Origin of the sequence: Shewanella sp. 10N.286.51.B2 (assembly GCF_041469265.1) — a bacterium.
Taxonomy (GTDB): domain Bacteria; phylum Pseudomonadota; class Gammaproteobacteria; order Enterobacterales; family Shewanellaceae; genus Shewanella.
Map to the genome: position 1 here is coordinate 1 of NZ_JBFRKH010000072.1, position 57,671 is coordinate 57,671.

General features: G+C 42.1%; 43 protein-coding genes and 2 pseudogenes. 19 read left to right on the top strand and 26 right to left on the bottom strand.

The window, feature by feature from the left end; genetic code table 11:
* The coding region (locus tag AB4140_RS17400) for a VCBS domain-containing protein (protein ID WP_372001946.1) at positions 1-4,239 on the top strand (4,239 nt) is incomplete at its 5' end.
* A gap of 95 nt (positions 4,240-4,334) precedes the next feature.
* On the opposite strand, the gene AB4140_RS17405 is transcribed toward AB4140_RS17400, so the two are convergent.
* The 6 genes and pseudogenes from AB4140_RS17405 to AB4140_RS17430 all read right to left on the bottom strand — a co-directional run bounded on the left by AB4140_RS17405 (position 4,335) and on the right by AB4140_RS17430 (position 10,743).
* Positions 4,335-5,324 (bottom strand): lipid A deacylase LpxR family protein, encoded by a 990-nt coding sequence (locus AB4140_RS17405; protein WP_372001948.1) that lies wholly within the window; start codon positions 5,322-5,324, stop codon positions 4,335-4,337.
* Positions 5,325-5,675: 351 nt separating this feature from the next.
* Positions 5,676-7,181 carry an EAL domain-containing protein gene (locus tag AB4140_RS17410; RefSeq protein WP_372001950.1) on the bottom strand — a complete coding sequence of 502 codons (1,506 nt, stop codon included), beginning with the start codon at positions 7,179-7,181 and terminating at the stop codon, positions 5,676-5,678.
* Between the two features lie 74 nt (positions 7,182-7,255).
* Positions 7,256-7,483 (bottom strand): annotated as a pseudogene (locus tag AB4140_RS17415) (pseudouridine synthase); the annotation flags it as partial.
* A gap of 120 nt (positions 7,484-7,603) precedes the next feature.
* Positions 7,604-8,569, bottom strand: coding sequence for a pseudouridine synthase (locus AB4140_RS17420; RefSeq protein WP_303503271.1), 966 nt, complete (start codon positions 8,567-8,569; stop codon positions 7,604-7,606).
* Between the two features lie 177 nt (positions 8,570-8,746).
* The gene (locus tag AB4140_RS17425; protein ID WP_102476537.1) at positions 8,747-9,349 is read right to left on the bottom strand and encodes an LON peptidase substrate-binding domain-containing protein; all 603 of its coding nucleotides are present in this window, start codon (positions 9,347-9,349) and stop codon (positions 8,747-8,749) included.
* Positions 9,350-9,687: 338 nt separating this feature from the next.
* Positions 9,688-10,743 carry an alpha/beta hydrolase gene (locus AB4140_RS17430; RefSeq protein ID WP_372001952.1) on the bottom strand — a complete coding sequence of 352 codons (1,056 nt, stop codon included), beginning with the start codon at positions 10,741-10,743 and terminating at the stop codon, positions 9,688-9,690.
* 158 nt (positions 10,744-10,901) lie between these two features.
* Here AB4140_RS17430 and AB4140_RS17435 point away from each other — a divergent pair, with 158 nt between their 5' ends.
* The 3 genes from AB4140_RS17435 (at position 10,902) to AB4140_RS17445 (ending at position 15,186) form a co-directional block, all read left to right on the top strand.
* Entirely contained in the window at positions 10,902-11,363 is a 462-nt protein-coding gene (locus AB4140_RS17435) for a YhcH/YjgK/YiaL family protein (RefSeq protein WP_372001954.1), read from the top strand.
* Positions 11,364-11,729: 366 nt separating this feature from the next.
* Positions 11,730-14,081 carry an aminotransferase class V-fold PLP-dependent enzyme gene (locus AB4140_RS17440; RefSeq protein ID WP_372001956.1) on the top strand — a complete coding sequence of 784 codons (2,352 nt, stop codon included), beginning with the start codon at positions 11,730-11,732 and terminating at the stop codon, positions 14,079-14,081.
* A 178-nt stretch (positions 14,082-14,259) separates the two neighbouring features.
* Entirely contained in the window at positions 14,260-15,186 is a 927-nt protein-coding gene (locus AB4140_RS17445) for a manganese-dependent inorganic pyrophosphatase (RefSeq protein ID WP_372001958.1), read from the top strand.
* Positions 15,187-15,301: 115 nt separating this feature from the next.
* Here AB4140_RS17445 and AB4140_RS17450 read toward each other — a convergent pair whose 3' ends face one another.
* A complete protein-coding gene (locus AB4140_RS17450; RefSeq protein WP_102436583.1) occupies positions 15,302-15,619 on the bottom strand; it encodes a GRAM domain-containing protein in 318 nt (105 codons plus the stop codon).
* Between the two features lie 166 nt (positions 15,620-15,785).
* Between AB4140_RS17450 and AB4140_RS17455 the strand changes: the two genes are divergently transcribed.
* The 3 genes from AB4140_RS17455 (at position 15,786) to AB4140_RS17465 (ending at position 17,853) form a co-directional block, all read left to right on the top strand.
* Positions 15,786-16,148 (top strand): DUF4156 domain-containing protein, encoded by a 363-nt coding sequence (locus AB4140_RS17455; protein ID WP_303446426.1) that lies wholly within the window; start codon positions 15,786-15,788, stop codon positions 16,146-16,148.
* Between the two features lie 80 nt (positions 16,149-16,228).
* A complete protein-coding gene (locus AB4140_RS17460; protein ID WP_372001960.1) occupies positions 16,229-17,242 on the top strand; it encodes an aldo/keto reductase in 1,014 nt (337 codons plus the stop codon).
* A 23-nt stretch (positions 17,243-17,265) separates the two neighbouring features.
* A complete protein-coding gene (locus AB4140_RS17465; protein WP_241903463.1) occupies positions 17,266-17,853 on the top strand; it encodes a protein tyrosine phosphatase family protein in 588 nt (195 codons plus the stop codon).
* A gap of 47 nt (positions 17,854-17,900) precedes the next feature.
* Here the strand turns inward: AB4140_RS17465 and AB4140_RS17470 are convergent, their stop codons facing one another.
* A complete protein-coding gene (locus AB4140_RS17470; protein WP_372001962.1) occupies positions 17,901-18,926 on the bottom strand; it encodes a hypothetical protein in 1,026 nt (341 codons plus the stop codon).
* Positions 18,927-19,233: 307 nt separating this feature from the next.
* On the opposite strand from AB4140_RS17470, the gene AB4140_RS17475 reads away from it, so the two are divergent.
* A complete protein-coding gene (locus tag AB4140_RS17475; RefSeq protein WP_303413909.1) occupies positions 19,234-21,168 on the top strand; it encodes a radical SAM protein in 1,935 nt (644 codons plus the stop codon).
* Positions 21,169-21,517: 349 nt separating this feature from the next.
* Here AB4140_RS17475 and AB4140_RS17480 read toward each other — a convergent pair whose 3' ends face one another.
* From AB4140_RS17480 to AB4140_RS17505, 6 genes are all read right to left on the bottom strand, one after another.
* Complete coding sequence (locus tag AB4140_RS17480; RefSeq protein ID WP_372001964.1) at positions 21,518-24,190, bottom strand: TonB-dependent receptor domain-containing protein; 2,673 nt, start codon at positions 24,188-24,190, stop codon at positions 21,518-21,520.
* Between the two features lie 161 nt (positions 24,191-24,351).
* Positions 24,352-27,186 carry a hypothetical protein gene (locus tag AB4140_RS17485; RefSeq protein WP_372001966.1) on the bottom strand — a complete coding sequence of 945 codons (2,835 nt, stop codon included), beginning with the start codon at positions 27,184-27,186 and terminating at the stop codon, positions 24,352-24,354.
* 455 nt (positions 27,187-27,641) lie between these two features.
* Positions 27,642-27,911, bottom strand: coding sequence for a hypothetical protein (locus tag AB4140_RS17490; RefSeq protein WP_102436567.1), 270 nt, complete (start codon positions 27,909-27,911; stop codon positions 27,642-27,644).
* 138 nt (positions 27,912-28,049) lie between these two features.
* Positions 28,050-29,276, bottom strand: a complete 1,227-nt coding sequence (locus AB4140_RS17495; RefSeq protein ID WP_372001968.1) for a TonB family protein — start codon at positions 29,274-29,276, stop codon at positions 28,050-28,052.
* Positions 29,273-29,647, bottom strand: coding sequence for a BlaI/MecI/CopY family transcriptional regulator (locus tag AB4140_RS17500; protein ID WP_102436565.1), 375 nt, complete (start codon positions 29,645-29,647; stop codon positions 29,273-29,275). The genes AB4140_RS17495 and AB4140_RS17500 overlap by 4 nt, the downstream gene beginning before the upstream one ends.
* Positions 29,648-30,048: 401 nt before the next feature.
* Positions 30,049-31,605 (bottom strand): ammonia-forming cytochrome c nitrite reductase subunit c552, encoded by a 1,557-nt coding sequence (locus tag AB4140_RS17505; protein WP_372001970.1) that lies wholly within the window; start codon positions 31,603-31,605, stop codon positions 30,049-30,051.
* A gap of 864 nt (positions 31,606-32,469) precedes the next feature.
* On the opposite strand from AB4140_RS17505, the pseudogene AB4140_RS17510 reads away from it, so the two are divergent.
* Together AB4140_RS17510 and AB4140_RS17515 are read left to right on the top strand one after the other, a co-directional pair.
* Positions 32,470-32,631 (top strand): annotated as a pseudogene (locus tag AB4140_RS17510) (ISAs1 family transposase); the annotation flags it as partial.
* Positions 32,632-32,964: 333 nt separating this feature from the next.
* Positions 32,965-36,906, top strand: a complete 3,942-nt coding sequence (locus tag AB4140_RS17515; RefSeq protein WP_372001972.1) for a rhombosortase-dependent M36 family metallopeptidase — start codon at positions 32,965-32,967, stop codon at positions 36,904-36,906.
* Positions 36,907-37,018: 112 nt separating this feature from the next.
* Here the strand turns inward: AB4140_RS17515 and AB4140_RS17520 are convergent, their stop codons facing one another.
* From AB4140_RS17520 to AB4140_RS17530, 3 genes are all read right to left on the bottom strand, one after another.
* On the bottom strand, positions 37,019-37,675 hold the full coding sequence (locus AB4140_RS17520) for a hypothetical protein (protein ID WP_372001974.1): 657 nt from the start codon (positions 37,673-37,675) through the stop codon (positions 37,019-37,021).
* 372 nt (positions 37,676-38,047) lie between these two features.
* A complete protein-coding gene (locus AB4140_RS17525; RefSeq protein WP_102476524.1) occupies positions 38,048-38,233 on the bottom strand; it encodes a DUF3012 domain-containing protein in 186 nt (61 codons plus the stop codon).
* 34 nt (positions 38,234-38,267) lie between these two features.
* A complete protein-coding gene (locus tag AB4140_RS17530) occupies positions 38,268-38,621 on the bottom strand; it encodes an STAS/SEC14 domain-containing protein (RefSeq protein WP_102437635.1) in 354 nt (117 codons plus the stop codon).
* 172 nt (positions 38,622-38,793) lie between these two features.
* Between AB4140_RS17530 and arfB the strand changes: the two genes are divergently transcribed.
* The 3 genes from arfB (at position 38,794) to AB4140_RS17545 (ending at position 40,213) form a co-directional block, all read left to right on the top strand.
* Positions 38,794-39,210 (top strand): alternative ribosome rescue aminoacyl-tRNA hydrolase ArfB, encoded by a 417-nt coding sequence (arfB, locus tag AB4140_RS17535; protein ID WP_076538839.1) that lies wholly within the window; start codon positions 38,794-38,796, stop codon positions 39,208-39,210.
* Between the two features lie 129 nt (positions 39,211-39,339).
* Positions 39,340-39,783 carry a type II 3-dehydroquinate dehydratase gene (gene aroQ / locus AB4140_RS17540; protein ID WP_076538836.1) on the top strand — a complete coding sequence of 148 codons (444 nt, stop codon included), beginning with the start codon at positions 39,340-39,342 and terminating at the stop codon, positions 39,781-39,783.
* 37 nt (positions 39,784-39,820) lie between these two features.
* A complete protein-coding gene (locus tag AB4140_RS17545) occupies positions 39,821-40,213 on the top strand; it encodes a DUF3859 domain-containing protein (RefSeq protein WP_102437633.1) in 393 nt (130 codons plus the stop codon).
* A 1-nt stretch (position 40,214) separates the two neighbouring features.
* Here the strand turns inward: AB4140_RS17545 and AB4140_RS17550 are convergent, their stop codons facing one another.
* Positions 40,215-42,173 carry a diguanylate cyclase gene (locus tag AB4140_RS17550; protein ID WP_372001977.1) on the bottom strand — a complete coding sequence of 653 codons (1,959 nt, stop codon included), beginning with the start codon at positions 42,171-42,173 and terminating at the stop codon, positions 40,215-40,217.
* 430 nt (positions 42,174-42,603) lie between these two features.
* Between AB4140_RS17550 and AB4140_RS17555 the strand changes: the two genes are divergently transcribed.
* Positions 42,604-43,611 carry a class I SAM-dependent rRNA methyltransferase gene (locus AB4140_RS17555; protein ID WP_372001979.1) on the top strand — a complete coding sequence of 336 codons (1,008 nt, stop codon included), beginning with the start codon at positions 42,604-42,606 and terminating at the stop codon, positions 43,609-43,611.
* Positions 43,612-43,685: 74 nt separating this feature from the next.
* On the opposite strand, the gene AB4140_RS17560 is transcribed toward AB4140_RS17555, so the two are convergent.
* Positions 43,686-44,894 carry a tetratricopeptide repeat protein gene (locus tag AB4140_RS17560; RefSeq protein ID WP_372001981.1) on the bottom strand — a complete coding sequence of 403 codons (1,209 nt, stop codon included), beginning with the start codon at positions 44,892-44,894 and terminating at the stop codon, positions 43,686-43,688.
* A 462-nt stretch (positions 44,895-45,356) separates the two neighbouring features.
* Between AB4140_RS17560 and AB4140_RS17565 the strand changes: the two genes are divergently transcribed.
* On the top strand, positions 45,357-45,566 hold the full coding sequence (locus AB4140_RS17565) for a molybdopterin-binding protein (RefSeq protein ID WP_076538818.1): 210 nt from the start codon (positions 45,357-45,359) through the stop codon (positions 45,564-45,566).
* Positions 45,567-46,133: 567 nt separating this feature from the next.
* Positions 46,134-47,357, top strand: a complete 1,224-nt coding sequence (gltS, locus tag AB4140_RS17570; protein WP_076538815.1) for a sodium/glutamate symporter — start codon at positions 46,134-46,136, stop codon at positions 47,355-47,357.
* A 114-nt stretch (positions 47,358-47,471) separates the two neighbouring features.
* On the opposite strand, the gene AB4140_RS17575 is transcribed toward gltS, so the two are convergent.
* Positions 47,472-47,738: a YecH family protein gene (locus AB4140_RS17575; RefSeq protein ID WP_102437627.1), complete on the bottom strand. Its 267-nt coding sequence runs from the start codon at positions 47,736-47,738 to the stop codon at positions 47,472-47,474.
* Between the two features lie 186 nt (positions 47,739-47,924).
* Between AB4140_RS17575 and AB4140_RS17580 the strand changes: the two genes are divergently transcribed.
* Positions 47,925-48,251, top strand: coding sequence for a DUF2956 domain-containing protein (locus AB4140_RS17580; protein ID WP_102437626.1), 327 nt, complete (start codon positions 47,925-47,927; stop codon positions 48,249-48,251).
* Positions 48,252-48,357: 106 nt separating this feature from the next.
* On the opposite strand, the gene AB4140_RS17585 is transcribed toward AB4140_RS17580, so the two are convergent.
* From AB4140_RS17585 to AB4140_RS17610, 6 genes are all read right to left on the bottom strand, one after another.
* Entirely contained in the window at positions 48,358-49,620 is a 1,263-nt protein-coding gene (locus AB4140_RS17585; RefSeq protein WP_102437624.1) for a hybrid-cluster NAD(P)-dependent oxidoreductase, read from the bottom strand.
* Positions 49,621-49,722: 102 nt separating this feature from the next.
* Positions 49,723-51,384 carry a hydroxylamine reductase gene (hcp, locus tag AB4140_RS17590; protein WP_372001984.1) on the bottom strand — a complete coding sequence of 554 codons (1,662 nt, stop codon included), beginning with the start codon at positions 51,382-51,384 and terminating at the stop codon, positions 49,723-49,725.
* Positions 51,385-51,683: 299 nt separating this feature from the next.
* Positions 51,684-53,357, bottom strand: coding sequence for an FG-GAP repeat domain-containing protein (locus AB4140_RS17595; RefSeq protein WP_372001986.1), 1,674 nt, complete (start codon positions 53,355-53,357; stop codon positions 51,684-51,686).
* A 157-nt stretch (positions 53,358-53,514) separates the two neighbouring features.
* A complete protein-coding gene (locus tag AB4140_RS17600) occupies positions 53,515-54,294 on the bottom strand; it encodes an EcsC family protein (RefSeq protein ID WP_102437619.1) in 780 nt (259 codons plus the stop codon).
* A gap of 51 nt (positions 54,295-54,345) precedes the next feature.
* A complete protein-coding gene (locus tag AB4140_RS17605) occupies positions 54,346-54,840 on the bottom strand; it encodes a peptidylprolyl isomerase (RefSeq protein WP_102437617.1) in 495 nt (164 codons plus the stop codon).
* A gap of 101 nt (positions 54,841-54,941) precedes the next feature.
* Positions 54,942-56,294, bottom strand: coding sequence for a M20 family metallopeptidase (locus tag AB4140_RS17610; protein WP_372001988.1), 1,353 nt, complete (start codon positions 56,292-56,294; stop codon positions 54,942-54,944).
* A gap of 168 nt (positions 56,295-56,462) precedes the next feature.
* On the opposite strand from AB4140_RS17610, the gene AB4140_RS17615 reads away from it, so the two are divergent.
* On the top strand, positions 56,463-56,912 hold the full coding sequence (locus tag AB4140_RS17615) for a cold-shock protein (RefSeq protein ID WP_241900980.1): 450 nt from the start codon (positions 56,463-56,465) through the stop codon (positions 56,910-56,912).
* Between the two features lie 2 nt (positions 56,913-56,914).
* Positions 56,915-57,445 (top strand): GNAT family N-acetyltransferase, encoded by a 531-nt coding sequence (locus AB4140_RS17620; protein WP_102530689.1) that lies wholly within the window; start codon positions 56,915-56,917, stop codon positions 57,443-57,445.
* The last annotated feature ends 226 nt before the right edge of the window (positions 57,446-57,671 follow it).

Consider the following 57,671-nt stretch of genomic DNA (forward strand, 5'->3'; position numbering starts at 1 on the left):
CCAGAAAAAGACTACAACGGCGCGGTGCACTTTAGCTATGACGTCAAAGATGCTCATGGAGGGGTCACCCATACAAGTGCCAGCATGACTTTAACTGCGGTTAACGACAACCCTGATGTGACGCCTTTAACCGACAGTGTCAGTGAGGGGGCCGATAATCATCACACCCTCAATCTGCTATTAGGTGCCACAGATAAAGAGGGCGACGCTTTAACCATCAGCCACCTTGAATATGCCATCGATGGTCAACCTCAGTCGAGCCAACTTCCAACGGGCATTACCTTAGATACTGATGGGCATACATTAATTGTTGATGCCACCAATCCCGCATTTAACCATTTGGCCAATGGTCAGTCGCAACAAATCGCTATCACTTATCAAGTAGAAGATGGCCATGGTGGAAGTACGCAACAAACCGCCACGCTTACGATTGCCGGCACAGATGATAAAGCCACACTGGTTTCTAATGTCATTCAGCTCACTGAAACACAAGCGCTGGATAGTGAATTTAAATTCTATAGAGGCCAGCTTCAGCTAATTGACCCTGATAGTGGTGATAACACTCAGTTTGTTTTTAGCGGGAAGTATTTAGGCCAAGGGGTTGAGCCTGGTCACCTTGATGTTTGGCCTAATGGCACTTATCAATTCAGATTAGAAGCTGTTACCAATCGTCATGCGGACGATCTCATTGGTAGCCTACATGCTGGCGAGTCGATGGAGCTCCCCTACGAAATCGAAACCAATGATGGTCAAAAGCTCACCATTATGGTGAAGGTGACCGGTGAAGATAACCAAGCAAAAATTGAAGTAACGCCCTACTCCAGCCTCAATAATCATGTTTACGAAGATCACACTTCCTTTGGCAATACCACTAATCAGCTCAGCAGTGGCGGCACGTTACAGGTGATTGACCCCGATCACGACCAAGCCGGTTTTATTGCACAAACCATCACCACCGCCGAAGGTGGTCGGTTCAATATCAACGCAAAGGGCCATTGGTCATACGATATTGACAATGATAAAGTCCAACATTTAGGCGCAGGGGAAAGCTTCCAGCAAACCTTTACCGTTGAATCTATTGATGGCAGTGCTAAAAAAGATATCACAGTGACCGTTCATGGCACCAATGATGCCCCAGTTGCATCAGCTGAAGTACGTTTAGCGAATGGCTTAGAAGATACCCAGATAGTCCTCACCCCAGCACAGCTACTGGCTAACACAACTGATATCGATGACAACGATATTGGCAAATTATCCATTGAAAACCTACAGGCCGACCATGGTTCGATATTAATTAATGGCGATGGCACCTTTACCTTTAGCCCAGAAAAAGACTATAACGGCGATGTCCATTTTAGCTATGACGTTAAGGATGCCCACGGTGGTGTGACCCATACAGCTGCTAGCACCACGCTCGCAGCGGTGAACGATGCAGCCCTGATCAATGGCCAGTCACAAGCATCATCGAACGTCGATATCTTCGAAGATGGTGCAACGAGTCGTCTGACGGGGCAGTTAACACTGACAGATGTCGACAGTGGCGAAAATCAGTTTGCCACAATCAGCCAGTTAGCGGGGCAGTATGGTTATCTGTCAATGGATCAGCAAGGCAATTGGTCTTATACCTTAGACAATTCACTCGCTACCACTAATGGTTTGGTTGCCGGGCAAGTTGTGACCGAAAGCTTTACCCTTACCTCACCGGACGGCACTGCTAGCCACACCATCAATGTGCAAATTCATGGCCATGATGACACGCCAAGCGTGAGCGTTAATGAAGGTGGCGCGGTTAAATCTCTCGATTTACTCGGTGGACTGAGCAGTGGCACTGTAAGCCACATGCAATTTTCGACCGACGGTGTTCATTACACTAATCAGGTACCCGATGGCTTTATGCTAGCAAGCGATGGCCATACATTACAGGTCGATCCGGCGCACAATAGCTACAACCATTTGGCCAACGGCATCGCCTTAAAAGTTGACATTAAGTATGAGCTACAACAAGGAGCTGGTAGCAATGTGCAGACATCGCAGCAGCAAGCTCAAGTCGTCGTCACAGGCACCAGTGATCGTCCAATCATCCACAGTTTTAACCCACATTCTCAGCAGAATAACGGCCCCGTTACAGGCAACTTACTGCAGGGGGCTACGGATGTTGATGATGGCGCACAGTTAGTGCTTGATGATATGCAATTTCAAGACCCAGTAACGCATCACTATGTAACGGTTCAAGCTGGGCAAACTCATAACATTACTGGTGTTGGGGTTATCGCAATTTCAGCCAACGGCGACTACACCTTTACCCCAAACAGTCAATTTAGCGGGCAAGTGCCTAATCTTATCTACCGCGTCACAGACACGAATGGTGATTATGCAGACAATAGTCAGAACAACTTAACTATTCATATAGACCCTTACCAAGCCCCGATCATTATTGCGCCATTAGCAGTCTCGCTGGCCCATGATACCGGCAGCTCGGCCACAGACTTGATCACTCAAGATGGGGCGCTTAGCATCTCAGGTCAAACCGCTGGAATGCAGGTGGAGTATTCCACAGATGGTGGTGCCCATTGGAGCAGCCAATTTACTCCTGTCGAGGGACTTAATCAGCTACAGGTAAGGCAAACTGACAACGCTGGGCACACATCAAAAGCCACCAGTATTGATTTTACGCTAGACACTAATGTAGCAGCGCCACACATTAGCCTTGACCCTATCACTGCTGATGACGTGCTCAATCAGGCCGAGCTCAGTGGCAGCGTGCCAGTCACTGGTACTGTGGGGAGTGAAGTCAGCGTTGGCGACAATATCACCCTTACACTAGGCACACACACTTACACTGGCGCCGTGGATGCACAACATAGATTCTCAATCGACATCCCAGCCAATCAACTGAGCAGCCACACCAACATTAGCGCATCAGTCACCATAACGGATACAGCAGGAAACAACGCTACTGCGACGGATAATCATCACTACAGCACCGATACTAACGCGGCCATTAGGGTTAACCCAATCACTAGCGACAATATCATTGAAGCCAGCGAACACCAGCAAGCGGTTGATATAACCGGTACAGTATCTGGCGTTGAAGATGGGCAAACGGTTACTGTAACGATTGCGGGTCAGCAGCATCAAGCCGTGGTAACTCAAGGCGCTTGGCACACTTCATTAACCGCAGCGGAGGTTCAGGCGCTGCCAGGGGGAACGGTTGATGTCACCGCATCTGTTCAAGATTTAGCGGGTAATTTAGCATCAATACACAGCCCTCTGTTTATTAGCGATAGCGCTAACCCTGTACCCACTTTGAGCTTTAAGACCCCCCCCACACCAACAGGTAGTGGTAGCATTGGCTCACATATCTCAGGCGATCTGGTTGCACCTCCAATAATACAACAGCTCAGCCCTAGTTTATCTGGCGCTGGGTGGGCAATCACTGATGGCCACGGTCATACTTCAACCAGTTTGCAAGGCCAATACGGTACCTTAAGCATCGATCCCGTAACTGGCCACGTGGACTATGTTTATAGGCAAGCTCCGACTGCCGGTAATAAGGCGACAGGCGGCAGCCATTGGGCAGGGCAAACCACTTCAGAAGAACATCATGACGTATTTCAAGTTGTGTATCATGATGCACATGCGTCCAATGTTGATGTCAAAGTGAATGTAGATGTGACTTATGTTCATGGCCACAGTGGTCATAACCAAACCTCTACTCACCTTGTTGGCATGACAATCACACCCGATACACCTGCCGCTCCGCCACCTGCAGCGGACATGAACGACGTACCTGACGACATAATGACTTTTAGCGCAAGCATCACTGAAGATGAACCTTCATTTGATGAGGTGCTAGCGCATATTGGCGCTGATGATGAAAGCAGCCCCGAGCATCCCGAAGGTGCTCATTCACTTAACCAGTCCGGGGCGAGTTCTCCTATTGATCACTATCTACAGATGGTAGGCGTTAGTCATGCTGATATGAATCCAACTCCACAAGCAACAGTAGTGAATGATTTAGCTAATGTGGCGGAAACACTAGCGGCACCTGATGCCGATATGTTAGATGCCAATCAGGTCGACGCTTTTGAAAACCCGTTAGATGATGATAACCATCAGCAGCATAAAGATGAGTTATTGGCAGATTTAAATGACCAACCTGATCAAAGTGATACTAATCAGGCTAATGACGATGATTTGCTACATCAAGCATTAAATGACATGCACAATCAGGTCTAAAAAACTTTAGTCATAATAACTCTGTAATAGACTGAAAAGGCGCACCATGATGAATCATGGTGCGCCTTTTAAACATCGTTTTTTTATAGCCAGAATTACAACACTTTAGTATAGCTAATCACGCCGTAGCCATGCCAGTCATCGACATCTGATTGATATTCTTTGCTATAAAAATCAAAGCTCCAACTCACAGACCATGTGGGAAATGCCCATATCACCCCTAAACTTGCTTGCGCTTGTTCATGCTTGATTTCAAGCGATGAGTCATAGGGTAAATCACCATCAATGGTTAAATCATTAAACCGATATCCAGCCTGCACCCTTGCATAAGCCGTCCAGCTACCATCAGAGTTAGCGGAATGAGTATAATTTCCTAAGTGACCAGCCTGACTTGAAAGTTGGCCAAAGGTTTGGTCTAAGTCATCACCCCAACGCAAGGTGAGACCGACACTCGATTGAGAACGAAAATTCCCAGCCATCGAATGATTAAATGCGCTTAAATCCCACTGACTATTTTCAAATGCTTGCTGACGAGTGAGTAAAGCTTCGACTTCATAGGCAAGTTGAAATGTCAGCTGATTCTCTATTTGATAATCCCAGCCACCCGGTTTAGTTGATGAGGTAATTTTATGCACCACTGATTGCAGCATTTCAGCCCCTGACGCAGGTCCCATAACACCAACAGACAACCAATTTTTTTGTGCCAGTGATGGGCTAAACACACCGGTATAACTTTCTAACTCCAATAGACCGGCATAAGGTCTTTCTTCTGATTGTGGATAGTCATAGGCGATTTCAATTGGGGTCCACATTCGGCTATATAACTGAGCCCCACGGTGTGTTTGCTGTGTTTGTTGAGGGAATAATAGTGCCGATTGCCATTGAAAGACCGATGAGGCCGCTGAAAAATTTTGTTCTGGCTTTGCATGCCAACCAATAACAAAACCATTGGAATAATCACCATCTGCGCCGGTAACGATATCATTATCAAAGCTAAAATAAAGTTGATCTGCTGTTACGCTAATCGGCGCTAAACTCGCTGATAACAGCAATACACCTGCCGCATTTAGGCTTTTTCTGCTCAATATACCCCCCTTATCAAATACGTCAGTTCACTACGTTAGCTCGACAACGTAAAGTTATCACCAAAATCTAAACATTACTGTCATTAAAATGAGTAAGCGATTTTAGTTTACCTCTTTAGCCTCCCCACTCAATGATTACTAATTAAGCAGCCTCGGCAACGGCTTTTATAGTCAGCTCGCTCTACAAAGCATTCCAATTTAAGCCATATTTATGCAATTTACATTTCATTTAGCACCATAAAACGCCAAACATTACCAGATGTAACCATTAAATTACTGACAATAAAAAGCCGCGATTCACTCGCGGCTACATACGTTAAAATAAGCACTGGTCGCTAATATCATTCACTGTTAATGGCTGTAACCAGCACAAAAATCATCAAATGATAAAGGTTTAGAGAACACATAGCCTTGAATAGAGTAAACACCATGCTCACTTAAATAAGCCACTTGCTCATGGCTTTCTACACCTTCTGCAATGATGTTTAAATTGGATTTTTGCGCAAATGAAATAATAGCTTCAATGGTTTTCGCATTAAAGTTATCTTGATGACCGATAGTATCAACAAACATTTTGTCAATTTTGAGGGTACTAATGCCTAAATTTTGCACATAGCTAAAACCACCATAACCAGTGCCGGCATCATCTAATTTTAAATCTATGCCGATAGCATAAAACTTATCTAACATTTTACGCGCAGCAACTAAGTCACTAATAGGATGACGCTCAGTGATTTCTAATGAAATGCGATGTTGTTTCAACTCGCCTGATTCAACAACGCCTTTTAGCAATTGATACAAATCATCATTATCTAAATGTTCTGGCACAATATTAACGCTAAAAAATAATGGTTCTCGTGTAACCGCAAGTTGCTTAACATCATTAAAAACATGCGCCAACAACACCTTGGTCATATCAACAATTAAGCCATTGGCTTCTGCGTAAGGAATAAACTGATTCGGTGGCATTAAACTGCCATCTTGCCGTTGCCAACGCATGAGCACTTCTGCGCCAATGACTTTTTGACTGCGAGAATCGACAATAGGCTGATAAAAAGGAATAAACTCAGACCGCTTAATCCCTTGAATAATTTGGCTATGAACAGATTGACTATGGTTAAACCATAAACGGGCGATATACGTGACCCAAGCAGCCAAAATGCTGGCAATGATTAAAACAATCCACCAAGAAAAGTAGGTATATTGCTCATAAAACTCACGATTACCTGATAATTCAAAGGTTGCGTCAAAATAGTCGGTGGTTAAGTTAACCGCCTCACTCACGTAATAATCACCATCAAAGCTTTCAAAACCAAATGTTAAAAAAGGACTCGAATCGAACGATAATCGATATTCTAAACATTTCTCGCAGCTCATCGGAACAAAATAACTCGGCTCTAACGGGAGTATGCTCGCGGCGTAAAAAATATCCCCCATATTGCGAATAAGCACTAATTCCAGATTCTGATCACTTTCAGACTCTAGTATCCCTAAACTATAGGTTTGACTAATTTGATGATGTTTCACATTGTGAATTTCTCGAATAATCTCGTTAGATTCACAATATATATTTAGCTCTTTCGTTACGCCAATCCAACGAATAAAGCTTGCACCAAATACTGCGCGCTTTAACTGCGCCTCAGCCTGTGGGGTACACTCGAATGAATCAAAAGTGATTTCGGGTAATTCATTTAATTCTGCCGCACTGGTTTTAATTAAGTGCTCAAACTTATCCGTTAAAATTGCTGCGTCACGGGCAATGACTTGTTTAGCCAAGAAATGATCGACACTATTCAACAAAGCAATACTTAATAGCAGTGCAATTAAAAAAATTAGGCCGTATTTAACTCGTTCCATGACAGCACCTAAATCCTATAAATTAGTCACAATATAACCTGACTGAGTTAGTTCCGGTAGTGTAAACATCTATATTAGTTGAAATTTAATTCATTACAGTGCCAATCATTACTTTGCTGTGTAATAGGATCAATAAACTGTAATCGTTGTGCCAATAACTTTAGTGGATTAGCAAAGTTATCTGGTCCTTTCGGTTGTAGCACAGGGTAAAACCTGTCGTTAAGCAATGGCATACCAATGCTTTGCATATGCACTCTTAATTGATGAGTTTTACCTGTAATCGGACTAAGCTCAAACAAACCACTAATAGTGAGTCATTGGTCGACAGTCGTTCGTCACAGCTCATAAAATTCATATATTCAGCGCACTAAACAGTTATCGCTGCGCGTGACTCATGCTGATATAGCATTTAATCAAGCAGGTTAAAGATCAAATTCAGCTTCATAGCCTTCGCAGCTCAGCTGACGCTCAATATGGCTAATCGGGTCAATAAACTGCAGTGATTTAGCAATTAACCGTAACGGTTTTGAAAAATCATCGGCACTCTTTGGCGCTAAAGTAGGATAATTAGTATCGTTTTCTAACGGCATTCCCAACGACATCATGTGTACCCTAAGTTGATGCATTTTCCCGGTGATCGGGCTCAGCTCAAATAAACCTTTATCGCCTTTTATGGCAATAAGGCTAATTTCAGAATGGGTATTGGGCTCACCTTCGGTCACTTTCATTAAAAAGCTTGGGGTTGAGCGCACCATCCTATTTTTAACCGTCCAGTGTATTGGCAAGGTTAATTCACCCGCTTGGGATTGTGCCAATAGTGCCGCTGTTAACTTAGCAATCGCTTGATATTGCTTTGTAATTTTGCCATCACTAAAAAGAGCATGATACGCATGCCTAGACTCAGGGTTAACTGTCATTAGCATGACGCCTGCAGTTGGCCTATCAAGGCGGTGGGCAGGAGTTATAGTGTCAATGCCGGTGGCAATCCTGAGCCTATGGATTAAGCATTCATTAACAAAGTTTCCGCTGGGGGTTACTGGCAAAAAGTGTGGTTTAAACACCAGCATACAATGCTCATCTTGATGCAAAATTTTCTGCACAAAAGGGATCTTGGTTTCCGCTGTCACTTCTCGGTAGTAATACACCCTTGTTGCAGGTCTATAGGCAGTATCGACAGTAATTAAGCTGCCATCTGCCCAATGCACTTTGCCGTCCTCAATCCGCTTTAACCACACTTGCGGTGGGATTTGCGCAAAATGCGACACTAAAAATTCCACCACGGTTTTTGGCGCTGTTGAACTTGCAGCTGCATTTTTCGAAGGATGAGTCAGTTGTGGTAACACCACATAAGAAGGTTGTGCAGCTCTAGCTGAGGTATCAGAAGACATAGTTACAATGATTAGTGACTTACATATCCCGTCAGTATAACGGACATGAGTAATATAAATGAACCTAAGCTTTCCTGTTAACGAGCCACTTGAAGTAAAATCCAGCACAGTTAGCCCAAACTTGGCGAGTTAAATACAATCACAGCGACTTGCTCGTCATTGCTGTAAAGCGGTAACTTAGGCATCTACATGGGACTTTAATAGCTGCAGCACAAAAGCCATAGTCTTGTGGCAATTAGGTTGCTCAACAAGCTGTAATTTATCCTTGTTATACATAGGTAACACTTCTAACCAACGCTGGCTTACCCAGGTGGCATCTTCTAAATGCACCTGATTATATAATTCCAATAAATCAGGGTTTACCTCATAGAATTGCTCTAAAGCGGCACTGATAATTTCAAACTTTTCGCCTATGGGTTCATCTTGCCAATTTTGACAGGCTAATGTGCGCGCAATCCAACTTCCATCCCTTAGTTGCGCCGCAGACAGAATTTTTACCCTTTGGCGACCTTCAATCACAATACTTAATGAGTCATCGTCGAGTTGATGAAAGTCGATAATCTCACACTCTGTTGCTGTGCTATAACATGGCGGACTGCTATTACCTTTACCGCTACTTTTACCGCTACTTTTGCTCGCAGCTAAGGCTAAGCGGTAGTCTCCTTTCAGCACACTAGCAACCATTAACAGCTGATTTGGCGATACCACTCTGATCTCTTGGCGGCCGCCAGGAAGAATAACCGCCTCTTGAATAACCAAGGCCATTTCTAATGTTTTCATAGCAGCCTCCAGACCATAGAAATGCTGATAAATATTCATTTAGGGCTTACACCACAAGGCGCAGCATATTTATATCGCCGATGACAACTAGCTCGCTTCAGCCTATATAATCAACTAGTTGTCACAGATATGAGCAAATTAAGTTTAGTGCTTGATAGTTTATTTGCTAGTCACCATCCGCTTATCATTCTTTTTAATGATAGCTGTAATTAACAAATAACGCAGACTTAAGCGATTAATTATTAGACAGGGTGTTTTACGAAATAGTTTCAAAAAGCGATCAGATAGCGCTTAAGATAACCCTTAAATAGGAGGTTAAAAACAATCAATAAAGCAGCTTAAAGCCGCTCTAAATGACTCATCACCGACTGGTTTTCAATGATGCCGGCAAACTCAATCGCCAGTTGCTCACTGCGCTTAACTGACTCGCGCCAATAAGCGATACGACTGTCGCTATCAAGCTTTTTAAAGTCTTCACGATCAGGAATTTTCTGGTAAGGCAAAGAAGCAATAAACTCTGGGGTCGGCGCCAGGATCAGCGCATTATGATAATGCTTTTTAGCACGGCGCCATTTTAGTGATTTATCGAACCAGCCAGGGCTCATGTAAGGATAAAAGTGCGGATATAAACTTAAGCCTTCTGCGGCAGGTAAAGGCATATCAAAGTGATAATCAGTAATGCCGCCATCGTAATAATGACCGTCACTAACGCCATTGATTTGGGTCACTGGCGAGAGCAGTAATGGAATAGAGCCAGTGGCTAGCAGCACTTGATTGATATTACTGCGAGTTAATTGAGCATGCTCGGTGGGCAGATCGGATAATTGTGAAAAAGGCGATTTAACTTGCTGATGACTAAATACCAGTCTTTCAAAGTGCCAAGCTAAACTGCGACGGCTAGCAGCATTAGACACTGCAGTAGCAGCCAGCCCCATTGCTAATTTTCCCTTGGAACGCCCAGCATTTAAATGCTTGGCCTTACACACCACAAAATGACTTTGAATAATACGGTTATTGACTATATCCATGGCGCCATTAGCACCTAATATGCCAGCAATAATTCGCTCTACCTGCTCAGTCACCTCTTGACGAGAAGGCACAGTCTCGTAGCGCTGATCGATATAATAGTCTTCAAAGCGATGATAGGCCTCTAACGGATTCTTTTGCGCTAAACAGCTTAAACGCCAGGCTCCAGATGAAGCACCCATGGTATAAAGTGGTGCTTGCCTGTCACTAAAAAACTCACTGAACAAGTATTTATCGAGCCCTGCGACGCCAATCCATTTGGGGCCACCTGATGCTGCAAACAATTGAGTAAACATCGACTGCTGTATGCCGTTTTGTTCAATTTGTTCAAATGCCGTTTTGCCTGCTAATAATCGTAATGCTGCCACTTGATATCCTATTCATGTCAACCGCACTATCATCATAACCAACTGATCGCCGCTTTGTCTAAGCTGATTATTTTCACAGCCCTGTATAAATATATCTGTCATGGTGCAGCATGCTAAATTAAGCGATAATGACTTATCTTAACTTTTAGAGACTTATCATGATTGTCGATACCCTAGCAAATCATCAGCTTTATCATGCTATTAGCCCAAGATTAGCCACTGCACTTGCTCACCTCGCAGCCACTGATTTTAGCCAATATGAATTAGGTAATTACCCCATTGAAGGCAAAGATATATTTGCTATCGTCAATGATTACCAAACTAAGCCGAAACACACCGAGTCTTTTGAAAGTCATCAGCGTTATATTGATGTGCAATTTGTGGTTAGCGGTGAAGAAGAATTTGGCTATTTACCACTTGCAGATCAAGCGCCGTTAGCGCCTTATCACAATGAGCATGATTACAGTAAGTACGATTATGAAGCCAATAAAGCTAATGCGGCTTTTATACCCTTAAAGGCGGGTATGTTTGCGATTTTCTTCCCTGAAGATATGCATATGCCCAGCACCAGTGATACAGCCAAAGATGTCAGAAAAGTAGTCATCAAAGTGAGAGTTTGAGTTTCAGTCAGCTGTTGAGTTTACGTCTGCTTCAAAATCTGAAGCAAAACTTAAGCCTAGTCTGCTCATCACAAATAAAAAGGGAATAAGCGCTAACCGCCTTGTTCCTTTTTTTTATCGTTCTTAAAATCAATAACAAAACAACTTCAAATCTTAGTTCACTCTAGTGACCTTTGGTTCCATACAAAGTTGCCGCCACACCAATTTAAAAACTCTCTTTACTAAAATGACAATTTATAGCTGTATTTTTTAATCTAAGCAAAAATGTGATCTTGATCGTTGTTATTAAACTGTTAATATAACCACAAGAAATTAGTTATAACTAAAAGCTATATAACAACTAATCAACATGCGAGTCTTACCCCTATGAAAAGCGCCACTGAACTAAGCCAAATATATCTCGATGCTAATGCCACAACTCCTGTGCTACCCCAAGCTGCAACGGCAGCATTAACTACAATGGAAACCCTATTTGGTAACCCAAGTAGTAGCCATATCAGCGGCCTTAAAGCCAAAAACCTGATGGAGCAAACTCGGGTAAAAGCTAAACAAGTGATTGGCGCTGACACAGGTACCGTAATTTTTACCAGCGGCGCCACAGAAGGGATTCAAACCGCGATCATTTCCGCCTTAGTCGCGGCTAAAGCTGCCGCTAAAACTAGCCTCAAGCAAGATCAAACATACAGCTTGTTATATGGCGCCACTGAGCATAAAGCGGTGCCAGAATCCTTAAAGCATTGGAATGCCATTCTTGAAATAAACGCAGAAATTAAAGCGATCCCCGTTGATCATATGGGTAAACTTGATCAGGACTTTATTGCTAAAGAAGCGCCCAATGCATTAATGATTTGCACCATGGCAGTAAACAATGAAACCGGGGTTTACCAAGACTTAACTCAGCTTGATCGCATCATCCGCCAAGCTAACCCTGATATTTATTGGTTAGTTGATTGTGTCCAAGCACTGGGTAAAACGGCATTAAACTTAGCCAACACCAGTATCGATTACGCGCCTTTTAGCGGCCATAAACTGTATGCCCCTAAAGGCATTGGCTTTGTTTACATCCGCGAAGGTGCTCCATTTACGCCGATTATTGCTGGCGGCGGCCAAGAAAGCGGCCTGCGCTCGGGTACTGAAAACCTGCCCGGAATGGCAGCCATAAGTGTCATTTTCGATATGCTGTTAAATAACTCGCAATCGATGGGTAAAAACCAGTTTGCCGATGTCGACACCTTAAGGGCTTATCAACAACAATTAATTGATACCCTTAAAAGTGCTTTTCCTGCTGTAGTGTTTAACCACAGTTTTAGCAATAGCGTGCCAACAACCATCAACTTTGCTATTGCAGGCTTTAGTAGCAAAGAGATTATGGATTTATTTGATGCCGCCAATATTCGCGTCAGTTCAGGCTCTGCTTGTTCATCAAAAGTCACCCGTAGCTTTGTATTAGATGCCATGGGATTACCCAAGTGGCAAAGCGAGTCAGCCATCAGAATGTCTTTTGGCCCCGCCATGACTCAAACGCAGGTGGATGAAGCCTGCATCAGAATTCAATCTGCCGCCAATGCATTAACCCATAGCTGTATGATTTTAGACAGTGGTGAAATAAGCGAAAAACAGCCATTAAATGGTTTGGTTCAATTACGCTCAGGCCCGAGCTGTAGTTGGATTTATGCCGATCAACAAAGTAAGCAAGCAATCATCATCGATCCACTGCCAGAACTAAATGAACGCTTAGATACCCTATTGCAGTGTCAGCAACTTGAATTAGTGGCGGTGATCGACACCCATGGTCATGCCGATCATGTCTCTAGTCGCCAATACCTTGCCGACAAACATTTGCCGGATCAATTAAGCGATCATTTAGGCTGGCCGCAAAACTGCAGCAACGTCACCCAAGCGGGCGAGTTGTTTGAGTACATCACTATTGGCAATCAAGCACTGCTGAAAGTTGCCACCCCAGGCCATACCGCCGACAGTATTAGCTTGCTGTTATGTGACCCATTTTCTAATGAATTACCTAATAAATCGACTGATGAATTACCTAAGGCAGTATTAAGCTCTAAACCACTTAGCCAGCAATGCCGCTTTGCCTTTGCTGGCGACACGATTTTAATGGGCAGTCTCGGCAGAACTAACTTTGACAGCAGCTGCGCTAAAGCGATGTTTACCAGCCTTAAGCGACTGCATCAGCTTATCGGTGACAACACCCTGATTTGTGCCAGCCATGACTATAACAATGAGTTTACGACCTCATTAGCAGCTGAATCTAGCCGTAATGCACTGCTGGCCAACACCTTAAATGGCCAATTAAGCCAAAGCCAATTTGAAAGCCTAAAAGCCCAGCTTGATAGTCAGTTGTGTGATGAGTCAGGCAGTGAAATTCTTTGCGGCGCATTGCCAGCTAACGCTGCAGCTAAAGTGAATATTACCGAATACAACACAGAGAGCTTAACCAGCGCTTTATCAGCACAGCAAGTTAGCGTCATCGATATTCGTGAGCCCCATGAATACGCGCTGCAACCCACCAGTAGCACCACTGAGAATGTGCCACTAACCCGCTTAGTGCAGTTTATTCAGCAGCATCAACACCAAAAGCACAAGCCGTGGGTTTTAGTGTGCCGCAGTGGTAGCCGCTCCATGGTGGCCGCCCAAGCCATGCAGCGTTTAGGCTTTGATAATATTGCCCACCTTAAAGGTGGTTATGCTTTAAGTTAACAGCCATTGTGAATGCATTGACCACTGAGTAAATAACTAGTCAATAGCTGACAACTTAAGATGAATATTGCTTGATTTGAATCGCCTCAGGACGTTCTCTGGGGCTTTTTTATTGGTAAAGATTGGTCAGGCGGTTATTTCTTGTTAAAATCGCTGAAAATTTATAGGAGCGTACCAAATGGCAATGTATGTTGTGGGTCATAAGATCCCTGATTCAGATTCAATCTGCGGTGCAATCGCACTTGCTTACTTAAAAAATCAAATTGAAGACCCTGCTATTGCAGCCCGTCTTGGTGAACTTTCACCTGAGACAGCGTATATCTTAGATAGATTTGGTTTTGAAGCACCAGAGTACAAAACAAGCTACGCTGGCGAAGAAGTGTATATCGTTGATCACTCTGAATTAACTCAAGCACCAGATGATATTGCCGAAGCAACCATCGTAGGTATTGTTGATCACCATAAATTAGGTGACTTAACCACTTCTACTCCGCTTGAGTGTTGGATCCGCCCAGTAGGTTGTAGTAACACAGTGATTAAAATGATGTACGATTTCTACCAAGTAGAAATCCCAGCTAACATTGCTGGCATCATGATGTGCGCTATTTTAAGTGACACTGTGATTTTCAAATCTCCAACCTGTACTACTGCTGATATCCGCTGCGTTGAAGCATTAGCTGAAATTGCCGGTATTGAAGACTTCAAAGCAGTGGGCATGGAAATGTTCAAAGTTAAATCAGCTGTTGAAGGTACGCCAGCACGTGACTTAGTCATGCGTGATTTTAAAGACTTCAACATGAACGGTAACCTAGTCGGTATCGGTCAATTAGAAGTTATCGACTTATCAGTATTTGACGATATCAAAGCTGATTTAGAAGCTGATATCGCAGCGCTGAAAGCTGAAGGTAACCGTCACAGCGTATTATTATTGCTAACCGATATCATGAAAGAAGGCTCAGAAATGTTAGTGGTTTCAGATGACGCTGACTTAACTGAAAAAGCCTACGGTAAAGCAACCGTTGAAGGCCGAGTCTGGCTAGACGGTGTATTAAGCCGTAAGAAGCAAGTGGTGCCATCGCTACAAGATGTATTTGCTAACGCTTAATATGCGTTTTTAGCAATATAGCGAGTCGCCCAACTAAAAAGCTGAATCAATGATTTAGCTTTTTATTAGCCTAAATTCATCAGTAAGCGGTTCTCACATAGCTTAAGGTAATGAGTTAACGATTCAATCGCTCCAGCCATTCAGCAGAGTCAGCCACCATAAATTTATAGGACTGATGGTTTTTAAGTTCCACTTTAATCGCATCTGCGGTAAGGGGTAACACTCCACCACCGGTCCCCCAACATTTTTCAACACTAACAATATCCTCAAGGTCTATCTCATAAGGACCCATTTCAAAGATTTTATTAAAGGCTTCAAAACATAACCGTGTTTCAGTCAAATATAGTTGTCCATCACCGCTAAAGGCACCGTTTTGCGCAGTAGCAAAAGTAGACTTAATCACGGTTTCATTGGCTAAATTGATGCTACCCATGTGTATATCCCTATGTTTACTCTTTCATGAAACAGTGAACGCCAACATGCTGATTGCATAGCGAAGCTTAACCAAGTAAGTTGACTTTAACTCTACTACGCTGCTGATTAAGTATAGACTTGCTATATGAACATGGCGTAATTAACAGCAAATTTTTAAGGCCTATATGAATCCAGTCAATCGCAGTGCCAGATTAATGGGGTTATTAATGATACTCATGCCAATAGGACTCACGGCTTGTATTAACGTCCCTCATTATCAAAGCGAACATGTGCAAATTTTATGGCAAGGACAACAGCTTGATGATTGCCAACTAAAAGGGCCAATAATTGGCTCCCAAGGGCATTGGTATGATTACTTGTTTATTTCGAATAAGGATTTAACTCAAGGGGCGATTAATCAGCTGAGAAATGAAGCATTAACGCTAGGGGCAAATACGGTTTATTTGCTTAAGCCGCAGTCGTTTACCACTTCAGTGACGATATTGGGCAATGCTTATAATTGTTCTAGTGCTGTAGATTTGAAGTAAAGATTTAAAACAGATATTTAAAACACGCCTTAAATTCAAAGCTAATTCAATTTAGTAACAATTCATTTGCAGGATAATAAATGATTACCCACGAACCAAACCCTCAGTACATTGCCAGCGCCGAACGCTATCAAAAAATGGCTTATGCCCGTTGTGGTAACAGCGGTATTCGCTTGCCAAAAATTTCATTAGGCTTATGGCAAAACTTTGGCGCATCAGACCCCCAATCGAATGCGAGAAACATCCTGCAAACAGCTTTTGATGCCGGTATTACCCACTTTGATTTAGCCAATAATTATGGTCCCCATTACGGCGCGGCGGAGTCCACTTTTGGTGATATTTTCAAACAAGACTTTAAGCCATATCGAGATGAGTTAATCGTTTCTAGTAAAGCGGGTTACGACATGTGGCCAGGGCCTTATGGTATTGGCGGCTCGAGAAAATATTTGATCGCTAGCTGCGATCAAAGCCTTAAACGTACTGGGCTAGATTACTTTGATATTTTTTATCATCACTGCATGGATCCTGACACTCCCATTGAAGAAACCATGCAAGCGCTAGATTATATTGTCCGCTCAGGCCGGGCGATGTATGTGGGTATTTCAAGTTATCAGCCAGCAGAAACGCTGCAAGCGATCAGTATCTTAAAACAGCTAGGCACGCCATTATTAATCCACCAGCCACGCTACAATATGTTTGATCGCTGGATTGAAGATGGCTTAACCGAGGTATTAAAAGATCAAGGCGTTGGCTCAATTGTATTCTCGCCATTGGATCAAGGTGTGCTCACTGATAAATACCTCCATGGTATTCCCAAAGACTCGCGGGCAGCCCAAGCCCATCAAATCTATTTAGCTGATAACGATCTAACTCCAGAGAAAATCGCCAAAGTGCAGGCATTAAATACCATTGCCCAAACCCGGGATCAATCTTTAGCGCAAATGGCGATCGCATGGAACCTTAACAATGATGCGGTAACCAGTTGCTTGATTGGTGCAAGTCGCCCAGCACAAGTTCTCGATTCGGTGGCCGCACTAGATAACCTTAACTTTAGTGCAGCTGAATTAGCCGCCATTGATGACATTGTTATGTAATTGCTCAAATCCAAGGATTACAGATGAAAGGATTACAGATGAAAAACAGCATCATGGGAGCCGCGTTAATGACAATGGTAACCAGTAGCTTATTAAGCGTTAGTTTAGTCAATCCTGCAGCGGCGCAAATTGACCCAAGCCAGCTTGATAACATCAAAGCGCTCAAGCTCAATAACAGCCAAGTGATAACCGCAGGCTTGCCCACAGCAGAGCAATTTCAGACGCTTAAAAATTCAGGGGTAGAGGTGGTGATCAATTTAATCCCCAAAAACAACTCAAACTATTTGGCGGCTGAAGACAAACTGGTCACAGATGCAGGTATGGTTTACCACAACATTGAAGTCGACTGGCAGCAGCCCACCATGGAAGATGTAGCGCAGTTTATTAGCATCATGGAGCGCAATAACGATAAATCAATTTTAGTCCATTGTGCGTTAAATTATCGCGCCTCAGCTTTTTACTATTTATATCAACTGAGCCAAGGCGCTGATCACTCAGACAATGCCATGAGCCAAGCGTTATCACCTTGGGGCGATTTACCCCAAAGCTTTGCTAAATATCCGCAATGGAAGCGCTTAATCGATGAGGTGCGCGGCAAATATCAGCAATAAATACTGATATTTCAACAGTGAGTTTTTCAGTAGCTAGCTTTCAGTAGTTAGTGATCAGAACTCGCCAATACAGCAGCAATATTTACTTCATATATTGGCGCTGGGCTGCCCTCTGAGGTGATATAAAAACGGCTGGCATCGTGATTAAAACTCACCGCTTCTGCTTGAAATAGTTTCGGAAAATCAATGATTGTTGGCGTAGTTGATAACAGTGATAAAGCGCCTGTGGGCTGTTGCTGCTTATAGTAATAAGCGTGACCATAGGTTAACACTACCGCAGATAAGCCATCCTTTGAAAAGCTCATTGCTGTCGAGTTTCCGGCAAAAAGTGCTAAGCGTATACTGCCGAAATAATCTGAGAATGATTCTGGTAATGCCGGCGGTGCCCCTAAAGGTGTTGCCACTAGCGTGTCCCTTTCTTGCTTAGGTAATGGCATAGGTAATTGCGAAGGAAATTCTGAAGGCAATAACGCCGGTGATTGCGCTAACTGTAACGGTAACGGCAATTGATATAGGGTTTGTGGGGTGTGCCGCTTACTCAGTAATACAATTTGCTGGTTAACCACATCAACAGCAACAGACTCACAATCCTTTGGACCATCTGGGTAATTAAATGCCAGTGACACAAGCGGGGTGACCTTAATTGATGCGGCCAATTCAAGTTTGCTGACATCTGGCTCTGCAATGATATGAATAAAATACTGACTTCGATTGGCACGATTATCACCGACATCGGCGATTAACAGATACGCTTTACCATCGATAATAAACGAGCTCATATCTTCCCAATCGATATTTTTTACCCCTTCAATGTTCACCGTCGCCAGCACGTCACCGGATAAATTTATCGCATACACTGCGGCGCTATCGCCGCCATCATTGTGCAGCCACAGCACATCATGGTGTATATTTGAGTAAGCTAAGCCACTGGCTTCAGCAATTTTTTTATGGCTAATATTGCCCACTTGGCTAATGTTAGCTTGCTCGGTTTTGACCGAACACGCCGTAATAGCAAGGGCAAATACTAAATACAAACAGAGACGTAAAAATTGAATTTGAAATTTTGCGGCCATGTGTCAAACCTAATCCATTAGCTGAGATGCGAAATTTGATAATGACACAGTTAGCGTAATATTTAACCGCCTTGCTAATATTTAAATCTAGACTGTGCTAGAAATAGATTAAATTCGATCTAAAAACAAACAAACAGACAGTGATAAATTAATCTTCAATTGGCTAATTTACGGGTTTTTCCCTTGGCCATTTGTTAGAATCCCAGCTTATTTTTTGGCAACTGTTTTATTGCCACATTCTTTACCTAGCTCGGGCTGACAATCAGTTTAGTTCAGTGCACTCAAGTTTTACTATTAAAGGCAGGCTATGACCGTTCTTCTAATGACTCCACCTATGACCCAGTTAAATACGCCCTATCCGGCAACAGCCTATTTGACTGGTTTTTTGCGTACGAGAGGCTATGAAGCAGTGCAGCGTGATCCTGCCATTGAGCTTTTCCTAGAAATGATGACTGCGCCTGCGCTGGACATTATTCGTCAACATGTGGAAGCTAATTTCGAGCACTTTGAAGACGATGAATTACCTGATGCTATCCATAATTTTCTGGCTGAATTTGATCGTTATCATTTGACTGTTGAGAGCGCGATTCGGTTTTTACAGGGTAAAGATCCCAGTCTTGCACTGCGGATTAACTCGCGCCGATTTTTACCTGAAGGCCCAGCATTTGAAGCCATTGCGCAAATGGAAGCGGTATCAGGCGATGTACTGCAAGCCGCTTTTGGTAATCTTGGCGTTCAAGATAAAGCCAAATATCTCGCGACCTTATTTATTAACGATCTCTCCAGCGTCATCACTCAAGGGGTTGATCCTTACTTTGAAGTGAGCCGCTATGGCGAGCAGTTAGCTGCGGCTAATCCAAGCTTTGATAACCTTTACGATACCTTGATGGACGAGCCAACCTTTAGCTCAGAAATTTTAGCGCAATTGGTTGAGCACTATTTAGAAGAAACCCAACCTAGCGTTGTAGCCTTAACCGTGCCTTTTCCCGGTAATATGCTCGGCGCGTTACGTATTGCCCAAACCTGTAAAGCCATTAATCCAGAGATCCCCATCATCATCGGCGGTGGTTTTATCAATACCGAACTACGGGCACTCAAAGATCCTCGGGTATTTGAGTTTATCGACTTTATCTGTCTTGATGACGGCGAACGCCCGTTAATCACCCTGCTGGAATACTTTCAAGGCCAACGTGAAGTCGATGATTTAGTGCGAACTTACTTCCTTGCCGAAGATGACAATGGCGAGCCTTACGTTCACTTTAATGAAAACCCAGAACTCCACGATATCCCGCAGGTGGAAGTCGGCGCTCCGATATACGATGGCTTGCCATTGAGCGAATATCTGTCTTTGTGTGAAATGCTCAACCCAATGCACCGTATTTGGAGTGATGGCCGCTGGAATAAACTCACCATCGCCCATGGCTGTTACTGGCGTAAATGTAGCTTTTGTGATGTCAGTTTGGACTATATCGATCGCTACGATACTGCTGGCGCTGATATTCTGGTTGATCGCATTGAGCAACTCATTGAAGAAACCGGACAAACAGGGTTCCATTTTGTCGATGAAGCGCTGCCACCAAAAACCTTATTTGCCTTTGCAAAACGCTTAATTGAGCGCAACGTGGTGATCAGTTGGTGGGGTAATATCCGTTTTGAAAGAACCTTTAGCCAAGCCCGCTGTCAATTGCTAGCCGACTCTGGTTGTATCGCGGTCAGTGGCGGCCTTGAAGTGGCGTCTGATCGTTTATTGAAACTGATGAAAAAAGGCGTCAGTGTTGAGCGCGTTGCCCAAGTCACTAAAGCCTTTAGCGATGCCGGTATTATGGTGCACGCATATTTGATGTATGGCTTTCCGACTCAAACCGAGCAAGAAACGGTGGATTCATTGGAAATGGTGCGACAGATGATGCAGCAAGGTTGTTTCCAGTCTGCCTATTGGCACCGTTTTGTGGCCACGATCCACAGCCCTGTTGGTATGAATCCAGAAAAATTTGGTATTACTCTTAGCGATCGCCCTGAAGTTTTATTCGCTGAAAATGATGTCGATTTTAGCGATCCTACCGGTACTGATCATGAGATGTTAGGTGAAGGGCTGCGTAAAGCAATTTACAATTACATGCATGGTATTGGCTTTGATCAGCCGATGAGTTTTTGGTTTGAACAAGGTGTCGCTCGCACTAGCATGAAAAAAGATCTGATCTCAAAAGCGATTAGCAATCTGATCGACAGCAGTGAAGAATGATCTGCTATTAAGGCTCATAGCTAACGAGCTAATTTTATAACTCACAGCGCTTATAACTAATAGCGCTAGCCAATAAAAAGGCCACTTTCTTGTTCCAAAAGAAAGTGGCCTGTTACTTTTACAGCTTATTTTACATACTGCATACAGCCTTTTGCAAAGCTGCCAACTTCTTTGTTAAGTCACGTAGTCTTAAATAACGCTTACTGATAAAGAAGCGTGCGATATTGGCGTGTTCCAAACACCTAGATATCACACTGTGCACTTGGCTTTTAGCATTTAAAGGATGAGGTAAAAATGCTAAAAACCAGTACCTGTTGTCACTCTGTTAATCGCGAACTCATTATCAATATTAGTATTGATAATCAAATTGCAGAGTGAATTCTGTGCCAGGCTCTTTCGCGTATACCACCACATCTTGTTGGTCGTATTCGGTGGTTTCACCTAGGATATTTTTCACTTTAAATTTCACCCCAAAGCTTTCAGTAGGTAAAAAGCTATAGCTAAAATCTAAGCTGTGAAAGGGTTGCTCGTACACATCATCTAAACCACCACGGCCACCATAAGCAATACGCTCACCAAACACGTTATACACTAAGGTTGCACTGTGAGACTCATTAGACGAATCAAAGCTTAACTGCATGTTGGCAACCCACTCAGAATGGCCTGTCATGCGGCGCTTATTATTGGTTGGGTCAATTTCACCATTACTGGCAATTTCAATTTCTGAGTCACTTAGGGTTAAGTTACCCGCTACGAAAAAGTCTTCCCAAACACTACCATTGCTGCCAATAAAGCCTAAGTCATGTAAAAACTCAGTTTCGATACCGTAGATATAACCTGACTCAGCGTTGTAAAACTTAAGCTGACGACCCGCTTCTGAGATACGTTGAATCGCTTCTATGGGTGCTGCAACGTCTTTATAAAAGCCACCAACACTTAAGTTTGCGCCATCTTCTGAGTAGTATTCCCAGCGTACATCTAGGTTATAGATATCTGAGCTTTCAAGTTCTGGGTTACCGAAGAAATCAAAACCGGTAATTGGGTCTTGAAACCGCACTGGCGCCACTTCACGTAAGTCTGGGCGAACCAAGGTTTTACTGGCACCAAAGCGCCATTGGCTTTCATCTGATGATTTCCAGGTTAATGCCAATGAAGGAAACCAGCCGTCTTCTGCGATAGCATAATCTTCAATATCGTAACGACCACCTTCATCTGAAACCTCACCATCTGGGGTTAATGGCAATGTCACGCGGCGAAAATCTTCATAACGCACACCTGCCGTTAAGCGCCATACATCATCAAAATCCACATCAAAATTGACAAAACCGGCGTCTATCATTTCAGCGGCGACATAATCTTCGGTGTCGGTTGAGGCGTCTTTTAATTCTAAATCAAGCGTGTCATTGGCAATGTTGTCATCAGAAAATATATTGTCAAAGTCACCCGCTAGAATATCGCCATTGGGGTCTGTTGGGCTTAAGCCGACATCAAATCCCAATCGCGTGGCATAGCTTTCACGGGTACGTTCAAAGTACTCATAACCACCACTGATTTTTAGCACGTTCATGCCAAACTCAAAGGGTAGGGTTAAATCAAATTTGTAGTTTTCGGTATTATCATCAAGGCGGCTATAAACATATTTAGGCGCATCTTGGGTATTTAAGTTACGGCTAGTAATGCTATCAGCATCATCAAGTATTACATTGTAAGTGTAAGATAATTCGCTCGGTGCATAGCGCTTTGATCTGGCGTTTGAATACATCCAGTTGGCTTCTAAATCCCACAGATATTCAAAGAAATGCTCACCTTGAATTTGATTGCTGATAAGGTTACGTTCTTCATAAGCAATATCATAAACCTGCAACGCATTAGGCTCGGCGATGGTATCAATGGTTTCTTCGATGGCCACTGAAACATCATCAGATGTATCACGTAAATAAGTCGAGAAGGTTTGAATTTTATGGTCGTAACCAATTTCTAAACCTAAGTTAACCATGCCTGACATTTGTACAATTGAATCGGTGCCCATGACGTCTTTTGAGTTTTCGATTTGTACCTTGTTCTCATCACCATCTAGCTCAACTTCGCGCTTGGTGTAGTTTTCAGCTTGTTGTTTATATGAGCCTGCTGCCATCATCCCGAAAATGATGTCATCGCTTAAGTCCCAGCGATCGCCAATGGCGATATTACCGCGAACTCCAGGGTCCGTACTTTCAGTAAATACCGTCATGTCGCGATACATATCATTGGCTAAACCACGGTTAATGGCTTGAGCACTGGCAAAATCAATTGTGCCATTTGAACCAGTAACAATATCAATGGGGCTAATTCCGCCATATTGATTGGTCACCTCGTTAATGCTGTTTGGCATTGCCCGAGTGCCATCATCTTGGCCAGTCCAATCATCGCCGCCACCGTTATAGGTATAAGTGTCATCGCTATCATTAGTGTTATAACGGCCACCTATTGACGCTTTAAAGAAAAAGTCTGCAGGAATAGATTTAGTACGAATATCAACATGACCACCGCCAAATGCAGCTGGCGTGCTGGCTGAACTGGATTTTTGTACTGATAAAGATTCAATGATAGAGGCTGGGAACATATCCAGCGGTACCACATTACGGGTAGGGTCTGGCGAAGGTACAACCGCACCATTTAATGATGTACTAGAATAGCGCTCACCTAAACCACGTACATAAATGAACTTGCCATCCTTCAGGGTTAATCCGGTAACACGTCGAAGCGCGCCGGCGGCATCACTATCTCCGGTGCGAGAAATCTGGTCTGCGCCCATAATATCAACCACGGCGGGTTGCTCACGGCGCTCTTCCATCGCTTCTGAGGCAGAGCTACGTAAACGCCCCGTTACCGCAATGACTTCAATAGGGAAATCTTCACCAGGATCATAAGCTGGTGTCTCTTCCGAGTAAGCTGGTAGTGTTGCAAAAAGAGAAGCTGCAGAAATAGCAGTAACAACAGCTAGGCTTAGCTTATTAGCGATAAAACTCGGCTTGGTTTTCATAACGTTTTTCAATCCTGTACACAGTTCAGGTCGCGCCACTAAGATGTGATACACCGGTGACAATTAATGTAAATTTAACTAACTATTTTGATTATCTAATCGGACTTTAAGCAGCATCGAGGAGTACTCACTCCCCGATGCCTAAGGTTTACTACTCGCTTTTATTTAATAAAAGCCCAACCTTCACGCCAATCAGTTTGGCCATCGAATGCACCGATATAATCAGTTGATTCGAAGAAGGTGTCAGTCGTACTCATATCAAGACCCGTACCCAATAACACAGTGTCAGTGCCAGCAGGCATGCCATTAGTTAACGTCACTTCTTGAGCAGAGTTACCTGTTTGAGCTAAGAACCAGGCCTGCGTGTCTACCGCATCGGTTGTATCTGTGTTGTCAGAGCTGTATTTGAATGGCTCGTTACAGTCGATAACAGAGTGAGACATCACTAATGTTTCATCGTTAACGTTGGTAACAAGACCTGCGTAAGTACCGTCTAGTTCTAAACACTCACCTGATTCAGTCTCAGAAGTTGCACCTTTGCGACCTTGAATCAATAGGTTGTGAATTGATGCACGAGTAGCAACACGAAGAATGATGCCTTCGCCTTTATCGCCACTGGCATTTTCAATATCAGCACCAGGAAGAATTGTTACGTTAGAGATAGTTGGGTTTGAAATCGGCGTGTCGTCAGTGCCTTTATGACTATCGCCTTCAATACCACGGTTAGCTTGACCATCTTCATGGGTGATATACACGTACTGTGCTTTACCCTGCCAGCCGTTAGTCCAATCTAAGCTGTCATCAAAGTTATCCGTTAGGTAAACATATTTAAGATTGACTGCACCGCCCCAAAACTCAACACCATCATCGCCATTTGCATGGACTTGAATATGGTCAACTTGGGTTCCACTGCCCACTGCCGCAAATGAGATGCCGTTCATTTCTTGGGTATCATTGACTTTAAAGCCGGCGTATTTGACTACCACATAGCTGATTTGACCGCTGTTATCAGCATTGTCATTACCGCCGTATGGGAAGTCGCCCACTTCAAATGACACATCACAGTTGTCTTTATCAGGACACTTGTTGGTTTCGCCATTACCCAGAATAACTAAACCGCCCCACTGACCACGCTCACCTTCTGCGCCAGCTATTACATCTTGCTGAGAGGTCATAACGATTGGATGCTCAGCACTGCCTTGGGCCATGATTTTAGAGCCACGGCTAATGGCGATGTAGCTGTTGTCGGTCGCAAATAATTGCGTACCCGCTTGAATTGCCAGTGTTGCAGAGTCTGCGTTATCACCACCTACAATCACCGCGCCGCCATCTACTTTGTACATCACGTTTTGACCAGCAAGCAGTGTTGTATTGGTGGTGATGTTACCTTCGATTGAACAGACTAAAGTCACGCTGTCATCTTTATAAAGGCCTGCAACCACATCTTCTGAAGTTGTGCCTACAGGGCAAGATGTTAAAACTGGTAATTCAGTTGGTGCAGGCGCTGCATCTTCATGAATGGCCGTGGTCCAGCCTTCCGTCCAGTCAGTGCTGCCATTAAATGCGCCGATATATTGGGCATCATCTAAACGGTCATCCATGTTAGCTAAATCAGCTGCGCCGCCAGTTAAAGCAACAGAAGATGAATTAGGCATATACCCTGATAAATCTGCAGCACCGGCTAAGTTACCGTCTTGGGCCATAAACCAAGCTTCAACGTCGTAAGCTTTGGTGTAACCTTTATCAGCATCAACCTTGGCACTCTTAAACGGCTCAACACAATCGATTAAGCTGTTTTGCATGTTTAAGTTGCCAGCTTCAGCGGTATCAACTGTATTGTCGTCATTGATTTCTAAACATTCGCCAGAATCAACATCGCCTTTAACCAGCATGTTGTATGCGTTAACAGCCGTGCCTTTGCGCAGTAAAATACCTTCAGCGTCATCACCACCACTGTTAGTGCCGTTAGCCACTTGAATGGTGAAGTTAGCTAATGTAGGCATAGACTGTGGTTCAGCATCAGCGCTGCTGTTGCTGTCACCTTCGATACCACGGTTTGAACCGTTATCCTCTTGACGGATATAAACGTGCTGGGCACTACCTTGCCAACCGTTAGTCCAATCTAGAGAGTCATCAAAGTTTTCAGTTAACACCACATGTGAAAGCGAAACGTTACCGCCCCAAAACTCAACACCGTCATCGTTATTTTTATGAATTTGGATATGATCAACAGTTGTACCTGCGCCAACTGCCGCGAAACTAATACCGTTCATTTCTTGGGTGTCGTTGATTTTAAAGCCACCAAACTCAACCCGAACATACTGAATAACACCTGAGTTATCTTCAGTGTTATCACCACCGTAGTTGTGGTTACCCACTTCAAATGCAGCATCACAACTGGTTAAATCAGGGCATGAGTTAACAGGTGCGTTACCTAAAACGACTAAGCCGCCCCATTGACCCGCTTCGCCAGTTTGGCCTAGCGCCGCTTCAAGGGAAGTAAATACGATTGGCGCGTCAGCTGTGCCTTCGGCCATAATTTTTGAATCACGGCTAATGACTAAATAAGACTCGCTACCACCAATAATTTTAGTGCCAGCCATAATTGATAATTCAACCGAGTCAGCTTTATCGCCGCCAGCGATAACTGCACCATCAAGCATCCACACCACATCGTTTCCTAAAATGATGTTCGCGCCATCTTGACCACCTACCTTTACTGTTGAAGCTGCAGTAGAAGGTGCCAGTGTGCCTGTTAACACCCACACTTCTTTACCATCGATAGCCGCTATCGTAGTGCTTTTTTCTGCAAAGCCGCCGTAAGCAAGTTGTTGGTCCGTTTCAGTCGGTGTGGTTGGATCCGTTGGATTTGTAGGGTTAGTCGGCTCTTGTGAACCCGTATCAATATTGATATCGCCACCACAGCCCGCAAGTAATAAGGTTGCAGAAAGCGCAGCTGATACAGCACTAAGTTTAAACATTTTTTTCAGTTCCATTGTCATCTCCGAAGACGGGTGTAAGCGAGTTAAGTTGTTTCAATGGACGACAAACTAACCCGCAAAAATGACAAAAAGACTGCGTTAAAATGACAGTGAAATTTCACTAATATGATATAAATATTAATAGATAATAAAAACAGAGACTTACTGAGCGGCTTGAGTTACTTTTTATTGTCACATTATTAACAATTATTTTACCCAGGTGTCTTGTGGTGTGTTTTTTGGAGTTGAAAAAGTCTGTTTTTTGAGTTGAATAAGTGACGTTTTATCATTAATAATTGAATTATCAATATAGTCATCATTCAATTAGACAATTGTTACTAGCCTAAGCAGATTTGAGGTTGGAATGAAAATTAAACGCAAGATACACAACAAACCGATTTATTAAAATAGCCTAAAAATACTGCTTAATAACAGTATTTTAGAATAAACTGGTTCGCTATTATTTCGATTTAAGCCGCTACCACAGCACGTGTTTTCCACTGCACGCCAATCAGACCTAAAATCACTAATACGCCCACAAAGCCAGTACTTAACGGGTTAAACAATACCCAAGGTACCACGGCTATTGCCAGCACTCGCTCAATCGGTTTAAGCGGTCGTAATAGATAACCTTCTATCGAAATGGCTATCACGACAATAAAGGTCGCGGTTTGCACTATGGCAAACGTAAACGCCATTAAACCGGCATCAGGGTTAAGTAAATCAGTGTAAGCCATCATGATGGGGATAATAAATAAGCCTTATCTTAACCAACAACCTATATATCACATGCTAATTTAGGATCAATTCAGGTTTAGGTGATCAAGCTAAACCTCTCAGTTAATACTCAAAAAAACGAGTATTGCTGACACTTATCATTAGTTCACTTTAATGCGCTCTACATCTGCAGCAGGCTCATGGATGACAAAATCAAGCTGCACTTGTGCATTTTTAACGCCATTTTCTGATTCGTTATAAACCCATTGTGATAAGGCATCTTTAGCTGATTGGTCAAATACACCTGTAGGAGATGACTTAATCACTGCAACATTCGACACTTTACCGGATTGACTAATATCAAACTCCAGTTGCACATAGCCATTGAGCCCTGCAGTTGCCGCTTTAGCAGGATAAATAGGGTCTATACGCATTGTAGGGACAACATGTGTCTCCGCTTGCTTAGCTTGTGAACCGGCATGAACTTGCTGGTTTATTATTAATCCACTGATACCTAATGCTAGGGTGATCCCCATGATGACGAGTGTGTTTTTTCCGTGCTGTTTTTTCATCTGTATAATCCTTTCTTTTAAGATGGTTTTATCTCCATAGTGAGTGTGTAACATGCTCAAAGGAACATGTTGCGAGTAGGCCAATAGCGCATGGCTATAGGCAATTTTATTATTTTTATCCATTTCTGATGTTACTTGAGCATCACACGACAACTCTTGGTCATGTCTAAAACGCCTGTAAGCAAACCACATCAACGGATTAAACCAGAACATCAATAGCACGCTACAACCAATGACATTGCACCATAAGTCTTTACGCTGATGATGGAACGCTTCATGAGCGATGATTGCTTGCTGTTGATTAATATCTAATGATTTGAAATTTAACGGCACCAGAATACAAGGTGACAATAACCCCACCAGCATTGGAGACTGAACGGATTCATGAGCCAATATATCAACCCCCTTATTGGTTTCAGCGACTTTAACCGCTGAGGCCACAATGGGATTAAATTGAGTCTGTTGGTACACCATACTCAATAATAACAAGCTCATAATCGCGATGTATAAGTAGTCGAGATACAGTGAGCCAATGAGCATAGAAGATAGCTTGATAGTATCAGTGGCAAGCACTTGATAATGCTGCATGACTGCAGCAGGCTCAGGCAATGACAACCATGAAAGCTTTAGGTGCATAAAGCCCTCAGGAAACCACAGCTGACCTACTGAAATTAGCAATAGTATCGGCACTGAACTCCATAACACATAAGTATAATGGGCACCGATTTTTGCCAAAATAACCCGATGAAACACCATCATCGGTAAACAAAATAGCGTTAATATTACGGTTTGTTCCATAAACCAATTCAGCATCATTTTTGCTCCTGCTGCCAATCATCAAGTAATGACTTTAATTCAGCAACATCTTCAGCTGATAACTTATTGTTCTTTGCAAAACCCGCCACTAAAGGGGTTAACTTGCCAGAGAACATACGTTCAACAAATGATTCGGACTCTTTAGCTGTGTAGTCATGCTCAACAATCAATGGTGAATAATGGTAAACCCGACCTTGCTTCTCAAAACTAATCGCCTGCTTTTTTACTAAGCGGTTAATTAAGGTTTTAACGGTTTTTTCATGCATGTCATGACTTAATGCCAGAGCATCAACCACTTCAGTTGATGTTAAAGGTGCCCGTTGCCAAAGTTGTTTAAGGACTAATAGTTCGCTATTGCTGATGTCTTTCATCGTTTACTTCCAATGCTATTTGTTTTCGATGCTATTTTTTCAATACTGTTTTTTCAATGCAGTGTTGGATAAAAGATGTTTGAAATACTGCTTCTTTCAATAAAGTTTGCTTCAAACATTAGGATTACGGTTGTAATCTCCAATTAAGATTACAATCGTAATCCTAATTAAGCAACACCTTATTTGCAGTTTTTTTGAACAGCTATATTCGTGAATGGAGACTATGGCCAACATGCCAGTAAGTGAAAATGCAGCTTAAGCGACAATAAAGTGATGTAAATCAAAACAAAAATGCCAGTCGATTTACATCGACTGGCATTGGTTTTAATGGCTATCTGTACTGTGATTGAATTTAAATAAACAGTATGGAAAGTCTATTTCATTTCAATCAACTAGCGAGCTTACTTAAGCTCTGCTGGCCATTCTTTTTTAACGCGCTTATCTAAGAATATTTCTTTAGACGCTTGCATTGCTTCTAAGTCAAGACCCACTAAAGGTTGTACCTTCGCTTTAGTGTCGTACTTAGTCGCATCATACTTGTAGCTAGGTGCGTACTTGGCTAGTAATGCATTAGCTTCAGTCAATGCTGCATCTAAAATGCTATTAGATTTTTCAAGCAAACGTACTGCTTCAGTCGGGTTATGCGCATGAATACCGTGAGATGCTGTTGCACTATCCCAGAACCATTGCGCATTTCTGACTTTAGTCAGTAAGCTATTCATTTCACCGGCTAATGGTGTTTTCGCTTTAAGTGCAGCTTCATAGTTGCCTTTTGCTTGTGGAATAGTTTGACCAGCTTCTAGGCCTTTAATGCCATTAGCAGCCCAAATAGCTTGTGCTTTAAAGTGTACTTCAGTTAACCGTGGGTCGGTGCCATTAGCATCGAAACGTAACTTAGTGATCTCAGCTTTACGCTCATCAAGGATCTCTTTAAAGTCACCGGCTTCATGACAAGATTGACAGTCTGCTGGCAATTTATCAGCTTCAAAAGTCACTTTATGGTTAGAGAATTCAGCGCCTTTAGCGTTAGTCGCTTTCGGCATATGACAAGTGGTACAACCAAACTCTAAATGGTCATCCATTGCATGTTCTGTTCTATCTAACATGTTTTCAAATTCTGGATGCTGCGCTTTAATCATTGGCGCACCAGATACTGCGTTGGTCCAATCTTTAAAGCCGCGTTGGTCAAAATACGCAAGTTGTGCTTCAGCAGCAAAACCTACATATAAACCGTCAGTACCTGTGTAATTAACAAACTTTTTGTAATCAGTTTCAACGCCTGGTACCCAGTAATCCATTGGGTATTTCACTTTTTTGCTATCAGTGCCATCAAAATAGTATTCAACATGACACTGAGCACATGTTTGGCTAGCTTGCATGATTGAATCTTGCTTAGCGAAATCTTTACCAATTGTTTTCATCGCACGATCGGCATACGGACGGCTCAATCTAAGCTCTTCTTTACCTAACTCATGACAATCAGCACAGCCGATTGTGTTAGACATTTCATGACCCCAAGTTGACCAAGCATTGTCAGAGAATTTACCTTCACCTACTTCGTCATACATGCGAGCAACATCAGGGGTTTTACATGACCAACAACTAGCAGCCATTGCTTCACCAACCACTTTGCCGTCATGACCAACAACAGGGTGGCCTACCCGCAGAGTTTTAATAATATCTGTTAATGCATAATGGTGACCACGAGCACGGTTATAGTCTTTAGCAAAACCATAACCCGCCCAAGCCGAAACAAGGTTTGGGTTAGCCGCTAAAAGATCGTCAAGCTCGCCATTGGCTGGGGTACTTTGCTCAGTTTCAGCCCAAGTTTTATATTGCTCAGGGAAGGTTTGCTGCCAGTTTTCACTCTTGTATAGATCAACATCTTTAGCAACTGCAGTACCTGTAAAAACTGCAGATACCATCACCGCTAGCGCTAGCTTTTGTAATTTCATCATCACTCCAAATGGAACTTTATTTATATTTATTAGCATTCATCAATTGCTATAACTTTAATACTTACTTATTAAAGTTTAATAAGTAATATCACAGGAAATATAAACTCACATTTATTTAAATCATTAATGTGACAATGTTCTAATCCAATACAATAACCTTGCATCAAAGCAATACTACTTTTGAGGTATTGATAATACTATTATATAAAAAACCTTTGAATGAATCATGAATCTATCTTTTAAAAAGTAGCCGCCAATAAAAAATAAAAAATAATCAATAACTAATACATTGAAACCAAATACGCCATCAAGTGTTAAATAAACATTAATAAAAGCTTAATTCAAACTTAAATAGACAGGATTTTAATTGACAGATCAAAAAATGAGAAAAACAGCAATTCATACACTCATTAAAAATAGAACGTCATATATCAAACCAATAAAATAGCAGATAACTAATAATCAATTGCTAGCAGAACTAATAAACTCAATAATTAATTAGTATTAAGTTTACAAGGTAGAGGTAATATTAATTTTAAAATTAATACTTAATGGCAATCGCGCCTTGCTTCAGCAATTTTATGATGAGTTTCATTAGCCGCGGTGAGATTGGTATCACAAACAAAATACTTGCGACTTAACTGGGTTAGCCAGTCAGTTTAGTCATCACACCAGCTAATATTGCCAATGTTAATTCACCTTCAAGTGACTCCTTTATCCATGGGGAGTTCGCGAACGTTTTATGAACAATAAAATCTGATTTGACCTAAAGGTTGAGCTGTGATCATATGCTCTCTTTTTCTAGAGTAGCAATCATGAGTACCGACGCATTTTCTCAACATTTTGGCAAGCTGAAAGATCCCGGCGGAGAATTTGGCCTGCATGAGGCATATAACGTTAAGCATGTTGCGTGCGGAAACAACAAAGAAGGCGAGTATTCGTCGGAAACAAAAGATAGCAGCTATGAATATCGACTATTTTGAGAAGGTATTTATGGCTGGTTGCAAAGCTTTGAGCAAAAAATAAACACTCATGCTCTCACCCTGCTCCTTTATCGCTCCATTAGTTCCAGTAATAGAAACTTTACACTAACCCGACCCTACCATTTTTTAACATAAATTTTAGTAAAAATTTATGTTAAATGATTTATTACCCCGTGAGCATTAAAGTATTTTTTGCAACTAAAACAACACTATGCGTGCGTAACAAATCTAAATCAAGTCACCAATCCCACAAAAAACATATAGCCGATAATCCGCAAAAAAAACAATTATTTAACACAATCCTATCTTATGTTACAAAGTGTACACCCTCAGTTTATAGAGGGGCCGTAAAAATTTTAAGGATTAAGGATGAGACATGAACTTTAATAAAACAGCAATAGCCACCGTTATTGGTGCAACTCTTTCAAGTATGTCATTTAGTGCTTTAAGCACTGAATTGAACCAGGCACCAAACTATAAATCATTTGATAAAGCTCAACTTGTTAAAAAGTATAATAAAATTGAAAATGCCGCGACCGTCAGCGGTATGAAAAATCAATTTGATGCTCAGCTAGGTAAAACCACATTCCAATGGGCTGGTAAAAATCAGTCTACGCCAAACTTAGGCGCCCTAAAAACAGCCAACAAAACGGCTTATGCCGCCGATTTTTATTTGGCTCAATTAACGGGTATGTCATCAGCTAAAAGAGGACTGGCTCAAGCGGTTCTAGCAAATACTCATGATATGGGTCGCGGCCCGATTATTGCTAAATATAAGCAAGAAATTGCCGGTGTTGAAGTATTTAACAGTGAATTCAATGTCATGATGGACAGAGAACTAAACCTTGTTGCTTCTTCTGGTTACTTTAGTTCTTCAGCCAATACTAAGTCAGCAGCTTCTATTTTAAAGAATACTGACTCTGCATTTGGTGATGCTGCCAATTCAATAAACGCTGCATTTAAGGCAATGGGTGGCAACAGTAACGCAATAACCCTAGCCTCAAAGTCTTCGAATGGAAAATATGAAACATTTGCCGTGACTAACACAGCTAATGATAAAGTGTTGGTGGGTGAACCTCGCGCAAAGAAAGTATTCTTTGAATATAAAAACAACTTAGTTGCTGCCCACTACGTCGAAATTGAAACAGGCTCTGTGGATAGCCGTGAGTCTGAGTATTTCAGCTACGTCATTTCAGCTAAAACCGGTGAAGTCCTATTTACGAAAAACTTAACCAGTCATGCCGCTGATTTTGATTACCGTATCTACGCTGATGCTGACGGCAAGCCTTGGGATAGCCCACACGGCAATGTGATGCCAGCTCCAGAAGGCAGCGATGTTGACGCTTATCTAACCGCACCTTACTTAGATGCACCATTAGTAGGTTTAAGCCACGGGCCAATTAGCACAATGGACCCTTGGTTAGCAGATGATGCAACAACTACCTCAGGTAACAATGTGAATGCCTATGTTGATGCTGTAGCACCTCAAGGCTTCACCAATGGTGATTACCAAGCAGAAACCACCAGCGCTAACACATTTGATTATGTATACAATGTCAATGAACCTGAGTACTCAATAAACAACCGCAAAGCCGCTATTGTTAATTTGTTCTACATGAACAACTACTTACACAATGATTATTATGATCATGGTTTTGATGAAGCAGCAGGTAATGCCCAAGCAGTAAACTATGATCGAGGTGGTATTGAAGGCGATCCGCTCAATGTAGAAGTACAAGATAACTCAGGCTTTGATAACGCTAACATGTCGACCCCTGCTGATGGTGCGTCACCACGCATGCAGATGTATTTATGGGAAACCACTCAAGCTGAAAACGGCGTTGATTATGGTTTAACCATCACTTCTCACGCTGCATTGGGTTTATTAGACATTGTCCAATTTTCAAGTTTTGGTGCCGATGTTTATGAGATCTCGGGCGATTTAGTTCGTATTGAAGATGGTGTTGACCCAATTAGAGATGGCTGTGAAGCTTCTGTGAATGGCGCTGATATTGCTGGTAAAATTGCCATTATTGACCGCGGCGCGTGTAACTTCACCGTGAAAGTTAAAAATGCCCAAGACGCTGGCGCAGTGGCGGTGATTATTGCCAACAACATCGATGATGGTACCCCTGCACCAATGGGCGGAGCTGACGATACAGTCACAATTCCAAGCATGGGTATTAACTTCAGTGACGGCGCTGCTATATATGCGCTTTTAGATGCAAATGAAACTGTGTCTATTGAAATGTTCAAGAATGACCTAACCCGTAACTTTAAAGACAGTTCTTGGGATAACGCCATTGTTGCCCATGAGTGGGGGCACTACATCAGTAACCGTTTAGTCGGTAATGGTTCGGGTTTAAGCAGTAATCAAGCACGTTCTATGGGTGAAGGTTTTGGTGACTTCCATGCATTATTATTTGGCTCAGATGCTGCAGATAACTTAGTAGCAGGTAACGAGGATTACGCTGGCGCATATGGCGATACTACTTATGTAGCAAGCTTTGTAAACGGTATCCGTGAGTTCCCATATTCAACTAATATGGACATTAACCCATCGACATTTGCTTATGTTGAAAGAAATCCACAAGTCCATGGTTCGGGCTCTGTCTACGCTGCAATGTTGTGGGATTCATTTATCGGCTTAGTTAACGATGAACGTCATACCTTCGACGAAGCTAAGAGCTTGATGAAAGACTACTTAGTTGCCGGTTATAAAATGATGCCAATGGCGCCAACCTTTACCGAAGGTCGTGATGCACTCCTTGCTGCAGCCTATGCTAACGATATTGAAGATTATAAAGTGATCTTAGCCGCTTTCGCTAGACGCGGAATGGGTGTCGGCGCGAAATCACCAAGCCGTTTCTCCACCGACCACGCAGGTGTTGTTGAGTCATATGAAACTGAGTTAGCCACTTACGCAGTAAGTGAACACATGCTCAATGCCAACTACGAAGGCTTGATGTCAGGATATTGTTCAAGCGATAACATTCTTGATAAGGGTGAAACTGGCACCATTAGCTTCACTATTCAGAATAATGGTACTGAAGCATTAGCAGGCCTGACAGGGACTGTTATGGTTGAAAGTGATCATACTGTCACCTTCGCCAATGAAGGAGTTATTAGCTTTGATGATATTGCGCTATTTGGCTCAGCAACCAGTTCACCATTAGAATTTACCCTAGATAACGCAGGAACAGGCGAAGAGCTAGTACTGAAATTTGTACCTGATGTTGCCGAGGGAGCTGAAGCTGATGAATATATGCTATCAACAACGGTTAACGTCGACTTCGAAACTCGCGAGTTAACGGGTACAGAGCAATACGAAGATCTTAACACCCTTTCTAGGTTGAATGACTTTAGCGAGAATGTGATGGCTGGCGGTGATATGGCTGGTGGCACTTTCGGTTTAGATCAATGGGATGAGTTCGATGGGCTCATCTCAGCAACAGGCAATAGCTTTACTTCAGATGTCGCCTATGAAACTCGCCCAATGACTGTGGGTTTCGCAGGGGATTACACCGTTAGTTTCTGGCATTTATATAATTTAGAAGAAGGTTTCGATGGCGCAGTAGTTGAAGTCAGTATCAATGGTGGTGACTGGGTAGATGTTATCGAGGCTGGCGCCACATTTGAAGGCGACGGTTATACCGATACTGGCCTTGAATATACAGAAGCAGCTATTGCTGACCGTGACATGTACTCAGGTATAAACTGGGGTTTTGAAACCATTAACTTTGGTGAATCACTCAACGGTAACCAAGTACAGTTTAGATTCCGCGTAGCCACTGACTCAGCCGTTGTCCCTGACCCATTCTCAGGATTTGCTGCAGGTTGGTATATTGATGATATAACCTTTAGCAATATCCAAACGAGCATTTTCTCAGATGTAGTCGCAGGTGACACTTACGCGTGTGAAAACCGTTTACCAAGCGTCTCGGTCATGGCAAATGCCGCAGAAGTTAATGAAGGTGAAGAAGTGACCTTCACTGCGACAGCAATTGATGCTAATGCTGCAGATACTTTAACCTATGTGTGGGAACAAACCGCTGGTACAGCAGCAACATTAACCACCACAGATACTGCTGAATTAAGCTTTACTGCGCCGTTAATTGCTTCTGGCTCTGAAACACTAGAATTTACATTAACGGTAAACGATGGTGTGGCAGATGTTGTCACCGCTGTAGCTGTTACAGTAAGTGATGTTCCATCGCCAGTAGTGGTTGAACCACCTAAGAAAAAATCTTCTGGTGGTTCTATGGGTTGGTTAGGATTGATATTATTACCATTTGCAGCGCTTCGTCGCCGTAAATAAGGATTAATAAATGCTAAAAGCCACAACACATTGTTGTGGCTTTTTTATTTGTTCGCTGATTTAAAATCTTATTTACTGTCGTATTTTAAAACTCGTATTTAAAAATTAGCATTTAAAACTCCGGAACATGAGCTTTGCCACTATAGTCGACCTCTAACTCAACCACGCTAAATCGTACATCTTCAGCTAACTGTTTATACCAAGCATACAAATCGGCATCAGCAGAATGGGGGGCAAGTCGATAGGTTTCTTTAGCTATGTTATCTATAGAAAAGTCGCTTTCAAGCCACTGTGGAGTGACCTTTGAGATAATAACAAAAGAGCCCTTCGCAACGCCGTAGTCATTCATTTGCATATTAAACAGTGACTGACCGGTTTTGATAACGACATTATCCGTAATAAATTTTTCATTATTGATTGCCACAGAATACTGAGATGGCTCACCTGCTGCAGAAGTTTCAGTTGTAGATAAAGCGTTGATCTTATCCTGTTTTTTAGTGTCAACGTTGGCCGTCAGGGGTTCTACCAGGCTGACTGTATCGACAGTATTTAACGTCGCGGGGTTTGCCTCATTTTCCTTACTGGTACTCTTGTTGCTAGCCTTGCTAATGTCTGAGTTAATGTCTGAATGGATGTCTGAATGGATGTCTGAATGGATGTCTGAGTTAGCTGCTGAATTAGCTGCTGAGTTAATTTCCACTTCTTGAGGCTTATCAGCACTGCAACCACAAAGTGCGACCAATGACGCTAGCATAATTATTTTTTTCATCACTTCCCTTAACGAAATAGATTATCAAATCATATTTTACCCTGCCCCAGCAAAAGTAACAAACAAGCAACATCTGACAGTTATATTCTATGAAACCCTAATACTCAGATATCAAGTCGATAAATGGTTCATGAGGGTAACGATAAGAAACCAGAGGGAAAATCAAAGAGGGACAACCAAATAGCCAAAGTATTATGTAAATGCCTTTTTAGCAGCGCTATTTTAGGAGTAAAGGGCATACTTATGGTTACCTGCAGGCAATTAAAAGTAGCGAAAAATAGAAAATTAATAAAACTAGATAGCACAGCAAGTGTATTTAAAAATTATCTACCTGCTAACGCTATCTATCGCTATAACGACTTAAGTCTCAACTTAAAAAACGCAATGCTTGGCATAATCGGCAGCTTCATTAGCAGTCCAATCACCGCTAGGTTTTTCTTTCATTTGCTTACACCACGCCTCACTGCCTACTTCTGGTGAACAGGCACTTAGACCGATAATTAATAAACCTGCGCTTAATACTGCCGCTATTTTTGAAGATGATTGAGTTAATGACATACTTTCTAATTCCCTGAATGGTTAATCAAATAAATTATTGTTGTAGCCAGGCTATGGCTTGCTGTTTTTGCTCTAATGGAAACCAAGCCACCTCACCTTGCATGAAAGGACCCAGTAAATTAACCGCATTGCCTACCCAGTCAGGGCCACCGACAAACACTAATGCATCAAAATGGGGTAATTGCACTTTATCGCCCCCAGACAAGGAGCTGACATCCCAACCTTCAAGTAACACGTCCGCCTCTATGTATAAGAAAACCTTACCAGTTTGCTCGCGATAGTCTGTGATTAAAGGTTGTAGTTGAGTGCGATAGTCTTGGGTAGATAAACGCCCACTAACGAATAAGCTAATAACGCCTTTAGCGATATCGGGGATTTGGCACAACATAAAGCAACTCCAAACGGTCAATGTGGCCTAGTTTCTAGATAATTATTGATAGTAACAAATCTTATCCGCAGTACTAAACAAAAGTTTGTTAAACTCAAGTGGTAACAAACAATAAACTCGAATCAGCCCCCTTAAATAGACCCAAGTAAATGGTAAAAAGTAGAATCATATAATGATCAAGATAACCAACAGCGTCAGCATCGAAGATAATGAAATTGAATGGCAATTTATCCGTTCAAGCGGCGCTGGTGGGCAGCACATTAATAAAGTTTCCACTGCAGCGCAGATTATTTTTGACATACGTCAGTCATCGCTACCTGAGTTTTATCAGCAAAAGCTATTAGCCAAAGCCGATCATCGCATTACTAAGAGCGGTAAAGTGATCATAAAATGCCAACAAAGCCGCAGCCAAGATTTTAATCGTCAGCTGGCATTAGAGCAGTTTATTGAGCTAGTAAAAAGTGTCGGTATAGTGCAAAAAAAACGTATTGCCACCAAAGCGACTAAAGGCAGTCAACGCCGCAGAGTCGATGCCAAAAAGCAACGCGGCGCTACGAAAGCGCTACGAAAAAACAAATCTGATTATTAAGCTGCAATCGTTTTCAAACTCGCCTTAATACAGCCATGAAAATTTATCCACTTATGGCAATAATTACATGATAAATTAACCTTATTCGGTATTATCAATACTCATCAGTAGCAATTTTAAGGAAAGTGCATGACGCCCAAAGCCAAGATTTTACTAGTTAATGGCCCTAATTTAAATTTATTAGGCCGTCGTGAGCCAGGCCTTTATGGCAGCGATAACTTAGACACCATTGTGGCAAAGTGTCAGTCTCAAGCCCATGGTGCCGAATTAGACTTTGATCATATCCAGTCTAATGCCGAACATGCACTTATCAATGCGATTCATGCCACTGATGCCAAGTTTATTGTGATCAATCCTGCCGCCTTTACCCACACCAGTGTCGCCCTGCGCGATGCACTGCTTGGGGTGAATATTCCGTTTATTGAAGTCCATATTTCAAATGTTCATGCTCGCGAGCCTTTTAGACATCATTCTTATTTATCAGATAAAGCGGTCGGGGTAATTTGCGGCTTAGGCATTCAGGGCTATGAGTTTGCAATGCAAGCCGCTATTAGCCAGCTGAGCAAGGATTAAAGAAAGGACTAGCGTTAGCTATAGAGATCTACAAGATATGAGTAAATTAAAAGCAGATGTCAGTATTATTCAAGCGGGGATTTTCAGTCAATGGGATTCTGATAGTGATGAACTGCCAAGATTTTTAAAAGCCACCGTACATGTGCCTGCTGAAATAGACATTGAATTTGGCTTTGTCACCCGTATTCGCAAAGCCAAAAATCAAGTGTTAGGTTACTGTATTTATCACCCCGATATTCCCGATGCAGAAGGCAATATTCAAGCGCCTTTCGATGGTGAAGTGTACATCAAAGAAAACGATTGGAAGTTTTACCTTGGAGACTGTATTTGGGCGCCAATTGACAACAAAGTCGGCAACTGGCGCATGACCCTAGAGCTAAACGGCAAAGTTATCGCCGATAAAACCTTTAAAGTGCATTTGCCTGAATAAGTTATTTTTCCGCAATAACCGCGCAATTGCGTCCAGCTTGTTTAGCTTGGTATAACGCGGTATCGGCAAGTTTGAGGATTGAATCCCACTCTTCGACTAGCCTTTTGGCTGTTGTCGGTCGACTTGCGCCAATCGATACTGTCACCACTAAATCAGCAGCAGGAGTTATAACGGCTTCAGTGCTAATAGCCTGATTAAAACGGCTTAACACTTCATCCAGAGAGGTGGGGTCGGCTTCGTCAACTTGCAATAATATAATAAACTCTTCACCGCCCCATCGTACTAATACATCCCCTTTACGAATGCTGTTCGATAAACGCTTGGCCACTTCTGTGAGCACGATATCCCCAGTATCATGACCATAAGTATCGTTGACATTTTTAAATTTATCGCAGTCAATCATCAACATACAATAATAAGCATTCGGAAATGCGGTTAGCTCATGATGAATAAAGTGCTCGATATAGCGGCGGTTGTGTAGTCCTGTGAGTTGATCGTTATTTGAAGCTTTATACAAACTTTTATTTGATGTTCGCAGGCTATCGATGTTCTTTTCACTTAAAAAGTAACGTCTAATTAATAACACTAAGCCAATAGCTAAAATAGCCAAAGCTAACAACCATATTCTTTCTTGTAGCTCTTTTTTATCAAGAGTGGCGGCCTTCAGTTCATTTTCTGCGGTTAATAAGGCAATTTTTTCATCTTGAAGCTGGCCTTCATACAAGGCTTTTAAGGCAAATAACTGTTCTTCACGCTGATTGAAAAGCAGCTTTTGGGTGCCTTCATAATAAGTGGTTAATTGCTCAATGGCCTCAGGGTATCGCTGCTGTGCTTGATAGACTCGCGCCAATAATTCATAGGACTTTAATAGTGAGTCTTGGTTATCAATGGCCTTAAGCCCTGCCATGGCATTGTTGGCATAATCACCAGCAGTGGCGCTATCACCCTTAAATAAACTGACCTCGCCGAGACCCATTAAGCATTCGTTATAAGGTAATTGATCATGCACTTGCTTCGCGAGCTCAACACATTCCATTGCCACTGGCTCAGCCTCAGCAAAGAGTTGCTGACTAATTAATAAGTGGGTCTGGGTCATTAAGGCGTTGACAATAAGCTGGTTATTATTGGACTCCCGTGCCACGGCAATGCTTTTTTCACTGTATTGGGTCGCCGCTTCTATATCATTAATTTCTAGCATATTGTTACTAGCATTACTGTATAGGATCACTAAGTACTCAAAGCTGACATTATCACTTTTAAGATATAACTCAGTGGCTTTTTTATTGTATTCAATCGCGCTAGGCCAATCTTCAACCATAGAATAAAGCACTGATATATTTGAATATAACTTAAATACAAAATCGCTATTATTGGTGGTTTCAGCCAGTTTAATCGCTCTTTGATAATCCTCAATCGCCAATTCATACGCTAAACTTCGCGAGTGAATTATGCCGCGAACATTAAGTGCACGAGCCAGTAAGCGGTTATAATGCAGTTGTTCAGCTAAGCTGATCGCTTGCTCTATCAGTCGCAGCGCTTTTTTACCTTCACTTTTTCTCGCCGCCAAGGTGCCTTTAATGGTTAGGCCTTCGGCCACAATCCAGTCTTGGCCGCTATCTAGGCCAAATTGATATAAGGTTTTAGTGGTTTTTTCTGCCGCCTCAACATCAGACAGTACAAATTGAACGTTATAAAGGATCAGATAATAAATGGTTTTAAAATAGTCATTACCATCGATAACACCTTGGGATTTTAGTTGCTCTAAAGCCGTTAAGGTGCCTTCAGGGTCTTTATCAGCCCCAAGATATAACGCCGTTAATTGCGGCCCGTGTTCACTGCTGGCGATCTCATCTAATAGATCAAATGCGGCAGGCTTTTCTGCACTAGCAGATGTCGCAAAAATACCGCAAAAAAAAAGCAATAATACGGGTAATAGTGAATGGCGCAGCAGGTGATTCAAGTGAACCTCGTCGTTTACAACTAACTAAATCGAAAAATTAATCAAATAGCGAATACTTGGAATAACTAAAGCAGAGAACCGCTACGGCATACTCTTGAGTTGACGGAGCATAAATGGTCTTACAACCCCAACTTAGAGTCATCTGCTATTTCGCTCGACAATTACAATATAAAAAACTATTTCGATTATTTTCAGATATTTACAGGATGTAAAAAGGTAACAGATTTCGTTAAAGAGTGTGGATATTTTCGATGAAAAATATGGCTAAGGCTACAATTTGTTACTTTTAAAAATAAATATGAGAGCTTGATTTCAGTGCTTGTTACAGAGGGCATATAAATCCTCCTTCAGAAGCGGTAACACATACCGACAAGTAACTCGAAGCTTGATATAATCCCTTTTTGCCTTTTTAATGCTAACGAGCACAATTATGTCATTGCAGTCTTCTCTTACTCACGCCATTAATCAACGCGCTGAATTTTTTAAACAAGCAGCGCTTCAACAAACCGATTGTTTTCGGGTATTTCATGGCACAGTTGAAGGCGAAAATGGGCTTAATATTGACCGTTATGGTAATGCATGGCTCATTCAAACATTCCATCAGACCTTAACTGAGCAACAGCTTGCGCAAATAACTGAAGTCCTTAACGCACATATTGAGTTACCTATTATCTACAATGACCGTGCTAAACGTAATTCACGCATTGAAAATAATCTTGCTGATGACTTCAATGACTTTGCCTGTTCAGAGCAAGTTATCCAAGAAAATGGCATCAAGTTCACCTCAAAATTACGCCATGAAGGCCAAGACCCGTTATTGTTTCTCGATATGCGTATCGGTAGAGAATATGTCAGAGCCAATAGCCAAGGCAAAACCGTACTAAACCTATTTTCATACACTTGCGGTATTGGCACTGCAGCAGCCATAGGCGGTGCAACTCGGGCAGTTAATGTGGATTTCTCATCATTTGCTTTGGCTGCGGGTAAAAAGAATGCTGAGCTCAATGAGGTGGCTGATACTTGTGAGTTCATTCAAAGCGATGCCTTTCCTGCGCTGCGTCAATTAGCTGGTCTTAAGGTTGGTGGGCGCCGCGGGCAAAAATTACCTAAGTACCCTAAGTTAGCTGCGACTCAATTTGATTTGGTATTTTTAGATCCGCCACGTTTTGCAAAAAGCCCATTTGGCACCGTTGACCTGATTAATGATTACCAAGGCTTATTTAAGCCTGCCATGCTAACAACAAAAAGTGGTGGCACCATAGTGTGCTGTAACAATGTCGCCAAAGTGGAACGACAAGCCTGGCTCAACAGCTTAGTGCGCTGTGTTGAAAAACAAGGCCGCAGTGTCAGCTCAATTGAATGGTTGCATTGCCATGAAGACTTCCCTTCTTTTGATGACAACCATCCCCTTAAGATTGTCGCACTAACTATTGATTAATTAATTCATAATGATAAAAAAGCCAGCTGACCTCTATGATGCAAGCTGGCTTTTTCTTTTTAAATCGTAATAACCTACTGCTCAGCAAGCCCTTTTCTAGCAACTGAGTTTAACCAATTGAGTTTGGCTAAATATTTCTGCTGGTTTTCCCCTAGGAATGTTAACGTCAACGCCTCTTTCAAGCTCTGCTTAGCTGCATAGGGTTTTCCCTGTGCATTGAGCGCCTTGGCTAACTCATAATAGGCCTGATGGAAATAAGGGCTATTTTTGATGAATTTTCTAAAGAATATCTCTGCTGCTCGGTAATCTTTTAACGCTAACGCTTCTATTCCCATGCTATACCAGCCATAAGGGCTTTCATTTTCCAGATCCAATAATTGCTGACTAATACTCTGCGCTTCATCTATTCGACCTTGAGAATTCAGAACAAAGCTGTAATTACTTAATAGACTTAGTGAGTTAGGCTTAAATTGCAAACCATACTGATAATAGGCTTCGGCAATATCATAGGCTTCAATACGGCGGTGTACTACTGCCATCATATTAATCAAGGGTACATAATCCGGTGCTAATGACAGGCCTTTTTGCATTAACGCAAAAGCTAATTCAAGCTTATCATCCAATAAGGCATCAGCAGCTAAATTACGGTAAAACATGGCTAAAAATTGACTGTCTGATACCACGCCACCATTGCGGTCGTTACGATCAGGAAAGTAATCAATCACAGAGAACTCTCCGCCATATAGATATAAATTTGATTTTGAATCACTGCTATCAACCTCATAAAGAAAGGTACGGACATGATCCGATGACACCATCAAATCCTTGGTGATGACGGTCACAAGGGGCGCACTATGCACTACTTGAAAAACAGCTTTAACATTTAAGAATTTTGCGACGCCATAGGTCAACATAGCTAGAGACATACAATTACCAGATTTATTTAACCACGCATCACTGGCATTAAAGTTTGAACCTTCATAGTTAAAATTAACCACTTTTTGACCAATAAATTGACTCACTTTTTTTCTATTGGGTAAAGCAGCAATTTCTTCATCGGCAATAAACGCCAATAACTCCCGCTCTTGTATCGGTGTTAGTTGAGTCAAACTCTCAATGGATGGCACAGTATATTTACTGGCTTGAAGTTGGAGTAAACTACTCGCAGCAGGCATTTTCACATCAACTGATAAGTTTTTTTGGGACATTGAACTGCACGCAGATAAGCTCAATAGACTGATGACAACGATACTAAATCGGTATATCTCTTGTTTGATAAACATCCTGTAAACCCTTCTCCTTAAGCATATCTTCACTCAACTTAATCACTCAGCACATGTAGCGACTCACATGTGTAAAAATTAAGCTAACATGATTTTGATATGAGACAAATACATTCATTAGCCCAATCCTGATAAAGGAAGCCTATACTTGATGACGTCTAGTACTTACCACCTTAAGTGTAAACACTTGATTAATTGAGCATTTCACCTTAAGCCCCATAATTATTTACCCTTAATAACGCTCATCGTTTAACCCATTAAGTTTTACTATTTCTTCGCGCTTATCCCTCGCAAAAGTTAACCTCTGAACAAGCAAAATTGAATTTATCAATTAAACTTAGGCCCATGGTTCATTTTTACGCACAGTGGAACGAGCCATACATTTCGCTTTAAAAATTATAAATACCTTATTTTTATAATTAATATCAGCATATTGACTCATTAATAGGAAATTTAAATATTATGAAAATCAGCGCTCGTAATTCACTGGTTGGTAAAATCACCTCAATCGAAGAGGGTTCTGTAAACAATGAGGTGGTCATTGAACTTGCACCTGGAGTTGAGATCACATCAGTAGTCACTAAAAAATCTTGTCAGCAACTTGGCTTAACCGTGGGTGGCAATGCTTACGCGATTATTAAAGCCAGTAATGTTATGGTTGCTGTTGATTAATACCCTTTAGCATTTGGCTGTTACAGGTTTATTTAAAGTACATAAAAGTACCTATTCGCCCGCTTTAGCCAGCGCTATATGAGCGAAATGAACTTCCTTTTATTTCGCTCATATATCTATAAACATCAGCATCGGCAAACCACTCCAATGAGCAATTTTTCAGTTTTAGAATAAATAGCACACACCATAAAACATACTATGTAATCTGCTTTGATTGAGTCTAGCGGCAATTATTTATCTTAAACAGAGCCAGATACAGTCACTAAAGTGACTTTTTATTCCTCAAAACTCAGATTCTCCACCTGCAAATTCACAACATAAGCAGTGCAATTAAGCTAACAAAACCACCTTTACAATTAACATCAAGGGTTTAGCTTTTAATAACTTGTTAAATCAGCTCAACAAATGAACGACACTTGGCCTTTTAAGGCAATCCCCATGATATTTACCGCTAAGTTCCTCTATAATCAATATAACTAATAAATTAAAGCAAAATATTTATGCATATCTAATTGTGATATCTAATCACATTGTGTAACTCATTCAGTGCAAAACAAAAGGAGTTCCATGAATACTGTTTATTCTATTGGAGAGCTTGAATCTTTCCTCGTGGCAATTTTGGTACTATTCATTGGCCATACAATTAATCGACACGTACCTTCTTTCAGAAAATATAATATCCCAGAACCCATCGTGGGTGGACTTATCGTTGCAGGCGTAATCACCATATTACACTTCAACAAAATCAGTTTAGAATTTACTCTTTCAATGCAAAATACCTTGATGCTGATGTTTTTCAGTACCGTGGGGTTAGCGGCAAGTTATAAGCTATTAATGAAAGGCGGTACTAAGGTCATTGTCTTTTTAGGCATTGCATCTTTATATATCATTATTCAAAATGCGGTGGGCGTTAGCTTAGCCAGCGCTTTAGGGCTAGAGCCGATAATGGGCTTAATCGCTGGTTCAATTACCTTATCAGGTGGTCACGGCACGGGTGCTGCTTGGGCGCAAACCTTCCAAGACAACTATGGTATTAATACTTTAGAGTTTGCCATGGCAGCGGCCACCTTTGGTCTAGTCATGGGCGGTATTATTGGTGGTCCAGTTGCCCAGCGCCTTATCAATAAACATAATCTTGTTTCTTCATATGGTGTGGGTGGTAATCATCACGTAGATCATCCTGACTTAGTAACCTATGACCAATTAGAAATTGATCGCGTTACCGGTAAGAAAATTTTAGAAGTGCTATTCATTCTGCTGCTATGTGTGGCAGGGGCTAAGTGGTTCGGCAAATTTGTTAGCTCCATGGATATTGCATGGTTAAAAATGCCTGACTTTGTTTATGCCTTATTCTTTGGCGTGGTCATCACCAACGCCACTGAGTTGAGTCGCGGCTACAAAATCAACAGTGAATGTGTTGATATTTTAGGTACTGTGTCCTTGTCACTGTTTTTAGCAATGGCATTGATGAACCTAAAGCTGTGGGAAATATTTGATTTAGCGGTACCGCTATTAATCATCTTAGTGTCTCAAGCGGCTATTTTAGCGGTGTTTGCCTACTTTGTTACCTTTAGATTAATGGGCTCAAACTATGACGCTGCAGTGATGGCTGGTGGTCATTGTGGTTTTGGTATGGGCGCAACCCCAACTGCGGTAATGAACATGGGCGCATTAGTTTCACGTACAGGTCCGTCGCCACAAGCCTTTATGGTAGTGCCTATTGTAGGGGCATTCTTTATTGATATTGTGAATGCCATTATCTTGCAAGGCTATTTAAGCTTTATGGGCTAGCGCTTAATACGCGAGTTTAACCGCTCGCTTTAGGGCTTAGTTAAAGCTAAACACAGATACAAAAATGCCAGTCAGTGACTGGCATTTTTGTCTTAAAGAAAACCGAATCCGCGACTAAGCCGTTGCCTCTTGGGTTTCTTTACCTGCACAGTGACCACATTGATTAATCACAAAACCAGCTTCAGTTTCAGTTAAACGACCGTTGCTAATAAACAGTTCAACTAACTGTGCGGCGCTCATATCACTGGCACGACAAGTATGAAACTCTGCATTTTCACCAAATTCTGCTGCCATCAACGCCAGCCATTGTTGTTGTGGCTGCGGGGTATTTTGATCTTTCATCAATTTGATAACGTTACGACCATGAATTGATTTTGACATTAGAATTCCTCAACAGTTAAAAAGCTATTTTACGACACAATCACTATTCCACTATTGCGTTAGCTCATGGTTTAACAAAAATTAACCTACTGAATTATCATCTAGACGCTGATTGGCTATAGTGAGCCGCCCACGAGGCTGTTAAAGTAGTAACTAAGCAGCAATCTAATCAAGAAGTAGAGCAACATGGCAAAAAGTATCTCTCAAGAAACCCAAGCTGAAGCAATGAAAATGGCTAAGGCTACTCAAAAACCTTCACAAACCAAAGAACAGACCAAACTCATCGCTCAAGGTATTGAGAAAGGTATAGCTGAATATAAGAAGTTGCAGAAAGCCAAAGCTCGTGGGGCTGATAAACAGCGGAAACAGAATCTTAAAGCTAAAAACCAGCTCAACCATGATGTAGTTGAACAGCAGCAGCCGCCACAGTCTCAGAAGTCATATTTACCCTGGGTGTTGCTTATCGCCAGTTGGGTCGGATTTATTGCATCTCATGTCCTGCAAGCAAACTGATCATTCTTAGCTAAGGGGATAAGGCGCCCCATTTATTATTTTTGCCACAAAGCAAAACAGTCAGCATAGCTGACTGTTCTTAAATTAAATCTTGCTGCAAATTAGCTTACATTTTTAAGCTGACATCTGAAGTGATTTTAGTCGAGCACGCTAATACATACCCTGCGGCAATTTCTTCAGCTGTTAATGTCATGGTACTGCTAGATTCAGTAGTCCCTGAGGTCACCTGGCACTTACAGGCGCCGCACACACCACTTCGGCACGCTGCGATTATCGGTAGCCCTTCAGACTCTATGCCATCAAGTAAGGTTTGCTCAGCCGATAATGCAACTTTTTTATCCTTGATTGAAAGCATGAAGTTGCTAGTTGTAGCCGCTGTATTTGTGCTGCTTGGGGGTGATTTAACCGCGCCAGTAAAGCTTTCTTGATGGAAGTTTTTCATCTCGAAACCACTGGTTTCAATCAAGGATTTAACTGACACCATGTAAGGCTCTGGGCCACACACAAAAATGGTGCGAGTCATAAAATCAGGCACTAATGCTTGCAGCTTTTCAATATCGATACGGCCTAACATACGGCTGTCGTTGCCAGTATGATTAACGCCTTCAACAAGCTCATCTGCATTTTCAAGCAGGTAACTTAATTGAAATTGAGCACTGCGATAAGCCATCGCACCTAAGCTATCAGCAAAGATAATATCTTCATCTGTTCGAGCGCTGTGCACAAAGGCAATATCACTGCCTACTTTGGTATCGAGCAGCCAACGTGACATTGAATACATTGGGGTAATGCCACTGCCAGCACTTAAAAATAAATACTTTTCAGCCGCTATATCCACTAAGTTAAAGGCGCCATCTGGGCCGACTAAGGTGATGATATCGCCTTGATTAACCTTATCAGCTAAAAAGTTTGACACTTTGCCACCAGCAATGCGCTTCACCGTGACCACAATTGAATAAGGTCTAGATGGAGACGATGACATGGTATAACTGCGATAAACTATTTCGCCTTCAATCTCTAATTTGAAGGTAATAAATTGCCCCGGTTTGTAGTTAAACTTAACAGGGGTTAAACCTTGAAAACGAAAGCTCACTACATCATGGGTTTCATGCCATTTTTCAGTACAGCGCAATTGCACTTCACCACGTTGCCACTCATCAGCATTTAATAATAACTGATTTGCATTGATGGATTTTTTTGCTTCAGCAGTAGTTGTAACCTCAGCCGTTTTCTTTGCTGTGGCAGCCAATGCACCCGATATTGAAAAACTCGGCGCAGCGCTGACCTTAGCAACTGACTTTTTGTTGTCATCTTTTGTTGATTGGGCGGCTGATAACGCTGCTGAAAATGAAAATCCTGATGAACTCATATTGCACCTGTATGGGAAACCATGTGTTAGAAGTAGAAAGTAAAAAACAGACAATAAAAAGGTGATATAAGCGCTAAGCCTATATCACCCAATAACCACTATTTAAGCCGCATTAATCATCGCTTTAAGATCTGACTCAACATCAGTGGTGTTACGTAAACCAAATTGGTCTTCTAACACTTTTGCTAAGTTTTCAGTCAAAAACGCTGGCGGAGTTGGGCCTGTACGAATGTTTTTAACGCCCAGTGATAATAGTGTCAGTAACACCACAATCGCTTTTTGCTCAAACCAAGACAGTACCAAGCTTAAAGGCAGTTCATTGATATCACAGTCAAAAATATCTTTTAATGCTAAGGCTAACTGTATAGCAGAGTAAGCATCGTTACATTGACCCACATCTAATAAACGTGGAATACCATTAATATCGCCAAACTCAAGTTTGTTGAACTTGTACTTACCACACCCTAAGGTCAGGATAATGGTGTCATCAGGCACTGATTTAGCTAAGTCAGTAAAGTAGCTACGTTCAGATTTATCGCCGTCACAACCACCGATTAAGAAAAAGTGCTTAATAGACCCATTTTTCACGTTCTCAACTACTGTTGGTGCCGCTTCCATTAAGGCATTACGTGCAAAACCAATCGTAATAGTATGTGGGATTTCATCGTAGCTAAAACCTTCAAGCTCAAGGGCTTTGTCAATCACAGCGCTAAAGTCTTCACCTTCGATGTGAGCAACACCAGGCCAGCCAACAATGCTACGGGTGAATATACGATCTGAATAATCGCCCACATTAGGGTCAATAATACAGTTTGAGGTCATCACAACAGCGCCAGGGAAAGTGCCAAATTCACGCTGTTGGTTCTGCCATGCGCTGCCGTAGTTACCCACTAAGTGTGGGAACTTTTTAAATGCAGGATAAGCTAATGCCGGTAACATTTCGCCGTGGGTATAGACGTTAATGCCCTTACCTTGAGTTTGCTCTAAGATAAGTTCTAAATCTTTCATGTCATGACCTGACACTAAAATCGCCTTACCTTTAAATGATTTGGTGTTTACTTCAGTTGGCTCAGGGTGGCCAAATGCCGTCGTTTCACCCGCATCTAACATCGCCATTACGCGATAGTTTAATTGACCGATTTCCATTGCGGTAGCAAATAGCTTGTCGCCATCAACTGAGTCTTCGCCAAGGAATGACATGATTTGGTGAAATTCACCGGCCACATCGGCATCAGTTTGCTCAAGTACACGTGCATGCTCCATGTAAGCTGCTGCGCCTTTAAGGCCATATAAGCAAAGTAAACGTAAGCCCATGATGTCTTCATTAACATCGTCACCACGGTTTGGCAGTGCAACTGGAGCTTGTAGTAGCATTTCAGGCTGAGAAGCCGCTAAGTTAAATTCAGCTTGAGCTATCACTTCTTCAGCAGCAACGCCTTTTTCAGCGCAGGCTTGTTCGTATGCCGCTTTTAACTTGTTACGGTAAGTTTGAGCTTGATGTGCGTAATCAGCTAAACGTCCATCATCAAAGTTCACATTAGTTAATGTGGCAAAAAATGCCTTAGGAACAAAGGTATCAATCTCGGCATCGATGATATCGAACTGACGCGCCTTAACCGCATAAGCAGAAACGCCCTGCAACATGTAGATTAATAAATCTTGTAGATCTGACGTAGATGCTAACTTACCGCACATACCTTGAGAATAACTACAACCGTTGCCTGCTGGGGTTCTAACTGTTTGTTCGCATTGAATACAAAACATCACTTTGCTCCTGAATTTAATCATGCATAATATTTACATGTTTAGATGCAGTGTACTTAGATCAGCAAAAATCTAAACTAATTTTTACAATATTTAATCGATTTTATGATCTAGATCAGTTTCAGCATTCACTAATATTTAGCCCTATTCACATCGGTTTTATCAATAAAGGCATCATTTAATTAGTCATTTTGTAGTTCATTTAATCGCCAAAACCAAATTGAAAGCACAAAAAAACCAGCAAGTGATTGCTGGTTCTTTTCGTGTGTGTTTTGAGGCGTTATAAGCCTTAAAACTGATTACTGCGCCAATAGTACTGAGAAGCTTCGCTGCAGATTGTCAGGATCTTGTTTGCCAAATTTAACTAATAAATCATCTTTACCATCGGCATTGATATCGGTTGCCGACAGCATCGAACCTTCAACTGGAATGATCATATCCCATTGCTGAGATCGTTTACTAAAAGGCGCGCTACCTGCCTGACCCAAATAAATATCTAAGGTTTCATTATCATCAGACAACAATAACTCTTTATAACCATCGCCATTGATATCCGCTAAGGCCACGACAGGCTCACCACTTTGGCCAGAACTTAGGCTGAAGTTTAATTCAACTTCTTTACTGGCATTGGCCTTTTCACCAAATTTATTCGCACTATTCATTTTAAACACATGAACATCTTGATCAATACTGCCAGACAGCAAGGCGCTGACGATCTGCGAAATACTAATATCAAAACCTGACACAATCACCTCATCGACATTGTCATTATCAATATCATCAAAACGTAGCCCTGTTAAGGTACCTTCAGCTTTAATAATCGTCTCAGGTTCGCGGCCAAAAGCCACCACGCCATCGTTATTACGTCCTAAGTAAATTTCATAGTCATTGGTACGATCAAACACCCCAGAGCTTTTGGTATATCTGACCACCAAGTCAGTAATCTCATCGCCATTCACATCACCAATACGCTCAACTTTACGGTACAGTAAATCACTTTGATCTAACGACTTCCCATAGGCATCACGCTTATTCCACCAATCAATACCACTGATGGGTTGACTCACCGAAATATATTCTGCGATCGCGGCGAACTGCCCTTGATCGTTTTGGTAATACACTTCGAGCGAGCCCTCACCGACTTTGACAATATCATCGCGACCATCAAAGTTCATATCACTGTGATAAAGCGTAGCGCGGCTATATTCAGCGCCATTATTGGTCAGCTCAACTTGAGGCAGTAACGGCAGTGATTGTCGGATGAATTGAGTATTACCAGCACCGAGCAATACATGCATTTCTCTAAAGTCACTTATCAGTACATCAGCAATATCATCATTATTAATATCACTGACAAAATCACCACGAGAGATAAAATCAGCATGGCCTGTAACAGCTAATGAATTAATATCAGCAACGGCAACTAACTCACCAGAAAGCGGTTTTGCTGCAGTATCTGTTTGTTGGCTGGTAATTTGTTTAGGTGAAAGTGAAGCTGAAGGATCTTGCACTAGCATGTCATCAGCGGAGATCGCATCTGCTGGGAGCATACTCACATCTAGCTTGTTAATAGCGCTATTAGCCGTAACTGGGGCATAACCTAGTAATTGCTCTGCAGTGACGAAATACAGCTGTTGCAGCGCAAGCATGCTATCAGTATTAGAGTTGATTTCATTAATATCAAAGCTATAAATATCTTTGTTTAATAATACTTTATCTAGCATCACTAATTGCTTATCGACAATGCCGTATACAGCAAACCAGCGCTGATGTTCATCATCAACACCCAGTGCTAGTAACTCATTGCCCTCATTATCGAGTAAGTTAACGCTTAATACTGGATGAGTCAGTTCAAATTCGGTATCAACTGTAAAAGTGGTGAATTTTAGCTCTGTATCTGCAGCAAAAGCTGGATGGATAAAAGGTAAAATACAACAGCTTGCTACCAATAGCGCGCGGGTTAATTTATTCATCCTGAAAACATATCCTTAAACATTATCTTTAACTTATATAGTTAAGATAACCTTGATTGAATAAAGTTCATACAATGAAATTGTTACCACTTACGTATCGAGAACGATTCAAGCTGTAAAAGGAATAGGAATTGACTAACAACTTATCTTGCCAAGATCAAAGTGTCTGATAGGTTAGCTTTACTAGTTCTTCACCGTACTTACGCTCAAGTTTACGCACGATAAAGTGACCTCTTGCCATGTCTTGAAAATGATCGATAAATAAGGTGTTAATGATCGCCCCACCCGCAGCGCCTATGGCAGGTACAGCTTGAGCGGCCACCTTTTGAGTCACCTGCACGCCAAAGCGCTCAGCCACCACGGTCACTAATTTAACCATCATTGGCGCAGCTTCTTTACTAAAGCCTTTAGTGGCAACGTATTCAGCGGCTTCAGCAATTGAATTGGCTAACACGGTGCGCACCGCAAAGTAGCCTTTTTCAGCTTGATCGTCATCATTTGACTCACCCCCTAGGGCAAAGACTTCTATGCAGGCCATTTTAGTGGCCACTTCATCGAGTTGTTCACCCTCACTGCGAGCAATATCGGCAATGGATCGCAACATGATGGTGGTTGAAATCGGTAGCTCTAATGCCAATGCGCTTAAGCCGAAAAAGCCCCCCACACCACCACTCACTGCAACTCCGAGTTTGTGCCAACGATCAGAAGATTGCTCATGGGGGATGTTTTTCATGGTAAATAGCGCCGCATCCGAGGCTTTCATCAACGCCATTTCTGTGACTTTGCCAATACCATTACTGACACTTTTAGGCAGTAGCGCAAAACCTTGCTCAATGGGCGAGCCAATAAAATCTGTGATTTTGGCTGCTAAGCCGGGGTTTTCAAGTAACTGCTTAGCCTGCACTAATTGGGCATTATCTTCTACAGATAGACTCATGGCTTTCCCTTCTTTCACAGCCGCACGATTAACAACAGCGCTAGTAGCTCACTAGATAATGGTGACTTTCTCAATCACTATCGCCGTTTTAGGCACATCGTCATGACCTGCTACCGTGGCCGTTTTAGCTTTTTCAATTTCTTTGACCACTTCAATACCGGCAACCACTCTGCCAAAAACCGCATAACCCCAACCGCTGTTGGTGGTCGCTGTGTGGTCTAAAAAGCTATTATCAGCAGTATTAATAAAAAACTGCCCGGTGGCCGAATGCGGCGCATCGGTTCTTGCCATTGCTATGGTGCCAAGTGTGTTACTCAAGCCACGATTAGCTTCATTAACGATAGGATCGCGAGTGGGCTTTTCTTTCATCTTGGCAGTAAAACCACCCCCTTGGATCATAAAGCCTTTTATCACCCGATGAAAAATAGTGTAATCATAAAAGCCATCCTGACAGTACTGTAAAAAATTCTTCGAACTAACAGGGGCTTTTTCCATATCCAGTTCAATATGGATATCGCCAACATTGGTGGTAAAAATAACGGTCATGGGATCTCAATTTAACAACGAAAAGTTAAGCTCAATTATAGCGTTTATCCTATGCTTCAGGCTATAAATAAGCGTCATGCTTTAAGTCAGATAAAGTAAGCTTATTTGCTACTATTAAACAAATCCATTGCCGCGCGTGTCATTGCCCGCACGCCGGTGCTGATAGTTAACGGATAATCTGGGGCAAACTTACTCGAATGCAATGATGGCAAGCTGTCGCCGCTATCAATACTGGCTTGATACACGCTTGGCTCAACAGCCCCTAACCAAAATAAAGTGATCGGAATATTTTGCTCAGTTCGGCCATATAAGCCAAAATCTTCTCCGGCCATAACCTGTGGCGCTAGCACCACATTATCTTTTCCTAGTTCAGCTTCAATGCTGGCCTTAACTTGGGCAGCCAATGCTGGGTCATTATAAGTCGAAGGTATTTTTTCATCTTCATGCACATACACTTCAGGCATCAGTTCATCAGGTAAACCCGCACTAATCGCAATGCCCTTAGTGATACGTTTTATGGCAGCGATTTGCTGCTCACGTACTTCAGGGTTATATGATCGCAGAGTTAATTGCAGCTTCACTTCATTGGAAATAATATTATGTTTTGAGCCGCCATGAATTGAACCTACTGTGACCACGTTTGGCTCAAGGGGTGACACTTCACGGCTTGGAATGATTTGCAATGCTAATACTGTGCGCGCCGCCAGAACCACAGGATCGATAGTTAAATGGGGGTAAGCACCATGGCCACCTTTGCCTTTAATGCTGATATCCACCGAATCCACATTGGCCAATGCATAACCACTAATAGAGCCGACTTTACCAGCAGGAATAGATGCACTGACATGCAAACCTAACACCTTATCAGGAGTGGGAAACTCGCTAAATAAACCTTGCTTGAGCATGGCTTTTGCGCCGCCGCCCATTTCTTCTGCAGGCTGGGCTACCATCATCAAAGTGCCTTGCCAAGCTGACTTGTGCAACATCAATTGCTCGGCTGCGCCAATCATGCTGGTCATATGAATATCATGGCCACAGCCATGCATAATGCCCACAGTATTGTTATGTGCATCTTGGGTTGTCACTGTCGATGCATAAGCTTTGCCCGTTTGTTCAATAATAGGTAAAGCATCAATATCGGCGCGGATCATCACCGTAGGCCCGTCGCCATTTTTGAATATGCCCACCACGCCGTAGCCGCCATAATTATCAGTGACTTCAAAACCTAATTGCCGTAACTCTTTTGCCATTCTGGCACTGGTATTTTTCTCTTGATAGGACAGTTCAGGGTGTTGATGAAGGTGAGTATAAAGCTGTTCAAGTTGTGGTAATGCTTTGGTCACTGAATCATCAAGATCTACAGCGCGTAACGAGGTGGTGGTTATCGTTGCAGCTAAAGCCAGTGATATCGACAATGCTGTTGGTATGGCTGTTAAGCGTGCTGATAATGTCATGGTGTCTTCCTTGTTGACTGTTCATCTTGACTGAGAATCTTGACTGCTAAAAGTCGTAGTCGCTGATAATTACTATTTATTATATTGAATTAATAACCTAGCATAGCCTTGGTCAATTTTATAATGTGTTGTAAACATTTAGCCGTTCAAAAAGGAAACATACTCGTGATGATGGAAACAGGTCGATTAGTTCGCTGGAATAGCAGTAAAGGCTTCGGTTTTATTGAGCCTGATGAAGGTGGCAAGGACGTGTTTATTCATATTTCAACCCTTAAACATATGGCGAGAAAGCCCATTCAAGGTGATCAAATTGCGTATATCGTAGCGCAGCAAGCTGACGGTAAAATTAAGGCGATCGAAGCGCAAATAGTGGGAGTTGCCACAAAATCAGACAGCCATGCTCACCAAAACTCAACACGAAATAACAGTGGCAAAAAAAGATCGCCGATCAAAATGCAAAAAGCCACCACAGCTTCTGGCACCATGAGCCGGATCATTATTATTCTGATCGTTATCGCCATCGGCCGCTTTGCTTATCAAGCTTACTATGACATCACTAATGCATCTGGAGCAGGTGCATCTGGAGCAGATGCACCAATCCAAGAACCAAGGAAATAAAAGTGACAATAATAATCGAAACTGAACGCCTAATCATTCGTGAATTTAATCTTGGCGATACAAAGGCTGTGCTTGAGTTTAATTCAGAGGAAGTCAACCGCTACACTGGCGATGCAGGCATGTGTAATAACATCGAAGATGCAAAAAACATTATTCAGGACATCTGGTTAGCAGAATACCAGAAATATGGTTTTGCTCGTTGGGCTGTAGAATTAAAAGCAACCAAACAAGTCATAGGCTTTTGTGGGTTTAAATATGATTTACGTATTAATGCAGTAGATATAGGCTATCGCTTACACCCAGATTTTTGGGGTAAGGGCTATGCCACAGAAGCTAACCTTGCCAGTATTGAGTATGCTAAGAAACATATGGATTTAGATATTATTTACGGCGAAGTCGTCAACCTTAATCTTGGCTCAGTCAACATCATTGAAAAGTTAGGTATGACGTTTATCAGACAATATGAAGACGAAGGTTTTACCCTGCTACGATACGCAATCTCGTTAAAAGGTAATCCGCTGCCAGCTGATTAATTGGATTCAAAGCACAAAAAAAGCGCCAACGACTTCTATTAGGGCGCCCTTTATCCATCCAACTCTTTATCGTTAGTTAAGGCTAAAAATACGCTGCCCAGCCGATAACAAAACCTTGGGAAGCTGTATCATATGAAAAGTTATCTTGGTGATAAAGTTGAGACACCCATTTATGTAACTTTTACTTACTTAGAAGTGTGCCGCCCTAGCAGTCTGAGGCTAAAAC

Coding starts and splice junctions, on each gene's coding strand:
- AB4140_RS17480 (WP_372001964.1), bottom strand. CDS start 24,190: ATGAAAACCAAGCCGAGTTTTATCGCTAATAAGCTAAGCCTAGCTGTT.
- AB4140_RS17560 (WP_372001981.1), bottom strand. CDS start 44,894: ATGTTTATCAAACAAGAGATATACCGATTTAGTATCGTTGTCATCAGT.
- AB4140_RS17460 (WP_372001960.1), top strand. CDS start 16,229: ATGATTACCCACGAACCAAACCCTCAGTACATTGCCAGCGCCGAACGC.
- AB4140_RS17500 (WP_102436565.1), bottom strand. CDS start 29,647: ATGAAAGACATCAGCAATAGCGAACTATTAGTCCTTAAACAACTTTGG.
- AB4140_RS17530 (WP_102437635.1), bottom strand. CDS start 38,621: ATGTTGTGCCAAATCCCCGATATCGCTAAAGGCGTTATTAGCTTATTC.
- hcp (WP_372001984.1), bottom strand. CDS start 51,384: ATGTTTTGTATTCAATGCGAACAAACAGTTAGAACCCCAGCAGGCAAC.
- AB4140_RS17545 (WP_102437633.1), top strand. CDS start 39,821: ATGAGTAAATTAAAAGCAGATGTCAGTATTATTCAAGCGGGGATTTTC.
- AB4140_RS17475 (WP_303413909.1), top strand. CDS start 19,234: ATGACCGTTCTTCTAATGACTCCACCTATGACCCAGTTAAATACGCCC.
- AB4140_RS17505 (WP_372001970.1), bottom strand. CDS start 31,605: ATGATGAAATTACAAAAGCTAGCGCTAGCGGTGATGGTATCTGCAGTT.
- AB4140_RS17470 (WP_372001962.1), bottom strand. CDS start 18,926: ATGGCCGCAAAATTTCAAATTCAATTTTTACGTCTCTGTTTGTATTTA.
- AB4140_RS17600 (WP_102437619.1), bottom strand. CDS start 54,294: ATGAGTCTATCTGTAGAAGATAATGCCCAATTAGTGCAGGCTAAGCAG.
- gltS (WP_076538815.1), top strand. CDS start 46,134: ATGAATACTGTTTATTCTATTGGAGAGCTTGAATCTTTCCTCGTGGCA.
- AB4140_RS17515 (WP_372001972.1), top strand. CDS start 32,965: ATGAACTTTAATAAAACAGCAATAGCCACCGTTATTGGTGCAACTCTT.
- AB4140_RS17425 (WP_102476537.1), bottom strand. CDS start 9,349: ATGAAAACATTAGAAATGGCCTTGGTTATTCAAGAGGCGGTTATTCTT.
- AB4140_RS17580 (WP_102437626.1), top strand. CDS start 47,925: ATGGCAAAAAGTATCTCTCAAGAAACCCAAGCTGAAGCAATGAAAATG.
- AB4140_RS17605 (WP_102437617.1), bottom strand. CDS start 54,840: ATGACCGTTATTTTTACCACCAATGTTGGCGATATCCATATTGAACTG.
- AB4140_RS17445 (WP_372001958.1), top strand. CDS start 14,260: ATGGCAATGTATGTTGTGGGTCATAAGATCCCTGATTCAGATTCAATC.
- AB4140_RS17610 (WP_372001988.1), bottom strand. CDS start 56,294: ATGACATTATCAGCACGCTTAACAGCCATACCAACAGCATTGTCGATA.
- AB4140_RS17555 (WP_372001979.1), top strand. CDS start 42,604: ATGTCATTGCAGTCTTCTCTTACTCACGCCATTAATCAACGCGCTGAA.
- arfB (WP_076538839.1), top strand. CDS start 38,794: ATGATCAAGATAACCAACAGCGTCAGCATCGAAGATAATGAAATTGAA.
- AB4140_RS17485 (WP_372001966.1), bottom strand. CDS start 27,186: ATGGAACTGAAAAAAATGTTTAAACTTAGTGCTGTATCAGCTGCGCTT.
- AB4140_RS17585 (WP_102437624.1), bottom strand. CDS start 49,620: ATGAGTTCATCAGGATTTTCATTTTCAGCAGCGTTATCAGCCGCCCAA.
- AB4140_RS17455 (WP_303446426.1), top strand. CDS start 15,786: ATGAATCCAGTCAATCGCAGTGCCAGATTAATGGGGTTATTAATGATA.
- AB4140_RS17440 (WP_372001956.1), top strand. CDS start 11,730: ATGAAAAGCGCCACTGAACTAAGCCAAATATATCTCGATGCTAATGCC.
- AB4140_RS17565 (WP_076538818.1), top strand. CDS start 45,357: ATGAAAATCAGCGCTCGTAATTCACTGGTTGGTAAAATCACCTCAATC.
- AB4140_RS17575 (WP_102437627.1), bottom strand. CDS start 47,738: ATGTCAAAATCAATTCATGGTCGTAACGTTATCAAATTGATGAAAGAT.
- AB4140_RS17595 (WP_372001986.1), bottom strand. CDS start 53,357: ATGAATAAATTAACCCGCGCGCTATTGGTAGCAAGCTGTTGTATTTTA.
- AB4140_RS17420 (WP_303503271.1), bottom strand. CDS start 8,569: ATGTCTTCTGATACCTCAGCTAGAGCTGCACAACCTTCTTATGTGGTG.
- AB4140_RS17615 (WP_241900980.1), top strand. CDS start 56,463: ATGATGGAAACAGGTCGATTAGTTCGCTGGAATAGCAGTAAAGGCTTC.
- AB4140_RS17410 (WP_372001950.1), bottom strand. CDS start 7,181: ATGGAACGAGTTAAATACGGCCTAATTTTTTTAATTGCACTGCTATTA.
- AB4140_RS17520 (WP_372001974.1), bottom strand. CDS start 37,675: ATGAAAAAAATAATTATGCTAGCGTCATTGGTCGCACTTTGTGGTTGC.
- AB4140_RS17435 (WP_372001954.1), top strand. CDS start 10,902: ATGATTGTCGATACCCTAGCAAATCATCAGCTTTATCATGCTATTAGC.
- AB4140_RS17450 (WP_102436583.1), bottom strand. CDS start 15,619: ATGGGTAGCATCAATTTAGCCAATGAAACCGTGATTAAGTCTACTTTT.
- AB4140_RS17495 (WP_372001968.1), bottom strand. CDS start 29,276: ATGATGCTGAATTGGTTTATGGAACAAACCGTAATATTAACGCTATTT.
- AB4140_RS17490 (WP_102436567.1), bottom strand. CDS start 27,911: ATGATGGCTTACACTGATTTACTTAACCCTGATGCCGGTTTAATGGCG.
- AB4140_RS17465 (WP_241903463.1), top strand. CDS start 17,266: ATGAAAGGATTACAGATGAAAAACAGCATCATGGGAGCCGCGTTAATG.
- aroQ (WP_076538836.1), top strand. CDS start 39,340: ATGACGCCCAAAGCCAAGATTTTACTAGTTAATGGCCCTAATTTAAAT.
- AB4140_RS17525 (WP_102476524.1), bottom strand. CDS start 38,233: ATGTCATTAACTCAATCATCTTCAAAAATAGCGGCAGTATTAAGCGCA.